The 56,839-nt window shown below is 59.1% G+C and carries 40 protein-coding genes; 19 read left to right on the top strand and 21 right to left on the bottom strand.

The features are described 5' to 3' along the window. Positions 1 to 222 precede the first annotated feature (222 nt). A complete protein-coding gene (locus tag ALO80_RS12190) occupies positions 223 to 696 on the bottom strand; it encodes a YchJ family protein (RefSeq protein ID WP_055009198.1) in 474 nt (157 codons plus the stop codon). Between the two features lie 3 nt (positions 697 to 699). Next, complete coding sequence (locus ALO80_RS12195) at positions 700 to 1,197, bottom strand: DUF6231 family protein (RefSeq protein WP_055009199.1); 498 nt, start codon at positions 1,195 to 1,197, stop codon at positions 700 to 702. A gap of 218 nt (positions 1,198 to 1,415) precedes the next feature. On the opposite strand from ALO80_RS12195, the gene ALO80_RS12200 reads away from it, so the two are divergent. Together ALO80_RS12200 and ALO80_RS12205 are read left to right on the top strand one after the other, a co-directional pair. After that, positions 1,416 to 1,691, top strand: coding sequence for a DUF1145 domain-containing protein (locus tag ALO80_RS12200; protein ID WP_054984350.1), 276 nt, complete (start codon positions 1,416 to 1,418; stop codon positions 1,689 to 1,691). Continuing rightward, the gene (locus ALO80_RS12205) at positions 1,684 to 2,442 is read left to right on the top strand and encodes a hypothetical protein (RefSeq protein ID WP_054984349.1); all 759 of its coding nucleotides are present in this window, start codon (positions 1,684 to 1,686) and stop codon (positions 2,440 to 2,442) included. Before ALO80_RS12200 ends, ALO80_RS12205 begins: the two co-directional genes overlap by 8 nt. A gap of 78 nt (positions 2,443 to 2,520) precedes the next feature. Here ALO80_RS12205 and ALO80_RS12210 read toward each other — a convergent pair whose 3' ends face one another. From ALO80_RS12210 to ALO80_RS12220, 3 genes are all read right to left on the bottom strand, one after another. Further along, positions 2,521 to 3,552 (bottom strand): purine-nucleoside phosphorylase, encoded by a 1,032-nt coding sequence (locus ALO80_RS12210; protein ID WP_055009200.1) that lies wholly within the window; start codon positions 3,550 to 3,552, stop codon positions 2,521 to 2,523. A gap of 26 nt (positions 3,553 to 3,578) precedes the next feature. Then, the gene (locus ALO80_RS12215; RefSeq protein ID WP_055009201.1) at positions 3,579 to 4,538 is read right to left on the bottom strand and encodes a nucleoside-specific channel-forming protein Tsx; all 960 of its coding nucleotides are present in this window, start codon (positions 4,536 to 4,538) and stop codon (positions 3,579 to 3,581) included. A gap of 180 nt (positions 4,539 to 4,718) precedes the next feature. Continuing rightward, entirely contained in the window at positions 4,719 to 5,183 is a 465-nt protein-coding gene (locus ALO80_RS12220) for a CopD family protein (RefSeq protein ID WP_055009202.1), read from the bottom strand. Positions 5,184 to 5,289: 106 nt separating this feature from the next. On the opposite strand from ALO80_RS12220, the gene dinG reads away from it, so the two are divergent. The 5 genes from dinG (at position 5,290) to ALO80_RS12245 (ending at position 11,549) form a co-directional block, all read left to right on the top strand. Further along, a complete protein-coding gene (gene dinG, locus ALO80_RS12225) occupies positions 5,290 to 7,434 on the top strand; it encodes an ATP-dependent DNA helicase DinG (protein ID WP_055009203.1) in 2,145 nt (714 codons plus the stop codon). A 111-nt stretch (positions 7,435 to 7,545) separates the two neighbouring features. Next, positions 7,546 to 8,694, top strand: coding sequence for a serine hydrolase domain-containing protein (locus ALO80_RS12230; protein ID WP_055009204.1), 1,149 nt, complete (start codon positions 7,546 to 7,548; stop codon positions 8,692 to 8,694). Positions 8,695 to 8,847: 153 nt separating this feature from the next. Continuing rightward, positions 8,848 to 9,996: an OmpA family protein gene (locus tag ALO80_RS12235; RefSeq protein ID WP_055009205.1), complete on the top strand. Its 1,149-nt coding sequence runs from the start codon at positions 8,848 to 8,850 to the stop codon at positions 9,994 to 9,996. A gap of 293 nt (positions 9,997 to 10,289) precedes the next feature. Then, a complete protein-coding gene (gene pdxH / locus ALO80_RS12240; RefSeq protein WP_055009206.1) occupies positions 10,290 to 10,937 on the top strand; it encodes a pyridoxamine 5'-phosphate oxidase in 648 nt (215 codons plus the stop codon). 147 nt (positions 10,938 to 11,084) lie between these two features. Next, positions 11,085 to 11,549: an outer membrane lipoprotein gene (locus tag ALO80_RS12245; RefSeq protein WP_003314430.1), complete on the top strand. Its 465-nt coding sequence runs from the start codon at positions 11,085 to 11,087 to the stop codon at positions 11,547 to 11,549. Between the two features lie 93 nt (positions 11,550 to 11,642). Here ALO80_RS12245 and ALO80_RS12250 read toward each other — a convergent pair whose 3' ends face one another. From ALO80_RS12250 to ALO80_RS12280, 7 genes are all read right to left on the bottom strand, one after another. Next, positions 11,643 to 13,256, bottom strand: a complete 1,614-nt coding sequence (locus tag ALO80_RS12250) for an NAD(P)/FAD-dependent oxidoreductase (protein WP_055009207.1) — start codon at positions 13,254 to 13,256, stop codon at positions 11,643 to 11,645. A gap of 97 nt (positions 13,257 to 13,353) precedes the next feature. Further along, entirely contained in the window at positions 13,354 to 14,034 is a 681-nt protein-coding gene (locus tag ALO80_RS12255) for a COG3650 family protein (RefSeq protein WP_055009208.1), read from the bottom strand. 301 nt (positions 14,035 to 14,335) lie between these two features. Next, a complete protein-coding gene (locus ALO80_RS12260; protein ID WP_055009209.1) occupies positions 14,336 to 15,037 on the bottom strand; it encodes an ABC transporter ATP-binding protein in 702 nt (233 codons plus the stop codon). Beyond that, positions 15,038 to 15,805 carry a high-affinity branched-chain amino acid ABC transporter ATP-binding protein LivG gene (gene livG / locus ALO80_RS12265; RefSeq protein WP_054984602.1) on the bottom strand — a complete coding sequence of 256 codons (768 nt, stop codon included), beginning with the start codon at positions 15,803 to 15,805 and terminating at the stop codon, positions 15,038 to 15,040. Further along, positions 15,802 to 17,067 (bottom strand): high-affinity branched-chain amino acid ABC transporter permease LivM, encoded by a 1,266-nt coding sequence (locus tag ALO80_RS12270; protein WP_054984601.1) that lies wholly within the window; start codon positions 17,065 to 17,067, stop codon positions 15,802 to 15,804. Before ALO80_RS12270 ends, livG begins: the two co-directional genes overlap by 4 nt. Further along, on the bottom strand, positions 17,064 to 17,987 hold the full coding sequence (livH, locus tag ALO80_RS12275; protein WP_010432468.1) for a high-affinity branched-chain amino acid ABC transporter permease LivH: 924 nt from the start codon (positions 17,985 to 17,987) through the stop codon (positions 17,064 to 17,066). The genes ALO80_RS12270 and livH overlap by 4 nt, the downstream gene beginning before the upstream one ends. Positions 17,988 to 18,212: 225 nt before the next feature. Then, positions 18,213 to 19,337 (bottom strand): branched-chain amino acid ABC transporter substrate-binding protein, encoded by a 1,125-nt coding sequence (locus tag ALO80_RS12280; protein ID WP_055009210.1) that lies wholly within the window; start codon positions 19,335 to 19,337, stop codon positions 18,213 to 18,215. Positions 19,338 to 19,662: 325 nt separating this feature from the next. On the opposite strand from ALO80_RS12280, the gene ALO80_RS12285 reads away from it, so the two are divergent. Then, a complete protein-coding gene (locus ALO80_RS12285) occupies positions 19,663 to 19,968 on the top strand; it encodes a DUF2288 domain-containing protein (RefSeq protein WP_055009225.1) in 306 nt (101 codons plus the stop codon). A gap of 145 nt (positions 19,969 to 20,113) precedes the next feature. Here ALO80_RS12285 and ALO80_RS12290 read toward each other — a convergent pair whose 3' ends face one another. Beyond that, positions 20,114 to 22,405: a putative bifunctional diguanylate cyclase/phosphodiesterase gene (locus tag ALO80_RS12290; protein ID WP_055009211.1), complete on the bottom strand. Its 2,292-nt coding sequence runs from the start codon at positions 22,403 to 22,405 to the stop codon at positions 20,114 to 20,116. A gap of 236 nt (positions 22,406 to 22,641) precedes the next feature. Between ALO80_RS12290 and ALO80_RS12295 the strand changes: the two genes are divergently transcribed. Further along, a complete protein-coding gene (locus tag ALO80_RS12295; protein ID WP_055009212.1) occupies positions 22,642 to 24,021 on the top strand; it encodes a spinster family MFS transporter in 1,380 nt (459 codons plus the stop codon). Between the two features lie 66 nt (positions 24,022 to 24,087). Here the strand turns inward: ALO80_RS12295 and rapA are convergent, their stop codons facing one another. Then, a complete protein-coding gene (gene rapA, locus ALO80_RS12300) occupies positions 24,088 to 26,934 on the bottom strand; it encodes an RNA polymerase-associated protein RapA (RefSeq protein WP_055009226.1) in 2,847 nt (948 codons plus the stop codon). Positions 26,935 to 27,169: 235 nt separating this feature from the next. Here rapA and ALO80_RS12305 point away from each other — a divergent pair, with 235 nt between their 5' ends. After that, positions 27,170 to 27,508 (top strand): hypothetical protein, encoded by a 339-nt coding sequence (locus ALO80_RS12305; RefSeq protein WP_054984597.1) that lies wholly within the window; start codon positions 27,170 to 27,172, stop codon positions 27,506 to 27,508. Positions 27,509 to 27,596: 88 nt separating this feature from the next. Beyond that, on the top strand, positions 27,597 to 27,752 hold the full coding sequence (locus tag ALO80_RS31605) for a hypothetical protein (RefSeq protein ID WP_005743242.1): 156 nt from the start codon (positions 27,597 to 27,599) through the stop codon (positions 27,750 to 27,752). A 286-nt stretch (positions 27,753 to 28,038) separates the two neighbouring features. On the opposite strand, the gene ALO80_RS12310 is transcribed toward ALO80_RS31605, so the two are convergent. Further along, entirely contained in the window at positions 28,039 to 29,673 is a 1,635-nt protein-coding gene (locus ALO80_RS12310) for a pectate lyase family protein (protein ID WP_055009213.1), read from the bottom strand. A gap of 173 nt (positions 29,674 to 29,846) precedes the next feature. Then, a complete protein-coding gene (locus ALO80_RS12315) occupies positions 29,847 to 30,317 on the bottom strand; it encodes a MaoC family dehydratase (protein WP_005743244.1) in 471 nt (156 codons plus the stop codon). A gap of 369 nt (positions 30,318 to 30,686) precedes the next feature. On the opposite strand from ALO80_RS12315, the gene fadD2 reads away from it, so the two are divergent. The 6 genes from fadD2 to ALO80_RS12345 all read left to right on the top strand — a co-directional run bounded on the left by fadD2 (position 30,687) and on the right by ALO80_RS12345 (position 46,265). Beyond that, positions 30,687 to 32,375: a long-chain-fatty-acid--CoA ligase FadD2 gene (gene fadD2, locus ALO80_RS12320; RefSeq protein ID WP_055009214.1), complete on the top strand. Its 1,689-nt coding sequence runs from the start codon at positions 30,687 to 30,689 to the stop codon at positions 32,373 to 32,375. Positions 32,376 to 32,728: 353 nt separating this feature from the next. Beyond that, a complete protein-coding gene (gene fadD1, locus ALO80_RS12325; RefSeq protein WP_055009215.1) occupies positions 32,729 to 34,420 on the top strand; it encodes a long-chain-fatty-acid--CoA ligase FadD1 in 1,692 nt (563 codons plus the stop codon). 389 nt (positions 34,421 to 34,809) lie between these two features. Beyond that, positions 34,810 to 38,721: an ATP-dependent RNA helicase HrpA gene (gene hrpA, locus ALO80_RS12330; protein ID WP_055009216.1), complete on the top strand. Its 3,912-nt coding sequence runs from the start codon at positions 34,810 to 34,812 to the stop codon at positions 38,719 to 38,721. 242 nt (positions 38,722 to 38,963) lie between these two features. Continuing rightward, positions 38,964 to 40,085: a beta-ketoacyl-ACP synthase III gene (locus tag ALO80_RS12335; protein ID WP_055009217.1), complete on the top strand. Its 1,122-nt coding sequence runs from the start codon at positions 38,964 to 38,966 to the stop codon at positions 40,083 to 40,085. A 120-nt stretch (positions 40,086 to 40,205) separates the two neighbouring features. Then, entirely contained in the window at positions 40,206 to 45,098 is a 4,893-nt protein-coding gene (locus ALO80_RS12340; protein WP_055009218.1) for an NEL-type E3 ubiquitin ligase domain-containing protein, read from the top strand. 39 nt (positions 45,099 to 45,137) lie between these two features. Then, complete coding sequence (locus tag ALO80_RS12345; protein ID WP_055009219.1) at positions 45,138 to 46,265, top strand: GNAT family N-acetyltransferase; 1,128 nt, start codon at positions 45,138 to 45,140, stop codon at positions 46,263 to 46,265. A gap of 73 nt (positions 46,266 to 46,338) precedes the next feature. Here ALO80_RS12345 and ALO80_RS12350 read toward each other — a convergent pair whose 3' ends face one another. The 4 genes from ALO80_RS12350 to ALO80_RS12365 all read right to left on the bottom strand — a co-directional run bounded on the left by ALO80_RS12350 (position 46,339) and on the right by ALO80_RS12365 (position 50,699). Continuing rightward, positions 46,339 to 48,171 carry an ABC transporter ATP-binding protein gene (locus ALO80_RS12350; RefSeq protein WP_055009220.1) on the bottom strand — a complete coding sequence of 611 codons (1,833 nt, stop codon included), beginning with the start codon at positions 48,169 to 48,171 and terminating at the stop codon, positions 46,339 to 46,341. Between the two features lie 100 nt (positions 48,172 to 48,271). Continuing rightward, a complete protein-coding gene (locus ALO80_RS12355; RefSeq protein WP_055009221.1) occupies positions 48,272 to 48,835 on the bottom strand; it encodes a peptidylprolyl isomerase in 564 nt (187 codons plus the stop codon). Positions 48,836 to 48,973: 138 nt separating this feature from the next. After that, positions 48,974 to 49,762 (bottom strand): alpha/beta fold hydrolase, encoded by a 789-nt coding sequence (locus ALO80_RS12360; protein ID WP_055009222.1) that lies wholly within the window; start codon positions 49,760 to 49,762, stop codon positions 48,974 to 48,976. Between the two features lie 13 nt (positions 49,763 to 49,775). Then, positions 49,776 to 50,699 (bottom strand): LysR family transcriptional regulator, encoded by a 924-nt coding sequence (locus ALO80_RS12365; protein WP_054984586.1) that lies wholly within the window; start codon positions 50,697 to 50,699, stop codon positions 49,776 to 49,778. A 67-nt stretch (positions 50,700 to 50,766) separates the two neighbouring features. Between ALO80_RS12365 and ALO80_RS12370 the strand changes: the two genes are divergently transcribed. Beyond that, complete coding sequence (locus ALO80_RS12370) at positions 50,767 to 51,081, top strand: hypothetical protein (protein WP_055009223.1); 315 nt, start codon at positions 50,767 to 50,769, stop codon at positions 51,079 to 51,081. Between the two features lie 165 nt (positions 51,082 to 51,246). Here ALO80_RS12370 and ALO80_RS12375 read toward each other — a convergent pair whose 3' ends face one another. Beyond that, a complete protein-coding gene (locus ALO80_RS12375; protein WP_055009224.1) occupies positions 51,247 to 56,079 on the bottom strand; it encodes a M10 family metallopeptidase C-terminal domain-containing protein in 4,833 nt (1,610 codons plus the stop codon). Between the two features lie 267 nt (positions 56,080 to 56,346). Between ALO80_RS12375 and ALO80_RS12385 the strand changes: the two genes are divergently transcribed. After that, positions 56,347 to 56,839 (top strand): EamA family transporter (locus ALO80_RS12385; protein ID WP_144434218.1); only part of this gene is annotated, 493 nt, incomplete at its 3' end.

A 56,839-nucleotide genomic window follows, 5' to 3' on the forward strand; every position in this document is an offset into this window, starting at 1 on the left:
CGAGTCGAACCCCAATCCCCTTGACACCCCAGAACCGCCGTGTGACGCAGAGCGTCACGAACTGCATGCCCACGCGGAGCGTCGGCACGATAATCAAAGTCGGGCCGGAAACGGAGGCGGGACTTTTCTCACTTTGGTCCCTCAAAGTCACTCGCCGAGAGGCGAAAAGCCGACCCGAGTCAAACGCGCATGCATGATCCCGCTCAGGCAAAGAGCCGCGACTCAGTCCACATAAGCCGAGCAACATTTCTTGAATTTCTGCTCGCTGCCACACGGACAGACGTCATTGCGGCCAGCCTTCAACGGCACGGTGGAATCGATGAAATACCAGCGACCCTGATTCTGCACGAACGACGAGCGCTCCTTATGGCTGTGTTCCCCATGACCATCGTGCCAGCGCGCAGTGAAGGTCACAAACGCATGTTCAGGCTTGCCGCCAAACACCTCCGAGCTTTCTACCTCAAGCCCCAACCAGGTGCTCTGCGCACTCCACTGGGCGATGGCCTCGCGGTTCAGCCCGCTCTGCTGCACCGGCAATGTAGTCTGTACCAGATAGTCGGTCAGCCCCAGCACGTAAGCGCTGTAGCGCGAGCGCATCAGCTTTTCCGCGCAGGGCGCAGGCTGACCTGCGTGATAGCGACCGCAGCAGGCCAGCAACAGATCGCCGCTACCGCACGGGCAAATAGCACTACTCATAGGTCACCACCAATACTTTCCAAAATTCTCCGGGTTGGCCCAGTACTTTGCGTTCAGCCAGTCGGGCACCTGCTTATATTCGCGCAGGTCGTAGGTAAACAGATTCAACACCTGCTCGTCGCGCGCGAAGCGTTCGCTGGATTGCAGGGCCAGCGAAAAAAAATCGGTCTCCTGCCAGCCACAAGCCTGCAGGTCGGCCAGCACAGCAATGCGGCTGGCGTTGAGGTTGCGGATGCCGCCCAGCAGTTCCAGGCCGGTACGCTTGGGGATGTGCTCCAGGCAATCGACCACCAGCGCCAGATCGAAACGCTGCGCTGCCAGGTGCGCGGGCAGCGCGCCCGGCTCGGCCAGCGCCACCTCGGTCTGCGGGTGCGCTTTCTGAAAGGCTTGCAACGCAGGGAACGCCTGAGCGCCGATCAACAGCAGGCGCTCTGGAGCGTAGCGGTCGAGCAGGGCAGCCAGCGCCTGCTGGGGCGTGCGGTTTGAATAGCCGACGGTCATCGAAAGTCCTCTGGTTGACTGACAAGACTAGCTTGCCGGACCGGCTCTGAACAGACGCTAGTATCAGGGCGAACGCGCACAGACGGGCGACAACGATCTATGCTTGATCTTTTTCAATACACTGCTGGCATATTCGCTGAACAGCACGTCTACTGTGCGGCAACGAAAAGCGTGCAAAAGACTTCGCGTTCGTAACGGATCATCACAGGGGGCAGATAATGAAGCTTTTTTGGGGGCTGGGAAAAATCTTGATGCTGGGCTTCTGGCTGGTAGTGCTGGCCAATGCGGTCATTGAAGCGCCCAGCCCGTTTGGCGTGATGGTCGACATGGCGGGTGCCGTACTGCTATTGACGCACTTGCTCGAACTGATCCTGTTCAACGGCAGCCTGCGCGGCCGCAGGCATCCCTGGCGCGACCGGGGCAAAATCATTCTGTTCGGCATTTTTCATATTCAATCCATCGGCCGTTCGGCTACGGGGCACTCTCATGCGTAAGCTCGTTCTGCTGGCGGCACTGTTCAGCCCCCTGGCCATGGCCCAGGCAATCATCGTTGCGCCACATTCGCTGATGCGCCTGCCCGGCAGCAGCAGTGTCTTGCAAGTTGAACGCCTTGAAGTATCCGACTACGGCACTTTGCTGATACCGGCCGGTATCGATGACGTGAAGATCGGCGAGCTGGTGCTGGGGCACGAAGCGCGGATTGCCATCGTTCCGGGCGTGCAGGCATTCAATCTGGTTGTGGTGCATGGTGAATTCGGCACCGGCAGCCAGATCACTGCGCGAGGCGCACCGGGCACTTTCGAGAAACCGGCCCTGCCAGGGCGCAACCTCACGCTGCGCTTGCAAAGTCTCAATGCAGAAGAGCTGTCGATTGATGCACGCGGTGGGGCGGGCAGCCCCGGCTATGTCGGACTCGATGGCGGCACGGGCGAAGAGCCGGGCTGCACCTGGGGCCAGGCCGGGCGAGGTTACAATGGCGATAGCGGTGGCAACGGTCACGACGGTGCAGCGGGTGCGCAGGTGCGTCTGGAACTGCCACAAAGCTTTCCGGCCGAACGTATCAAGGTGAATGTCGCAGGTGGCGCGGCAGGCAAGGGGGGCGAAGGCGGAAAGGCCGGGAAAGGCGGCGCTTCAAAGGGTTGCATCGTCTACCGTGCGGATGGTGGCAAGGCCGGCAGACCGGGCGAACCCGGACTGCCGGGTGTTGCAGGGCCTGCGGGCAGTCTGATTTTGCAGCGTCTGTAACTCGACAGTTTTACCCCTTGAGAGGCTGTCCGGATCAGGCGCAACGCTATGATCCGGACAGGCATCACCGCGACGCGTTTACTGCGGCACGCCTTTTTCCCAGGTTTTCCAGTCGCCTACAATCGCCTGCACCAGCGGGTTACCGGTGCGGTAAAGGTTTTCCAGTGCCGGTACAAATGCACCCTGATCTGCATATTTGAGCAGGTTGTCCACCTCGCTGTAACCCGGATACGGACGGTCGAAATCGGAACCTGCGCGCACCACGGCCAGCCGGTTGACATCGACCTTGCCCGCCTTGCTGGCGCGCAACAGGGCTTCGTAAGTGGAGTTGTCCTCCTGTTGAGTGGTGCAATACACGCCTTTGCCGTCGGTCAGCAGTCTGGTCCAGACTTCGGCCCGTTCACTCAGGCGCGTTCCCGAAAACCAGGTGTTGCCAGCCAGCGTGTCGCACTGCGTGACCTGCGGTGGCTGGTTGGCGGGGGCGTAAGGGTATTTGACGCGCCAGGCGGCGGATTCCTTGCTCTCGCTGAGCTTCACTTTTTGAGACAGGGCAAATGCCTTGGCCTGAAGTCTTGGGTTGAGTTCGAAGACTTCGGTCTTGTAATCCAGCGGCGGCTTCTCGTTCGGACCTTTGGTGTTGATGCCCAGATAACCGGTCGGCCAGTCCTTGGGCACGTCGCGGGAATCGATTTCCCACTGCGTACCGAATTCCACCAGATAATGCGCCCACGCGGTGGTGCCGAGCGTACCGTGGTGCGGGTTGATACCAGCAATACCCGCGACAATGAAATAGGTCTTGCGCAGGTCGAATTGCGGCGACAGCGCCAGTGCCAGGGTCGAGGCGGCAGCATTGGTCTGGCCCATACCCGTGACCATCAGACAAACGTCCTGCTCGTTACAGCGGATCGCCGGGTATTCAGCAGCCAGGCCTGGCACCTGAATCTCTTTGGTCAGGTGCAGCCGGTCAATCCAGTTCTGTGCTTCGGGCGCAAACATGGCGACCAGCATGACCTTGGGGGTGACTGGCGTAACCGGCGCGTTGGCCGCCCAGATGCCGGGGCTGAGCAATGCCAACGTGGCGCACAAAGTGTTGCGAGTGATGTGTTTCATGAAAACTCCTGTCGTCATAATCAGGTTCAGAACTGATAGCCCACGCCTGCGTAATAGCCCCAGCCGTCAGAGCGCGCGCGGAAATTGCCGTCGCCGAAGTTAAGCTCGCTGCCGTCCTGCCAGTTACCGCCATTGTGGAAGTAGCGACCCACCAGGGTGAAACGCAGATGCGTGAAAGCGTAGAGCAGCACGTTGGTGGCGACTGTGGAGTTGCCGGTGCGTGCCGGATCGTTCTTGAGGTCTGATCCGAAATCGAAGTTGGTGAATCCGATGTAGGTCAGCGAGGCGCCGTTGTCGAACGTGCTGATCGGTACGATGTATTTGAGCTGGGCGCGGTAGCCATCCCACGAGTATTCGTTGCTGGCCCCGTAGTTTTCCCATTGATAGCGGCCATAGAAGTTGGCCGACAGATTGACCCGCGAGTGGGTATCGATGTCAGTGCCAAGGCCGCTGTAAAGCGTGTTGGCCCGGTTGGCCGAGTTGCTGCCGTGGTCGTAGATCCAGTCGAAGGCGACATACCATTCCTTGAACGGACCCACGGCCAGACTGCGCCCGGCCAGATAGTCGATGGAAATGCGCGGCTCGTGCTCCATGAACAGTGGTGAGCCGTGGTCCCAGACGCCCTTGTCGTTGTCATTGCCGATGCCGAGAATCTTCGGCACGTCGACATAGCCATAGAGTTCGAACGGCCCCTTGCGGCCGAAGTATTCATACTCCAGATAGATGTCGTCGTTGGGTTTTGGGCCGAAGCTGATGTCCTTGCTGCCGATCAGCGTCAGGTCCTGATTGAACCAGTCTGAAAAATACGCGCCTTTACCTTCCTTGGGCGAGGCGGGCGGGCTGAGTGCTTCGCCCTGCGCCGAGTCTTCGGCAGCGGCGGGCTGCGCCAGCACGCCGGTACATGGCAACGCCGCAGCGGCGGCGAACAGCAGAGGCATGAGAAATCTTGAGGGCGTTGCGGGTCGAGTGAACGGCGGCTGTGGCATTGAAGCTCCTTTTCGTGGGCGCGTACTGCTGATCGCAAACGTTTGCACAGCCCATGCCAAAGTGTTTCAAGGTGTTGAATGCGTTGGATATCGGATAAAGAAGATGACCGATCGGGCAGGAAACTGCCCGCAAGCTGTGCGCGGTGTCACCGCCAGTGCCCTGCGATGTTCCGTTTTGCCTCAAATGCCAGGGCGAGCCGCTGCCAGTATGACCACGGCCAGGCCAATGATCAGGTTGATGCCGACCAGACGGCGGATATGGCCCAATGCCGCTGCGCCCTCGGCCCACTGTTCGGTCTCCACGGCACGACGCAACTCCGGCAACTGCAATGAATGGATACGCAAAAACAGCGCAACCATGACTACGTAGAGTCCCATCATGATCTGCACATAGCGCGGCGCGGTTTCAAAGCCGCTGAAGTTCAGCTGGACCATGCCGATGCCGGTGATCGGCAGCACCACCACCGCTGCCCAGACCCAGACGAAGAAGCGCGGAAACACCTGGACCCACACTTTCAGGCGAGAAGGGCCTTCAAGTGCTGCAATGAGTGCCGGGCGCAACACCATCCAGGCGAAGAACATCCCGCCAACCCATACCAGGGCAGCCAGCAGATGCAATGTATAGACAGTAGAAAAAGCGATCATCGGACACTCCGTTCTGCGCGGAAGGATTTAGCGCGCTATGATAGCGCCCACTCAGAACTACTGAAAATTTATCCAGCCTTTTTAGCCGTGCCCCGAACCGAAGCCAATGATCAGTACCGAACTCAAAACCCAGATTCAGGGCGCTTACTCGCGTTTCCTCGAAGCCAAGAGCCTCAAGCCACGCTATGGCCAGCGATTGATGATCGCGGAAGTCGCCAAGGTGCTGGGCGACATTGACACCGATGAAGAGGGCCGTCGTTCGGGCGATCCTGCGGTAGTGGCCGTCGAAGCCGGGACGGGCACCGGCAAGACCGTGGCCTACGCCATCGCGTCGATCCCCACCGCCAAGGCAGCAGGCAAGCGATTGGTGATCGCCACCGCGACCGTCGCGTTGCAGGAGCAGATCGTCTACAAGGATCTGCCGGATCTGATGCGCAACAGCGGTCTGAATTTTACTTTTGCCCTGGCCAAGGGGCGCGGGCGTTACATGTGTCTGTCGAAACTCGACATGCTGCTGCAGGAAAGTGACGCGACCAACGCAACCGCGCAGCTGTTCGAGGAAGAAGGTTTCAAGATCGAAGTCGACGAAGCCAGTCAGAAGCTTTTCACCAGCATGTTGCAGAAGCTGGCAGGCAACAAGTGGGACGGTGATCGCGACAGCTGGCCCCAGGAGCTTGCCGATCAGGACTGGGCGCGACTGACCACCGATCACAGTCAGTGCACCAACCGGCATTGCCCCAACTTTCAGCAGTGCGCCTTCTATAAGGCGCGTGAAGGCATGGGCAAGGTCGATGTGATCGTCACCAACCACGATATGGTGCTGGCCGACCTGGCACTGGGCGGCGGTGCGGTGCTGCCGGATCCGCGTGACACACTGTACGTATTCGACGAAGGGCACCACCTGCCGGACAAGGCCATCGGCCACTTTGCCCACTACACCCGACTGCGGTCTACTGCCGACTGGCTGGAGCAGACCGCCAAGAACCTCGCCAAGCTGCTGGCCCAGCATCCACTGCCTGGCGATCTGGGCAAGCTGATCGAGCAGGTGCCGGAACTGGCCCGCGAGATCAAGGGCCATCAGCAATTCATGTTTGGTGCCTGTGAGCAACTGGCGGATTTCCGCGCCGGTGAAGACATGCAGGGCCGCGAGCGGCCACGTCACCGCTTTGTCGGCGGCGTGATTCCCGAGCATATCCGCGAGATGGGCATCGAGCTCAAGAAGGGTTTTGCGCGTCTGGACGACCTGTTCACCCGTCTCACCGAGCTGCTCAAGGAAGGCATGGACGGCGAAGTCAACATCGGCATCGCGAGCCATCAGGCCGAGGAGTGGTATCCGCTGTTCGGCAGCCTGCTGGCCCGTGCTCATGGCAACTGGGAATTATGGACCGCCTTCACCGCCGAGGACCCGGAAGACAGCCCGCCGATGGCACGCTGGCTGACCCTGGCCGACAGTGGTGCGTTGTTCGATATCGAGGTCAACGCCAGCCCGATTCTGGCGGCGGAGATGTTGCGTCGTAATCTGTGGAACATCGCCTATGGCGCGCTGGTGACCTCCGCCACGCTGACCGCGCTGGGCAAGTTCGATCGCTACCGCATGCGTGCCGGTCTGCCGAAAGGGGCGGTTACCGCTGTGGTGCCAAGCCCGTTCCATCACGCCGATGCCGGTGTGCTGCGCGTGCCGGACCTCAAGGCCGATCCGCGTGACTCGGTGGCCCACACCGCAGCGATAATTCGTGACCTGCCTGGTCTGGTGGAAGGGTCGCGAGGCACGCTGGTGCTGTATTCGTCGCGCAAGCAGATGCAGGATGTCTTCGACGGCCTGGATCGCGAATGGCGCAAGCAGGTGTTCATTCAGGGCAACCTGTCCAAACAGGAAACCCTCAACAAGCACAAGGCTCGGGTCGACAGCGGCGAGTCCAGCGTGTTGTTCGGGCTGGCCAGCTTTGCCGAGGGTGTGGATTTGCCCGGTGCCTACTGCGAACACGTGGTTATCGCCAAGATCCCGTTCGCGGTACCGGATGACCCGGTCGAGGCGGCTCTGGCCGAGTGGATCGAGGCGCGGGGTGGCAACCCGTTCATGGAAATCGCGGTGCCCGATGCTTCGTTGCGTCTGGTACAGGCCTGTGGCCGGTTGCTGCGTACCGAAGAGGACCGCGGCACCATTACGCTGCTGGATCGTCGCGTCGTCACTCAGCGCTATGGCAAGGCAATTCTCAATGCGCTGCCACCGTTCCGCCGCGAGATTTCCTGAATCTACGCTGTCGGTTGATTCACGTCTGTTCCCAAAGCGCCCGATCGCTGGAACAATACGCGCCCATTCAGCCTGTGATCAGGCTTGGTACAGTCAGTCAGGAGTCAGCCGTTGCAGATCCAGGGTCATTACGAACTTCAGTTCGAAGCGGTACGTGAAGCCTTTGCGGCGCTTTTTGACGACCCTCAGGAACGTGGTGCCGCGTTATGTATCCAGGTGGGTGGCCAGACCGTGGTTGACCTGTGGGCGGGTACTGCCGACAAGGACGGTGCCGAGGCCTGGCATACCGATACCATCGCCAACCTGTTTTCCTGCACCAAGACCTTCACCAGCGTAGCGGTATTGCAACTGGTCGAAGAAGGCAAGTTGACGCTGGACGAACCGGTTGCCCGGCTCTGGCCTGAATTCGCCGCAGCGGGCAAAGCCTCGATCACTCTGCGCCAATTGCTCTGCCATCAGGCGGGTTTGCCCGCACTGCGCGAACAATTGCCTGCCGAAGCGCTTTACCAATGGGACACGATGACCGCCGCCCTGGCAACTGAAGAGCCTTGGTGGACTCCGGGGCAGGGGCACGGGTATGCGGCAATCACCTATGGCTGGCTGGTGGGCGAGGTATTGCGTCGTGCCGATGGCCGAGACCCTGGAGACTCGATTGCCGCGCGGATTTCACGTCCGCTTGGGCTGGATTTTCACGTTGGCCTGGCGGATGACCAGTTTCATCGCGTCGCTCATATCGCCCGCGGCAAGGGTAATGCCGGCGACGCTGCTGCTCAGCGTGTGCTGCAGGCGACGATGCGCGAGCCAGCCTCCATCACCGCCAGGGCATTCACCAATCCGCCATCGATCATGACCAGTACCAATAAGCCGGAATGGCGACGCATGCAGCAACCGGCGGCCAACGGCCACGGCAATGCGCGCAGTCTTGCCGGTTTCTATAACGGTTTGCTCGATGGCAGCCTGCTTGAAGCAGACATGCTCAACGAGCTGACCCGTGAACACAGCCTCGGTCAGGACAAGACGCTGCTGACTTCAACGCGTCTTGGATTAGGCTGCATGCTCGATCAGCCGGGCGTCGCCAACGCGACTTACGGACTGGGGGCCAAGGCCTTTGGCCATCCGGGGGCGGGCGGTTCGGTAGGTTTCGCCGATCCGGATCACGAGGTTGCCTTTGGCTTCGTCACCAACACCCTGGGGCCCTACATTCTGATGGATCCACGCGCTCAGAAACTGGCCGGGATCCTGCGTGAGTGTTTGCAGTAAGTATCGGCCATAAGTGCTTGTTTCATACCGACTGTCAGTTAAATGGCTGTAACAGGAACCGTACGACGGTTTCTTTTTCCAACTGCATCTTTATGCATGTTATACCGGCGTAGTCACGTCCTTCTGTCTGATCAAAACCGTTGCGGGTTATCCATGTCGTCTAATAAAAGCCTCGTTCTCGCTCTGTGCATCGCCGTCACCGGCTGTGCTCAAACCCCTCAATCCGACTCTGCTGCAACCGGAGGCCATTGGTGGCAGTTCGGTTCTGGCAGCGAGTCTGCTGACGCAGGCGCTGCCGAAAAGGCTCCTGCGCCGAGCCCCGCAGCGGCTCCGGTGGCCAAGGCCGCTGCAGCACCGACCCCTGCGGCGGACGCTGAAGGCGGCACTCGCTGGTACTGGCCGTTTGGTTCCAGCGACAATGCTCAGGCAAAGCCTGATGCTGTGGCCAGCAAGCCTGCGGACAAGCCAGCCGCGCCTGCCCTGTTAGCCAAGTCGGAAACCGACAGCAAATGGTGGTGGCCGTTCGGCAACAGCGAAGGCAAGAAGGACGAGCCTAAAGCGCTGCCGATGCCCGATCCGAAAGTAACTCAGGCCTGGCTGGACGAGTATGAGCCGCGCCTGCGCGCCGCAATCAAGGACAGCCCGTTCCAGCTGGAGCGTCGCGAAGACCTGCTGGCGATTACCGCACCGGTCGACAGCTCGTTCAATCCTGACCGTCCGGCCATGCTGCTGCCCAATACGCTCGGCCCGATCACCCGTCTGGCCAAGGCGGTTGAAGGCGATCAGAAGACAGCAGTGCTGATCCTCGGTCATGCCGATACGTCGGGTCCTACCGAAGCCAACCAGAAGATCAGCCAGGAGCGGGCGCAGTCCGTTGCTGCGATCTTCCGTCTCAGTGGTCTGGAGCGTAATCGCCTGAGCCAGCGTGGGATGGGTGCCGTGATGCCGCGCGCCGCCAACGACAGCCTGCAAGGCCGTGCGCTCAATCGCCGTGTCGAAATCCTCATGACGCCGCAGGACACCATGCGCGCGCTGATGAGCCGATACGCGCTGCCGCCAGTGGCACCGACCATGGTGGCTACTCAGGACGTCAAGCCGGTCGCGCCAGCACCTGCTGCCGCACCTGCCAAGAAAGCCGCGGCTGCGAAGAAAGACACGGCCAAGAAGGCTGCACCGGCCAAGGCCAGCACCGCCAAAAAGGCCGCACCCGCCAAGACCACTGCAGCGGCTAAAAAGCCGGCAGCGGCCAAGGCTCCGGCCAAGGCACCTGCCAAGAAAGATGACAGCCAGGCCAGTAACTGAGGCCTGTGTACTTCAACGACTTTCGTCTCCACGCTCTGCGTTGTGCACAGGTCCTGAATAGCCCGAGAAACAAGGCTTTCAGGCTTCTGCCCGGAGGGTGTGGGAGCGAACTTGTTCGTGAAGAGGGCCTTACATTCACCAATGATTTATCGCCCACAACATAGCCTTCGCGAACAAGTTCGCTCCCACGGCCTTCGGCCAGAATCAAAAAAACGAATGTGTGATAACGACGAGCGCCGAGCCTCGTAACGAGAGTTAGCTAACGTTCATGATATCTGCGCAGGAATGAAACCATGACCCAGACCCTGGCTGACATGCGCCGTGACTACACTCGCGACGGATTGACCGAAGCGCAATCACCGGACGAACCGTTTGCACTCTTCCACACCTGGTTCGAAGACGCAGTAAAGACCGAGCAGCCGCCTGTCGAGGCCAATGCCATGACCCTGGCGACGGTCGATGAGCAAGGCCGTCCTCATTGCCGCGTTTTATTGCTCAAAGGGCTGGACACTCAGGGGTTCACGTTCTTCACCAACTACGACAGCGCCAAGGGCCAGCAACTGGCTGCACGCCCATTCGCTGCCATGACGTTCTTCTGGCCGACGCTGGAGCGGCAGGTACGTGTCGAAGGCCGGGTCGAGAAGGTCAGCGCGCAGGAGTCGGATGCTTATTACCAGGTGCGTCCATTGGGCAGTCGACTTGGCGCATGGGCCTCGCCACAAAGTCGCGTGATCGCCGATCGTGACGAACTGGAAGGTCTGATCAGACAGACGCAACAACGCTTCGCAGACACCCAGCCACATTGCCCCGAGCACTGGGGGGGCTACCGCCTTTTACCCGATCGGATCGAGTTTTGGCAGGGTCGCTCCAGTCGACTTCATGACCGTTTGAACTATCGTTCAGTAAACGGCACATGGACACGCGAGCGCCTGGCACCCTGATTGAATTATTCGTCTGGCCGGTCGTCTGAGCGTTATACAGAGCGTCGCTGTATGACGCCTGAATGAACTTAAATTGCAGGATCGGGGCCGTGACAGCACCTTTGTCGGGTAGTCTAATGGCCACTGATTCCTCTGGAGATTCCCTTTATGCGCAAGTCTGCTCTTCTGGTTGCTTCGTTCACTGCCATGGCATTGACGTTGGGCGGCTGTACCTCGAATCTGACCGGTGATTCCTATTCCCGCGATGAGGCCAGGACCGTACAGACCGTCCGCATGGGCACTATCGAATCCTTGCGTCCGGTTAAAATCGAAGGCACCAAGACCCCGATTGGCGGCGCTGCGGGTGCAGTCGTCGGCGGCGTGGGTGGCAGCGCCATCGGTGGCGGTCGCGGTAGCATCGTGGCGGCGGTAATCGGCGCGGTGGCCGGTGGTCTGCTGGGTTCAGCGACCGAAGAAGGCCTGACCCGTACGCAGGGTGTCGAAATTACCGTGCGCGAAGACGATGGCAGCATGCGCGCCTACGTGCAGCAGGTTCAGGAAAACGAGATTTTCCGGGTCGGCGAGCGCGTGCGCATCATGAGCGTCAACGGTACCAGCCGCGTTACCCACTGATCGGCAGCAGCGCACAGCAAAACCCCGAGCCGAAATGCTCGGGGTTTTTTATTGCGGTATGTTTCCAGTCCTGTGCTGGAAATCAAACCGACGTCAACCCTCGATCCCCAGCATGTCCCGCACCAGTGCTTCAGCCACCCGAATGCCGTCCACGCCGGCGGAAAGAATCCCGCCCGCATAACCAGCGCCTTCACCGGCGGGGTACAGGCCTTTGGTATTCAGGCTTTGCAGGGTCGGCCCGCGAGTAATGCGCAGCGGTGCCGAGGTGCGGGTTTCGATGCCGGTCAGCACGGCATCATGCAGCGAGAAGCCTTTGATCTGCTTGTCGAACGCCGGCAAGGCTTCACGAATGGCTTCGATGGCAAAAGCGGGCAGGGCTTCGGCAAGGTCCACCAGCTTCACACCCGGCTTGTAGGACGGTTCAACGCTGCCCAGAGCGGTCGAGGCCCTGCCCGCAATGAAGTCGCCGACCAGTTGCGCCGGCGCTTCGTAGCTGCTGCCGCCGAGCAGATACGCGTGAGATTCAAGGCGCTCCTGCAGCTCGATACCGGCCAGCGGGCTGCCGGGGAAATCCTGCTCCGGCGAGATACCGACCACAATGCCCGAGTTGGCATTACGCTCGTTGCGCGAATACTGGCTCATGCCGTTGGTGACCACGCGCCCTGGCTCTGAAGTGGCTGCCACGACAGTACCGCCAGGGCACATGCAGAAACTGTAGACCGAGCGACCGTTGCTGGCGTGGTGCACCAGTTTATAGTCGGCTGCGCCCAGTTTCGGGTGCCCGGCGTATTTGCCCAGCCGCGCCCGGTCGATCAGCGATTGCGGGTGTTCAATACGGAAACCGACCGAGAAAGGTTTGGCCTCCATGAACACGCCACGACCGTGCAGCATGCGGAACGTATCACGGGCACTGTGGCCCAGTGCCAGAATCACGTGTCGGGATTCGATCTGTTCGCCGCTGTCGAGCTGCACGCCCAGCAATTGGCCGTCCTCGATCAGCAGATCGGTCACGCGCTGCTGAAAGCGCACTTCGCCGCCCAGCGCCTCGATCTGATGGCGCATGTTTTCAACCACACCCGTCAGGCGGAACGTGCCGATATGCGGTTTGCTGACGTAGAGGATTTCTTCCGGCGCACCGGCCTTCACGAACTCGTGCAGCACCTTGCGGCCGATAAATTTCGGGTCCTTGATCTGACTGTAAAGCTTGCCATCGGAAAACGTCCCGGCGCCGCCTTCGCCAAACTGCACGTTGGACTCGGGATTGAGTACGTTTTTGCGCCACAGACCCCAGGTATCCTTGGTGCGCTGGCGCACTTCGGTACCGCGCTCAAGGATGATCGGCCTGAAGCCCATCTGCGCCAGCAGCAGCCCGGCAAAGATGCCGCACGGCCCGAACCCCACGACTATCGGGCGCTCTGCCAGACCTTCGGGAGCGTGACCGACCACTTTATAACTGACATCAGGTGCCGGCCCCACATGACGGTCGTTGACCAGCTTGCGCAGCAGCGCCTCTTCATCCGAGACCTGAAAGTCGATGGTGTAGATGAAGCACAGTTCGGATGACTTTTTGCGCGCGTCGTAGCTGCGTTTGAAGAGGGTAAAGTCCAGCAATTCGCTGCTGTCAATGCCCAGGCGCTGCAGGAGTGCAAGGCGCAGGTCTTCTTCCGGGTGATCGATCGGCAGCTTGAGTTCGGTGATTCGTAACATTAAGGGGTCCAGTTTTCGGGCCGCAGGTTCAGCCCGACAGCACTACAAGAACCGGCGATTATAAGCGCTGAACCCCTTTGGCGGCGAGCGTGGCCGATCAGTCGTCGCGCGAACCACCGTAATAACCGCAGCCACGCTGGGCCTGGCCGTTGATACGCAGCTCGGCCGTCAGGTGTTGCACCGAGCCATCGACGCTGTCAACGCAGCGTTGTGGGGCGACCCAGATCTCGATGCGCTGGTTGTTGGCTTCGCTGCTGACGCTGAAGCTGCCGTCTGGCAGCTTCTCTTCCACATAAGGCACCGCCAGTGGTGCGGCACCTTCGCGCTCGATCACCATGCCCTTGCCGCTGACGTTGACGTTCCAGGCGGGCTTGTTGCCATTGACGTGCAGGGTCAGGCGCTTGAAATTGGGATCTTCACAGGCCTGGCCTGGACGTTCGACGCGGTACAGTTGGTGCAGATCCAGCTGACCATCGCTGCTGGCCGCTTTGCTCGCAGCAAAATTACCGCGCAGATCGGCGAATACCGTGCCCTTGCTGTCTGCCAGTGAGGCCGCTTCCTGAAGAATACCAGTGTTGCCGCGATCCTTGACTACATAGCGGCGCTGCTCGTTGCACGGCTTGAACAGCAACTGGCCGTTTTCGCCTGTCAGATCGCCCTGCATACGGAGCATGCCCGCCGTGGAGACCTTGGGTTCCTCGGCCTGCCTGCCGAGCAACTGGCACCCGGCAAACAGCGGTAGAAGAGCAAATACGAGGACGGAACGGGCAGCGAACATGGTGTGGTCTCCAGACAAGTGCCGCCACGTTACTCAGACTGGAGGTGCATCACAAGGGTTGGAATGTCTATCGCGTGCAGGAGCGGACCGAGCGTCGCTTCGCCCGGCCTCTGTGGGAGCGGAATTATCCGCGATCTGCCGGGAACCGGCAGCAAAACCGGTGTATGCGGTAGATCAGGTGCAACCGTACGCGCCGGTTTCAGTGCCGCTTCGCCGCCCATCGCAGCCGTCGTAACCTCCTGAAGCTCCTACGCCCTCCGGGCAGAACCGGGGGGGTGGATGACGGGTGTCCCGGGCAATCTCAACCGCCCAGATACGCATCCCGCACTTTCGGGTCGACCAGCAGTTCTTCACCGGTGCCTTGCATGACCACGCGGCCGTTTTCCAGTACGTAGGCACGATCGGCAACTTTCAGGGCCTGGTTGGCGTTCTGCTCGACCAGAAACACCGTCACACCGTCACGACGCAGCTGTTCGACGATTTCGAAAATCTGCTGGATGATGATCGGGGCCAGTCCCAACGATGGCTCGTCCAGCAACAGCAGCTTGGGTTTGCTCATCAGCGCACGACCGATGGCCAGCATCTGCTGTTCGCCACCTGACATGGTGCCGCCACGCTGATTAAAGCGTTCCTTGAGACGCGGAAAGAGCTGCAGGACCTTGTCCATCTGCTCCTGATAATCGGCTTTTTCCGTGAAGAAACCGCCCATCGCCAGGTTCTCTTCAACGGTCAGGCGCGCAAATACCCGACGGCCTTCCGGCACTACGGCGATGCTCTTGCGCATGATGATCGACGATTCCAGCCCGACCAGCTCCTCGCCCATGTAGCGAATACTGCCGCTCTGGGCACGAGGTGAGCCGCACAGGGTCATCAGCAGCGTGGATTTGCCTGCGCCGTTGGCACCGATCAGAGTGACGATTTCACCCTGTCGGACTTCCACGTTGACGCTGTGCAGGGCCTGGATCTTGCCGTAGAAAGTGGAAACGTTTTCGAACTGCAGCATTTACGCTTCCCCCAGGTAGGCTTTGATCACATCAGGATTGTCACGAATCTGTTCCGGCGTACCGTCCGCCAGAGGCGTGCCCTGGTTGATCACTACGATGTGGTCGGAAATGCTCATTACCAGTTTCATGTCGTGCTCGATCAACAGGACCGTGGCGTTGTGTTCGTTGCGCAATACGCCGATCAGCGCTTTCAGGTCGTCGGTTTCTCTGGGGTTCAGACCTGCTGCCGGCTCATCGAGCATGAGGATGCGCGGGCGGGTCATCATGCAGCGGGCGATTTCCAGGCGGCGTTGCTGACCGTAGGCCAGGGTTCCGGCAGGGCGGTTGGCGAACTCCTTGAGGTTGACGGCCTCCAGCCAGTGCTCGGCGTAGTCCATGGCTTCGCGTTCGCTGCGGCGAAACGCGGGCGTCTTGAACAGGCCGGACAGAAAGTTGGTGTTCAAATGCCGGTGCTGGGCAACCAGCAGGTTTTCCACGGCAGTCATTTCCTTGAACAGGCGCACGTTCTGGAACGTACGCACCACGCCCTTGCGCGCAATCTGATGGCCAGCCAGGCCCTGTATCGGCTCACCGTCCAGCAGAATTGTGCCCGCGCTCGGCCGGTAGAAACCGGTCAGGCAGTTGAAGACTGTCGTCTTGCCGGCACCATTGGGGCCGATCATCGATACGACCTGCCCCTGATTGACGGTCAGGGCAACGCCATTGACCGCCAGCAGACCGCCAAAACGCATGCTCAAGCCAGTGGCTTGTAGTAATGGGCGGCTCATTTTGGCAGCTCCGCTTTCAATTTCATTTGGGGGCGCTGCATCGGCAGGAAGCCCTGTGGACGCCAGATCATCATCAGCACCATCAACGCGCCGAACATCAGCATGCGGTAGTCACTGAACTCGCGCATCAGCTCAGGCAGCAGAATCATCACGATGGCAGCCAGAATCACGCCCAGTTGCGAGCCCATACCGCCTAGCACGACGATGGCCAGGATGATTGCCGACTCGATGAAGGTGAACGACTCAGGGGTAATCAGACCCTGGCGTGCTGCAAAGAAGCTGCCTGCGAAACCGGCGAACGCTGCGCCCAGAGTGAAGGCTGACAGTTTGATCACGGTTGGATTCAACCCTAGCGCGCGGCAAGCGATTTCGTCTTCGCGTAATGCTTCCCAGGCCCGGCCGATCGGCATGCGCAGCAGGCGGTTGATGACGAACAATGCTGCCAGCGCCAGCAGCAGGGCGATCAGGTAGAGGAAGATGACCTTGTTGATCGAGTTGTACGGCAGGCCGAAGAACTCGTGGAAGGTCTGCATGCCCTCGGCAGCCTTGCGCTCGAACGTCAGGCCGAAGAAGGTCGGCTTTTCGATATTGCTGATGCCGTTCGGACCACCTGTCAGTTCAGTCAGGTTGCGCAGAAAGATGCGGATGATTTCCCCGAACCCCAGCGTCACGATGGCCAGATAGTCTCCGCGCAGACGCAGTACCGGGAATCCCAGCAGGAATCCGAACAGCGCCGCCATCAACCCCGCAATCGGCAGGCAGATCCAGAATCCGAGCCCGTAGTAATGCGACAGCAATGCGTAGCTGTAAGCGCCGACTGCATAGAATCCGACATAGCCCAGGTCAAGCAGGCCAGCCAGGCCGACCACGATGTTCAGGCCGAGGCCGAGCATGACGTAGATCAGGATCAGTGTGGCGATGTCCACGGCACCGCGCGAACCGAAGAACGGCCAGATGAAGGCCAGCACGATGAGCGCCGCAAGGCCCCAGCGCTGGGTTTTCGGCTGGGTCAGGAAGTCGCTGGTCTTTTGCGGGATCAGCGGTTTCCCTGACCCGCGGCGCAGGCTGCCGATCTGTTCCGCGAACAGGACACGCAGAAACAGCAGCACCGAGCACACGGCAATGATGGTCAGGGTCAGTGGGCTGGCGTTCTGTACTTGCAGGGTGACGCCGGAAAAGGCCAGTTTCAGGCCGAAGACCGGGTAGGCTACGGCCCAGACCAATGCAGCGCTGAACAGCGCCTGTTTGAAAGACTTGCTCATACTTTCTCAACCTCCGGACGACCCAGAATGCCGGTCGGTCGGAACAGCAGCACCAGGACCAGCAGGCCGAAAGCCACTACGTCCTTGTACTGATCACCAAAAATGTCGGCACCGAAGGCTTCGGCGACGCCCAGCACAAGGCCACCGAGCACAGCGCCCGGGATCGAGCCGATACCGCCCAGTACCGCAGCAGTGAAGGCTTTCAGACCCACCAGAAAGCCTGCGTTGGGATTGATGACGCCGTATTGCATGCTCAGCAGCATCGCAGCAACGGCCGCCAGTGCTGCACCGACCACAAAGGTCAGGGCGATGATGTTGTTGGTGTTGATCCCCAGCAGGTTGGCCATTTTCATGTCCTCGGCGCAGGCGCGGCAGGCACGACCCATTCGCGAGCGGGAGATGAACAGGGTCAGGCCGGTCATGGCCAGCAGGGTGACGACGAACACCACGATCTGCATGTAGGAAATCAGCACTTCCTGCGCGCCGCCCGGACCGAACGACAGGCTGCCGGGCAGCAGGTTGGGGATGGCAAAGTTGCCGGACCCCTGAGACAACTGAACCGAGTTCTGCAGGAATATCGACATGCCGATTGCAGAGATCAGTGGAATCAGACGGTTGCTGTTGCGCAACGGGCGGTAGGCCACACGCTCGATGCTGTATCCATAGGCACTGGTCACGATGATCGCTGCGGCAAAACCGGCAATCATCAGCAGCGGCAGGCTGTGAATACCCAGCATCGCCAGACCGGCGAGTGCCATGAAAGCAACATAGGAACCGATCATGTACACCTCGCCGTGGGCGAAGTTGATCATTCCGATGATGCCGTACACCATCGTGTAACCGATGGCGATCAATGCATACGTACTGCCAATGGTCAGGCCATTGACCAGTTGCTGCATGTAGTGGAATAACTCGGGCATTTACCGCGCTCCTAAAAACCTGATCTGCATTTCTCTGACCTGCGCCGGGGTGGCATTCTGTCGATGCGTAGCCTGTTGCGCTGTCAGGGAACCGCTGTTGACGGTTTTAAGATTTTCAGGGGGCCTCGTGTGCGCAGTTCGCTCTGCGAAGTCGGCGCACGGGGCTGGATTCGTAAAACAAAGCCCACTGCGCAGGCAGTGGGCTTTATGGGTAACGCAAGCAGCTTATTTGGCAGCTTCGGTCTTCGGTTTGCCGAAGTGCCACTCGTAGACCACGAACTGGAAGTTTTTCAGGTCGCCCTTGGCGTCGTAGCTCAGGTCGCCCATCGGGGTCTTGAAGGTACCGGCATGGATGGCGGCTGCCACTTTGTCGGTGTCTTCAGACTTGGCGGCAGCGATGCCGTCAGCTACGACCTGAACGGCGGAGTAGGAGGGGTATACGAACGGGCCGCTCGGGTCCTGTTTCTTGGCTTTGAAGGCTTCGGTCAACGCCTGGTTGGCCGGGTCCTGATCGAAGGATTTCGGCAGGGTGACAAGCAGGCCTTCTGAAGCTTCACCGGCGATCTGCGAGATGGAATCGTTGCCGACGCCTTCAGGGCCCATGAATTTGGCGTTCAGGCCTTTTTCCTTGGACTGACGCAGGATCTGGCCCAGCTCCGGGTGGTAGCCGCCGTAATAGACGAAATCGACGTTGGCTTGCTTGAGCTTGGCGATCAGCGACGAGAAGTCCTTGTCGCCAGCGTTGATACCTTCAAACAGCGCAACCTTCACGCCTTTTGCTTCCAGGGTCTGCTTGACTGCCGTCGCGATACCTTCACCGTACTGCTGCTTGTCGTGAATGACGGCAACGATTTTCGGCTTCGCGACATCGGCGATGTAGTTGCCTGCAGCCGGGCCCTGCGCACTGTCGAGACCAATGGTGCGAAACACCAGTTTGTAACCGCGTGCGGTGATTTCCGGGCTGGTGGCAGCCGGGGTCACCATGATGATGCCTTCGTCTTCGTAAACGTCGGACGCTGGCTGGGCGGAGCTGGAGCAGAGGTGACCGATAACGTATTTGACGCCTTCGTTGACCACCTTGTTGGCCACTGCAACGGCCTGTTTCGGATCGCAGGCGTCATCGTATTCAACGGCTTCAAGCTTTTTGCCATCCACGCCGCCCTTGGCGTTGATCTGGTCGATGGCCATTTTTGCGCCGTTGAATTGCATGGTGCCGTATTCGGCCACAGGGCCGGTTTTAGGGCCGGCGATGCCGATCTTGATGGTGTCGGCTGCGAACGAATGGCTGGCGACCCCTGCCATAACCAGTGCGGCAAACAGCCTTGAAAGCTTATTGGTACCCTTAGTCATGATGCTCCACTCTTGCGTTGTAGTTTTTATAATCCTGATGGCCAAGGCTCCAGGACCGGATTCGATCACTGGTTTTTCCCGCCGCCAACTGTACCGGAACAGTTTAGAGCGCCGCTCGTTGGCTTGGAAAGCCGGGCGTTTGGGGACAAACCAGTGTGTGTCGCTTAATCGAAAGAAAGTTACAGAATCAAACCGCCTGAGTGCCTGAAATCGCTTCAGATCCATGAGGTTATCTGCACTTCCCTGCGATAAATCACCTGCTTCTGGGCTTGCCGACGGGAAAGTGGGCGCTATCATTGCGCCGATTTTCTTTCTGGTGAAACCCATGACGCAAGAACCTAGCACCCTCTATGCCAAACTGCTTGGCGAAACGGCCTCAATCACCTGGACTGAATTGCAACCATTCTTTGCCAAAGGTGCCCTGTTGTGGGTCGAACTGCCGCTGGATTTGATCGAAGTCGCCGAGGCAGTGGCTGAAAATGATGCAGCCAGGGTCGCTGCGTGGCTGACTGACGGGCAGGTCGGCAAGGTGTCGGAAAACAAGGCGCTTGAGCTGGTAGAGACCGATCCTGCATTGTGGGCTGTAGTGGTGGCACCTTGGGTGCTGATTCAAAACAGGGCGCGCGATTGATTTTTGCGCCATCTTGGGGCGTGGCGATTCGCAGGATTGAGTGGGAAGGTAACCCTTACGGTTCCCGCGTAGCGTAAAACCACACCGGTGAGCGTTGTTCGACCGGCCTTGCGTGGCCATTCAACGGACGCTGTCGGCACGCTGCTCAGGTACGCACGGGTCTGTGGCTGGCGAAGTCATCGCTGTCGGACAAATCGGAAAAAATGTCCAGCGCTTCTGATACTTCGATGTCAGGTCCGAGCGTGGGCGACGGTGGCAAGGCTGCCCACTGTGTGCTCGGTGCGCGCTCGTTCATCTGCCTGGCAAGCGGCAGAATTCGCTCCAGCGGTTGTGGTTTGCTGAACAGATAACCCTGGACGTAATCACTGCCAAACTGCCTGAGAAACTCCAGTTGACCCTGGGTTTCGACGCCCTCGGTGACAACTTTCAGGCGCAGTGTGTGAGCCATGACGATAATTGCCTGTACGATTTCCATGTCCTGCGGGGACTGTGGAATATCAATAATGAATGACCGGTCGATCTTCAGTGTGTCCAGAGGCAACCGTTTGAGATAGGCGAGCGATGAATAACCCGTGCCGAAATCGTCAATCGACAGGGAGACCCCGAGGCTGCGGATCTGCTTGAGCATCAGGATGGTATTGCTGATATTGCCCATCAGGGCATTTTCGGTGACCTCCAGTTCCAGCCGTCCGGGCGCTGCGCCAGCATCGACCAGCGCCTGTTCGACCTCTTCGACCAGTTCGTCGCGGCCCAGCGTCAGCGCTGAGCAGTTGACGCTGATGATCAGTTGTTCAAGTCCCTCCTGGCGCAGTGCGTGCAGATCACGGCAGGCTCTGCGTAATACCCAGTTGTCCAGTTCGGCGATCAGACCATTGGCCTCGGCAATGCCGATGAACCGTCCGGGTGCAAGCAGGCCGTGTTGCGGATGATTCCAGCGTACCAGCGCCTCGAGTTTGGCAACATGGCCGGTGCGCATGTCGACGATAGGCTGGTAGTAAACCTGCAGGCCCGTCTCCTCGCGCAGTGCATTGCGCAATTCCTCTTCCAGATGCAGCTCCAGGCTGGCTTTGGTCCTGAGTGCGGGGCTGAAGAAATTGACCCTGTTGCGCCCGTTGCCCTTGGACTGGTAGAGCGCAAGGTCCGCATGCTTGAGCAGCTCATCGCACGTCGAGCCGTCACGCGGGAAGACGGCAATACCGATGCTGGTCGTCATGACCATGCGCCTTCCTGCCAGCGCGATGGTCTCCTTCATTTTGTGCATGACCCGATGCGCCAGATGCCGTGCTTCTTCATAATCTGGAATGCTTAGCAGGATGCAGAACTCATCGCCGCCGAAACGGGCAACCACGTCCTGGACGCGGGTAGCGCTGCGGATACGTTCGGCAATCACTTTGAGCAGTTCGTCGCCAGCGTCGTGACCCAGGCTGTCATTGATGCGCTTGAAGTGGTCGATGTCCAGGAACATCACTGCAAGCATGCCCTTGCCCACGGTGTGTTCAAGCAGTTTTTCGGCGAATATCTGATTGAAGCCCCGGCGGTTGATCAGATTGGTCAGCGGATCGTAGTGAGCCACCTGCTGAAGCGATACGCGTGCCTGATCCAGCTGGCTGAGCAGGGCGTTGACCCGCTGCAGATCGTGCTCCTTGCCTTGCAGTTTCTTGTCGGCCATCGCTGCACTGATGCTCCCGGCGATGGTCAGCAGGGTGATCGCGGCGATTGTCAGACCCAACTGCTGACCGTTTTCGGGGCCGGGGATGTGCAGTGCAGAGCCTTCCGGGATGACCAGCCGTAGCGCCCTCATGCCCATCAGGTGCATGGTCAGCAAACCTGCGCCCAGCAGAAGACTCACCCCGTAGCGGAACATCTGGTGAAACATGCCGTTGTATTGACGCAAGTGTCGGGACAAGGTCAGCAACGCAATACTGGACAGGACAGCGACCAGAATCGACAACGCAAACATCCGCGGCTCGTAATACTGCGTAGCAGCGGAGCGCATAGCCGACATGCCCAGATAGTGCATGGCGCTGATGCCCACTCCCATGACCAGCGAACTGATCAGGCAGCGCCGCATGCTCAGCTCTGGAATGGTCAGGGCCCTCATGGCCACCAGCGCGGTGATCAGCACGATCAGCAGGGAAAACAGCGTGACGGTCAGGTCGTAAGAGATTTTCAACGGTGCCTGGAACGCCAGCATGCTGATGAAGTGCATCGCCCACACGCCACCTGCCAGGCATAAAGCGCCCAGTGCTTTCCAGAGACGACGGCTTTTCAGGGCGTCTACCTGAATGACACGGTCGGCAATATCCAGCGTGGCAAAACATGCGGCGCAGGCCACACCGTAAGCCAGCGCTACCAGAAACAGGTTATGACTGCAGTCGATCAATAATTGCCCGTCCGCTGGCAGGCCAGCGAATACGTTCAAACCCAGCCACTCCATAGCGTGCCCTATTCTCACTACAAGGGCGCCAAGGCTCGAAGAAGCCTGGCGATTCGAGCTGAGTATAGAGGCTGTTTACAAACTGCCACCACAATGAGCTGCCATTTTGATATTGGCTCAATAACGAATAGTTATAAAACGCCATCATCTACTTGACCTGTTTACGAATGTTTACAGACAGATAGCTTTTCTCCTTCTAGATTGAGGTGACTGAGAGTCAAGGGACGGATGCCTTCATGAACACACTCCAGGCAGAAAACGCTACTCAGGCTGCCAATGCCTGGCGCGTGCTGTTCCTGCTCTTTCTGGCCAATCTGTTCAATTTCTTCGATCGCACCATCCCCGCCATCATCGTCGAGCCCATTCGCCTGGAATGGCATTTGAGTGACTTTCAGCTGGGGTTGCTGGGGACTGCATTCACGCTGGTCTACGCGGTCGCCGGTCTGCCATTGGGGCGCATGGCTGACAATGGGTCGCGCAAGAAGCTCATGGGATGCGGGCTGGCGGTATGGAGCGGGTTGACTGCGGTGAACGGCATGGTGGGCAGTTTCTGGACGTTCCTGCTGGTGCGTATGGGCGTCGGCATTGGAGAGGCCAGCTACGCGCCTGCTGCCAACTCGTTGATCGGTGACCTGTTTCCGGCCCATCGGCGCGCACGGGCCATGGGGCTTTTCATGCTGGGTTTGCCGTTGGGCCTGCTGTTGGCGTTCTTTACCATTGGCGCGATGGTCAAGGCGTTCGACAGCTGGCGCGCCCCGTTCTTTATCGCGGCGGTTCCTGGTCTGCTGCTGGCCGTGTTGATCTTTTTCATCCGCGAGCCCAAGCGCGGTGCGGCTGAAAGCGTGCGCATGTCAGAGGCTAAGATTGAAAAGCCGATTCGTCGTGTGCTGTCGATTCCGACCTTTCGCTGGCTGGTATTGGGCGGTCTGACCTTCAACTTTGCGACCTACGCCTGTAATTCATTCATGGTGCCGATGCTGCAGCGCTATTTCCTGCTGCCCTTGCAGGAAGCGGCAGTGGCGACCGGGATCATAGTCGGCGTTACCGGGCTGATAGGTCTGACGCTTGGCGGCTGGATAGCCGACAAACTGCATCAGCGTTTTTCCAATGGACGGCTGTTGTTTGCGACCATCAGTATGCTGATCGCTTCGTTGGCCACAGGTTACGCATTGCATGCGGGGCAAATCGGGATCGGTGTGTTCGTAGGGGTGTTCAGTCTGGGCTGGCTGTTTGCATACAACTTCTACACCTGCGTCTACACCGCGATTCAGGACGTGATCGAACCGCGTCTGCGAGCCACGGCCATGGCGCTTTTCTTCGCCGGCCTTTATTTATTGGGTGGAGGCCTGGGGCCGGTGGTGGTCGGTTTGCTGTCTGATCACTTTGCCCATGCGGCGATGGCCGTTGCGGGTGTCGAGGCGATGAGCGAGCCCTTCAAGGCTATCGGCTTGCATGACGCCATGTACCTGATTCCGGTTGCGTTGTTTCTGACCTTGCTGTTCCTGTACCAGGCTTCACGTTGCTTCAGTCAGGATGCTTGCAGGATGAAGGAGAGAATGGCGGCTGAAGAGCCTTTGGCGGGGCTGGCGGAGGGGATTGTGGTGGCAAGGCGGTAATCATACGGATCGTGAGCCGCGATGATTCTTGTCCCCACGCATGTGGGGACAAGAATCGTGCAGGTCTTAGCCCGCGACCAGCACCCGTATCGCTTCCAGACGCAGCGCTGCTTTTTCAAGCATGGCCAGGCCCTGTTCGCGCTGGGTGCGCAGGGCGACCAGCTCGCTGTCGCGCACGGTCGGGTTGACTGCTTGCAATGCCGTCAGACGGGCCAGTTCCTCTTCGGTATCGGCTGCCAGGCGACGCTGTGCTTCTGCTACGCGTTCTGCGTGTTTCGGTGTGATTTTCTCTTCGCCCGCGTTGATCCTCGGGGTCAACTGATCACGTTGTGCCTGGATGAACTTGTTGGCGCTCGCCCGAGGCACGCTTTCGAGCTGATCGTTGAGGGTGTTGAACGACACTCGGCTCGCCAGATCATTGCCATTCGCGTCCAGCAGGCAACGCAGCGCGGCCGGAGGCAGATAACGCCCAAGCTGCAATGAGCGCGGAGCAACCACTTCGCTGACGTAGATCAGTTCGAGCAGGACGGTACCTGGCTTGAGCGCCTTGTTCTTGATCAGCGCCACGGCGGTGTTGCCCATCGAACCCGACAGCACCAGATCCATGCCGCCCTGAACCATCGGGTGCTCCCAGGTAATGAACTGCATGTCTTCGCGAGACAGCGCCTGATTGCGGTCGTAGGTGATGGTCACGCCTTCGTCGTCGCCCAGCGGGAAGCTGGCGTCGAGCATTTTTTCGCTCGGCTTGAGGATCAGGGCGTTTTCCGAATGGTCTTCGCTGTCGATGCCAAAGGCGTCGAAGAGGGTTTCCATGTAGATCGGCAGGCTGAACTGATCGTCCTGTTCGAGGATGGCTTCAACCAGTGCTTCACCTTCGCCAGCGCCACCGGAATTGAGTTCCAGCAGGCGGTCGCGTCCGGTGTGCAGCTCGCTTTCCAGGCGCTCGCGCTCGTTACGGGCTTCGTCGATCAGGGCTTGCCACTCATCATCGTCACCGCTTTCCAGCAGTGGCAGCAGGCGCGGGCCGAACTGGTGTTGCAGGGCGTTGCCGGTCGGGCAGGTATTGAGGAACGCGTTGAGCGCCTCGTGATACCACTGGAACAGGCGTGCCTGCGGGCTGGTTTCCAGGAACGGTACGTGCAGCTCGATGGTGTGCTTCTGACCGATACGGTCCAGACGTCCGATGCGTTGCTCCAGCAAGTCCGGGTGCGACGGCAGATCGAACAGGACCAGATGGTGGGAAAACTGGAAGTTGCGGCCTTCACTGCCGATTTCCGAGCAGATCAGTACCTGAGCGCCGAACTCTTCGTCTGCAAAATAAGCCGCTGCCCGGTCGCGCTCGAGGATGTTCATGCCCTCGTGGAACACTGTGGCTGGGATGCCGGAGCGTACGCGCAGCGCGTCCTCCAGGTCCATCGCGGTTTCGGCGTGGGCACAGATGACCAGTACCTTGACGCGTTTGAGCATCTTGAGTGTATCGATCAGCCAGTCGACGCGCGGGTCGAAGCGCCACCAGCGCTCTTCTTCGCTGACTTCCGACTGCGACTGGAAGCTGACCTCCGGGTACAGATCGGCGTGCTCGCCGACCGGCAATTCCAGGTATTCGACAGGGCAGGGCAGCGGGTATTGATGCAGCTTGCGCTCCGGGAAACCCTGCACGGCGGCGCGGGTGTTGCGGAACAGCACGCGCCCGGTGCCGTGACGGTCCAGCAGTTCGCGAATCAGGCGTGCCTTGGCTTCGTCGTCGCCGGTATTCACAGCCGCCAGCAGCGAATCGCCTTCGGCACCCAGGAAGCCGTGGATGGTTTCCTGCGCCGCAGCGGACAGCTTGCCCTTGTCGAGCAGCTCCTGAACGGCCTGAGCCACCGGACGGTAGTTCTCGCTCTCGGCGCGGAACGCCTTGAGGTCGTGAAAGCGGTTCGGGTCCAGCAGGCGCAGGCGGGCGAAGTGGCTGTCCTGGCCCAGTTGTTCCGGGGTGGCGGTCAGCAGCAGTACGCCGGCAATGACTTCCGCCAGTTGCTCGACCAGCGCGTATTCACGGCTGACCTTGTCTTCGTGCCAGACCAGATGGTGCGCCTCATCGACCACCATCAGGTCCCAGCCTGCCGCAAACAGGGCATCCTGGGCTTTTTCGTCTTCGACCAGCCATTCCAGCGCAACCAGCGCCAACTGGGTGTCTTCGAACGGGTTGCCGGCATCGCTTTCGATGAAACGCTCGGCGTCGAACAGCGCAACCTGCAGGTTGAAACGGCGGCGCATTTCCACCAGCCACTGGTGCTGAAGGTTTTCCGGGACCAGGATCAACACGCGGCTTGCGCGACCCGACAGCAGTTGACGGTGGATCACCAAGCCGGCTTCGATGGTCTTGCCCAGACCCACTTCGTCAGCCAGCAGAACGCGGGGCGCGATGCGGTCTGCAACTTCACGAGCGATATGCAACTGATGTGCAATGGGTTGCGCCCGGACGCCGCCCAGGCCCCAAAGCGAGGACTGCAACTGGCGGCTGGTGTGCTCAAGCGTGTTGTAGCGCAACGAGAACCAGGACAACTGGTCGATCTGGCCCGCGAACAGGCGGTCGGTTGCCAGGCGGAACTGAATGAAGTTCGACAGCTGGGTTTCCGGCAGCGTAACCACTTCGTTCTGCGCGTTCAGGCCGTGGTAGACCAGCAGGCCGTCAACGTCGTCGACTTCGCGGACGGTCATTTTCCAGTTTTCGAAGTGGGTGATCACATCGCCCGGAGAGAAGCGCACGCGGGTCAGTGGCGCGTTGCGCAGTGCGTACTGACGTGTTTCGCCAGTGGCCGGATAGAGCACGGTCAACAAGCGGCCGTCCTGTGCCAGAACTGTGCCCAAACCCAGCTCGGCTTCGCTGTCACTAATCCAGCGTTGCCCCGGTTGATACTGCTGCGCCATGCTGCCTGTCTCCCGCTTGAAAAAGCTGAGTATGTTAACGGAACGCGCACCGAAGGCCAAAGGCGGCGTGAAAAAACTCATCGTCAGCGGCTCTGATCGATCAGATTTTCAGTTCCATGACACTAATTTCACTGTAAGCGGTCAAAAAAGATCTTATAAATATTTGCTGACTATTTCAGCCCGGTTCAAGTTGCCTCGTGCACGGCCGACACCCCGGTAATGAGGAGATAAAACCATGCTGCAACCTATGCTTCCGCTAAGTGTTGTGCCAGTGACATCACAGTTGGATCCGGCCAAGCGCATGCCGGACATCCCGCCTGTCGCGCCTGTGCAGCAAAGCTCCAACGAAACCGCGATCGACCTGCGCAATGAAGATACTGAACGCAGCGCGTTGCTGTTGCGTGAAGAGCAGCAGCGTCAGCAACAGCAGCAGGGTCGTACCTCTGAAGAGGCCGAGGAGTATCAGGGGCTGGTCGTTCCGGGAGACTCGCTGAATGCCGACAACACCGTTCCGGTTGTACCGCTCATCGACGACGAGCCGCGTCAGGGGCTGTGGGTTGATATTCAGATCTGATCGCGGCAACGCCCGGTTCTTCGCTGGTCATCGCCGCTGCGTTTAAGCATTATTGGCACTGATTTCCAGTGTGCGAGAGCGGCAAGCCATGAGCGACGATGAAAAATTGATCGACCTGGGCGCAGAGCGCGCCAGGCGCGTTCACGATTTGAACGACAAACGCCTCAACGAAGTGCGCAATGCCTTCGAACAAGCGATGCCGTTGAGCAGTAAAAAACCGAAGAAAAAGCCTAAGAAACGCTGATACCCCTCCCGACATCATTGATCCTGATCAGTGACCCCGTGCGCACGAACGACGAGCGAGCGGATAACTGATCTGGATCAACATGCCCTGGTGCAACTGCGCTTAACCTGAGCCTATCGAATACGGCAGAGGAATATGACGACACGAAAGTCGTTACCTGTGCCGGGAAAGGACAATACAAGAGGAAAGGCTGGCGCAGGCCGCAGTCATTCCGGGCAATGAGCACGCAAGGCACTTCGGGCGACTCGGGTCGCCCTTTTTTTCGTCTGCGTTTCAGGCTGCGCCCTCATTTCACGCTCTTCGCACCCGCATTGGCCAGGTCGTAGGCTCTGGCTGCTTCGGCTGTTTTCACGTCACGGTCGTAGCTCGGTGTCCAGGCGGTTACCGGTGACTTCTGAGTGAAACTGACGTTACTGCCGATGTCTTTGAAGTGAGCGTCGCCATAGTCATCCAGCACGCCGGAGTTACTGGCCTTGTTGGAAACATCCACGCCTTTTGCGAAATAGTTGGCCTGCGACAGGATGGTTGCATCCCCTGTGGCGGTGAAGCCGAGGTGGAAGTCGTCAATGGCGTTGTTGAATACATCGAATTGCCCATGACGCATCAGGCCGGGTGCCCTTACATCAAGATTGCTGAACACGTTGTTGGCGATGGTCATTCGCGGGTAGCCCTTGTATTCGGCCTTTGCAGCTGCCGAATCGTCAGGCTGACCGAGGATCACACCATATTCGTTGTTCTGGAATTTCGAATTGGTCAGGGTGACCAGATCGGCCTTGCCGCCGACGTAAAGCAGTTTATCCAGCCCTTTGGGGTTCTGGTCCTTGGTGCCGGTGTAAGTGTTGCTGTCTATCCAGTACTTTTGGCCACTGCTGATGAACATCTGCATGTCGCCGTTATTGCGATAGCGCGCATCGTGGCTGAAGTTCAGGTTCTGGAAAATGTCATTGCTCGCGGTTTTGCCACTGGCCAGGTAGATATTATGCAGGGTGTTGCCTTTGTCGGTGCCCAGCAGGGTTTTGTTGGCTCCAAAATTGATGGTCACCTTGCTGTCGGCAGACAGGTTGGCTCCGAGACGCACCGTGCGGGCTGTGTCGTCTTCCATCTTTTCCTTGAGCTCCGCCACGCTATTGACGGTGACCACTTCACCTTTATTGCCACCGGTTGTATCGGCTTCCTTGGCAAAACCCAGGATGCCAGACATATCTGCGCCCTGGCCATGCGCGGCGTGGGATACCGGGGCGGTCAGTTTCTCCGTTGCATCGGGTGTGTCGAGGGTCGTTGGTGGTGTTTTCGGTAATACCGGCTCGCTCGCTACCGCGTGCGTCCCCGGTTCGGCTTTGACAGGCGTCTTTTCCACCGTCGAAGTGCCCCGCCCGGCAACCCCGGCCGTGGTTGGTGACGTGGCAGAAGGCGCTGTGTCTGTGGTTTTCTGCAGCGCCACCGGTTTGTCTGCCGGGTGATCGCTTTGCACCACAAAAGGCTTTTCTGCCTTGCCCGAGGGGATGGATGGTTGTGAGGGTGAGGCTGTCGAAGGCGCAGATGACGATTGCGGGGACGTTGGAGGCTGTTCGCGTTGGGTCTGCGCGGGTGGAGATGCTTCGCGCTGCGGTTGATTACCCAACAGGCCGGAAAGCAGCTTTTTGATAGCGTCGCGAATGGCTTCCACCAGTTTGTTCAAAAGCAACTCGCTGGTAGCGCCAGGCGTGCTTGACGCTGTGTGGGTGGTGGGCGATTGCGCTGTTGAACTCAGGATATTGAGTGGTGATTGCAGGCCGGTAGCCTGATGTGGCGGGCTGAAATCGACCGTGGTGCTGTTGTGGCCCGACCTGACGTCTGACGGCTGGATTCCATCGGGGGCTTTGGTGCTGCCCAGAGCCGGTTGCCCGGAGACGGGGTAATAGTTTCTGTTGATCATATTCATGGCTGATTTCCCCGCCTGTGGGAATGAACAATTCGTGATCCCGGATAGAAAGAGCTGCTGTGTCCCTGAGTGGAAGGCGCAGGGAAACAGTTCCGGGGTGCATCATGAATTTTTTGCTCAGGCCACTGGCGAGTCTGACGTGCGCGCTGCGTGGCGCACGCCCGTCTTTGGTATCAGCCGAAAGTGATCTCGGGCAGTACGGTCAGGTCGACGGTCTGCTGCTTGCGCGGCGCGAGGATTTCAGCCTCGCCATCTACAACCAGTTCATCGTTCTGATTGAACACGCGGGTTGCAATGCGTACACGGAACTTCGGCAGTTTTTCCAGGATTTCCAGGCGCACTGTCAGGGTGTCGCCCAGTTTTACCGGTTTCTGAAACGTCATCTGCTGACCAATGTAAATGGTGCCCGGCCCAGGCAATTCGCATGCGACGGCAGCGCTGATCAGCGCGCCACTGAACATACCGTGGGCGATGCGTTCCTTGAACATGGTCTTGGCAGCGTATTCGGCATCAAGGTGGACCGGGTTGTGGTCGCCGGACATGGCGGCGAACAGTTGAATGTCACGCTCTTCCACTGTTTTGCTGTAGCTGGCGGTCTGACCGACTTCAAGGGCTTCGTAAGGCGTGTTGGTGACTTGAGTCATGTGGCTGTCCTGACAATAAAAAATGGATTGAAGCGGGCCGGTTCATGCAGTCCGACTTGGCCTTGATTTGTAACACTTGATGACCTGTCGCCGCCAATGCGCGGACAAGATCATTCAGACGCTTGCTGGCGCTTCCCGGATCACATTCAAGGCAAATAATAAACAAACGGCTTGAGAATACCGATGTTGCGCTGTCGCAGGCCTGTTGGTTACCTGCTCGTCGACACAGGACAGTGTATCGCTGGCGACCAATTTCAGTCTGAACAGAGACAAGATTCATGCAGTTGATGACGCACTCTCGATTATTTGCCTGAGGCGCTTTAACTGCTAACGTCGGGCCAGGCCTACGCAGGGAAGAGGATAAAAATAATGCAAGCTGATTTCTGGGATGACAAGCGTCCGGCCGGTGTCGACTCCGAGGTGGATCTGCAGACTTATCAGTCGGTCATCGAAGTGTTTGAACGCAGTTGCCGGAAATTCGCGGATCGGCCCGCGTTCAGCAATATGGGCGTTACGCTGACCTACGCTGAACTTGAACGCCACTCTGCGGCCTTTGCAGCTTATCTGCAGCAACACACGCAACTGCGGCCGGGTGACCGCATTGCCGTACAGATGCCCAATATCCTGCAATACCCGATTGCCGTATTTGGCGCGATGCGTGCCGGTCTGATCGTGGTCAACACCAATCCGCTGTACACCGCGCGCGAGATGCGCCATCAGTTCAAGGACTCGGGTGCCAAGGCGCTGGTTTACCTGAACCTGTTCGGCAAGCTGGTGCAGGAAGTGCTCCCGGACACTGCAATCGAACACCTGATCGAAGTGAAAATGGGCGATATGCAGTCGACGGCCAAGGGGTGGCTGGTCAATACCATCGTCGACAAGGTCAAGAAGCTGGTCCCGGCATTCCATCTGCCTCAGGCCGTCGGCTTCAAGCGTGCACTTCGCCTGGGTCGTGACAGCCGGATGGAGGCCGTACCCCGAGGCCTGGACGACGTTGCCGTGCTGCAATACACCGGCGGCACCACGGGGCTGGCCAAGGGCGCGATGCTGACTCATGGCAACCTGGTTGCCAACATGCAGCAAGTCTACGCCTGCATGCGTCAGCAAATGCCTGAAGGCGGCGCTCTTTTTGAGGAGGCTGCCGAGGTGATGATTGCGCCGTTGCCGCTTTATCACATCTATGCATTCACGGCGAACTGCATGTGCATGATGATCAGCGGCAATCACAACATCCTGATTACCAACCCCCGCGATATCGGCGGCTTTATCAAGGAGCTTGCCAAGTGGAAATTCACCGCCATGATCGGCCTCAATACCCTGTTCGTGGCACTCATGAACCATCCTCAGTTCAGGAGTCTGGACTTCTCGACGCTGAAAAGCACCAACTCCGGCGGCACGGCGCTGGTCAAGACCACAGCCGAGCGCTGGGCGCAGATCACCGGCTGCACGATCGTCGAAGGCTATGGCCTGACCGAAACTTCGCCTGTCGCCAGTGCCAATCCTTACGGCGCTCTGGCTCGTCTGGGGACGGTCGGCATTCCGGTGCCCGGCACGGGCATGAAAGTCATCGATGACCACGGGGCCGAATTGCCTTTTGGCGAGCGTGGCGAACTGTGCATCAAGGGACCGCAGGTCATGAAAGGCTACTGGAACCAGCCGGCTGCCACCGCCGAGTCGCTTGATGCCGATGGCTGGTTCAAGACCGGCGATATTGCGGTGATTGGTGCCGATGGTTTCGTCAGCATCGTCGACCGCAAGAAAGACCTGATCATCGTGTCCGGCTTCAACGTTTACCCCAATGAAATCGAAGACGTGGTCATGGCTCATCCGAAAGTCGCCAATTGCGCCTGTATAGGCGTCCCGGACGAACGCTCGGGGGAGGCCGTGAAGCTGTTTGTGGTGGCGCGAGAGCCAGGGTTGAGCGTTGAAGAGCTCAAGGCGTTCTGCAAGGAGAACTTCACGGCTTATAAAGTACCCAGGCACATTGTTCTGCAGGAGTCATTGCCGATGACGCCGGTGGGCAAGATTCTGCGTCGGGAGCTACGAGACATCGCCTGAGCCTTTTAAACGTCTCCAGCTGTGTCCTTGACCCCGGTTGCAGTCCGCTGCACCGGGGTCTGATTTTTTCAGAATCAGTAATATTGACGCCCGGCCGCTCTGTTCCGGTGCTTTCGGGTGGATGGCTAATATTGTTTTAATGTATTAAAAGTGACTTGTGTGTAGATTATGGTCACTTTTGTGACTGTGCGGCCTTCTTATGCCTCTAGTCGAGGTTTGGCAAAGCTGCTACTCTCGGCGCGCTTTTTGATCAGTCATAAAGCGAAAAAAGCGTCTACTGCATAATTCCAAGCACAAGAAAATCATCGCTTCAGGCGATGTGAAGAATTCGCTATCGCTACGGAGCCGACTGAATGATTGATAACTTCTGGAAGGACAAGTACCCGTCCGGTATCCCCGCCGATATCAACCCTGACGAGTATCCCAATGTCCAGGCGGTCCTGAAGCTGTCCTGCCAGCGCTTCGCCGACAAACCGGCGTTCAGCAATCTGGGCAAGACCATCACTTACGGCGAGTTGTATGAGCTGTCCGGCGCGTTTGCGGCCTGGATACAGCAATATACCGATCTGCAGCCGGGTGATCGCATCGCTGTACAGTTACCTAACGTCTTGCAGTACCCGATTGCCGTCTTTGGTGCCATTCGCGCCGGGCTGATCGTGGTCAACACCAACCCGCTGTACACCGCGCGGGAAATGGAGCACCAGTTCAACGACTCCGGCGCCAAGGCGCTGATATGCCTGGCGAACATGGCGCATCTGGCCGAGAAGGTCGTGCCGAAAACGCAGATCAGGCATGTCATCGTCACCGAAGTGGCCGACATGCTGTCGCCGCTCAAGCGGCTGCTGATCAACAGCGTCATCAGATACGTGAAGAAAATGGTCCCGGCCTATCACCTGCCGAAGGCCGTCAAATTCAACGATGTACTCGGCAAGGGCCGTGGCCAGCCGGTGACCGAGGTGTCGCCTGGCGGCGTCGATGTTGCCGTGCTGCAATACACCGGCGGCACCACCGGTGTGGCCAAGGGCGCAATGCTGACTCATCGCAACCTGATCGCCAACATGCTGCAATGCAGGGCGCTGATGGCTTCGAACCTTGGCGAGGGGTGTGAAGTCATCATCACGCCGCTGCCGCTGTATCACATCTATGCCTTTACCTTTCATTGCATGGCGATGATGCTGCTCGGCAATCACAACATCCTGATCAGCAACCCGCGTGACCTGCCTGCGATGGTCAAGGAGCTTTCGAAATGGAAGTTCAGCGGCTTTGTCGGGCTGAACACGCTGTTTGTGGCCCTGTGCAATAACGAGGGCTTCCGCAACCTCGATTTCTCGGCATTGAAAGTGACCCTGTCTGGCGGCATGGCCTTGCAGCAGTCCGCTGCCGAGCGCTGGAAGCAGGTCACTGGTTGCCAGGTCTGTGAAGGCTATGGCATGACCGAGACCAGCCCGGTGGCTACGGTCAATCCCGCTAAAGACGTGCAGATGGGGACCATCGGCATTCCAGTGCCGTCGACGCTGTGCAAGGTCATCGATGATGCTGGCAACGAGCTTGCGTTCGGTGAAACCGGCGAGTTGTGCATCAAGGGCCCTCAGGTCATGAAGGGCTACTGGCAGCGCCAGGAAGCCACGGATGAAATGCTCGACAGTGATGGCTGGCTCAAGACCGGCGACATCGCGATCATCCAGCCGGACGGCTACATCCGGATCGTCGATCGCAAGAAAGACATGATTCTGATTTCCGGTTTCAACGTTTACCCCAACGAACTGGAAGACGTGCTGGCGACACTTCCTGGCGTGCTTCAGTGCGCCGCAATCGGCGTACCGGACGAGAAGTCGGGCGAGACCATCAAGGTTTTCGTCGTGGCCAAACCGGGCGTTACCCTGACCAAGGATCAGGTCATGGAGCACATGCGTGCCAACCTGACTGGCTATAAAGTGCCGCGCAGCGTGGAATTCCGTGATGTTCTGCCCACCACCAATGTGGGCAAGATCCTGCGTCGCGAGCTGCGTGATGAGGAATTGAAGAAGCTGGGCGTGAAGAAGTAGCGCGGAGTATCCATAAAAGCATGCGACGCAGAGCGTCGCACGATAGTTGGGATTATCGTTCCGCACGCTCCAGCGTGGGAATGCGGTTCTTGACGCTCTGCGTCGCAAGAGGACGCGGAGCGTCCAGAACTGCATGCGACGCAGAGCGTCGCACGATAGTTGGGATTATCGTTCCGCACGCTCCAGCGTGGGAATGCAGGTCTCGACGCTCTGCGTCGCAAAAAGGACGTGTAGCGTCCAGAATGGCGTACTTCATACTTTATTGTCATTGAGCTGCTGCCGGCTAACCATGACCGCAATGGATAGCCTGACACTCAGGCCATTCGTCACGGCCCGCCACAATCTGCGACAATCCGCACCTGCCATTTGAAAAAGACCCTGCGCGCCTGATGACCGACGAATCGCCTTCTATCGACCAACTCCTGAAAAACCTCGACCAAGCGATGATCAGCGAACGTCATCGTCTGCGCCGTCAGTTGCATGATCTGCGCAAAAAACCTGACGAGGCGAAGCTGGCGCAGTGGGTTGCACGGGTCCAGGCGTCTTGCGCGCAGGTGACGGCACGTCGTGAGAGCGTGCCGACGATCCGGTATGACGACAACTTGCCCATCGCCGCCAAACGCGATGAGATCAAGGAGGCGTTGCTCAAGCATCAGGTGTTGATCATTGCGGGCGAGACAGGCTCCGGAAAGACCACCCAGTTGCCGAAAATCTGCCTCGAAATCGGTCGCGGCCAGCACGGTCTGATCGGTCATACCCAGCCGCGCAGGATTGCCGCACGCAGTGTGGCCAGCCGGGTGGCCGACGAACTGGGGACACCGCTGGGCGCGCTGGTCGGTTATCAAGTGCGCTTCGAGGATCAGAGCGACAGCAACACCCTGATCAAACTCATGACCGACGGTATTCTGCTGGCCGAAACCCAGCATGACCGCTTTCTCGAGCGCTACGACACGATCATCGTCGACGAAGCCCATGAGCGCAGCCTGAACATCGACTTTCTGCTCGGCTACCTGAAAACCCTGCTGCCACGGCGTCCGGACCTGAAGGTCATCATTACCTCCGCGACCATCGACCTGCAGCGCTTCTCCGAACACTTCAACGGTGCGCCGGTGATTGAAGTGTCCGGGCGTACGTTCCCCGTAGACCTCTGGTATCGCCCGCTGACCAGCGAGCAGGACGAGGAAGGCAACAGCGTCGAAGACGATCTGACGGTCGATCAGGCCATTCTGGCCACGCTGGACGAGCTGGCGGCCTTCGAGCGTACCGAACGCAAGAGCCCGGGCGATGTGCTGGTGTTTCTGCCCGGCGAACGCGAGATTCGCGATGCCGCCGAAGTGCTGCGCAAGGCGCAGCTCAGACACACCGAGATTTTGCCCCTGTATGCACGCCTTTCGCCCGCCGAACAACAGCGCATTTTTCAGTCGCATCCCGGTCGTCGTGTGGTGCTGGCGACCAACGTGGCCGAAACCTCGTTGACGGTGCCGGGCATCCGTTACGTGATCGACACCGGTACTGCGCGCATCAGCCGCTATAGCTATCGCGCCAAGGTCCAGCGCCTGCCGATCGAGGCCGTGTCCCAGGCCAGTGCCAACCAGCGCAAAGGCCGTTGCGGACGTGTCGAACCCGGTCTGTGCGTGCGTCTGTACAGCGAAGAGGATTTCAACGGTCGGCCTGAATTCACTGACCCCGAGATCCTGCGCACCAACCTGGCGGCGGTCATCCTGCAGATGCTGCACTTGCGCTTGGGCGAGATCACCGATTTCCCGTTCATCGAGCCGCCGGATGGCAAGGCGATCAGCGACGGGTTCAACCTGCTGCAGGAGCTTTCTGCCGTCAATCGCGAGAATCAGCTGACACCGCTGGGCCGCCAGCTGGCGCATCTGCCGGTGGACCCGCGCATGGGGCGCATGCTTCTGGAAGCGGCGAAACAGGGCAGCCTGCAAGAAGTGTTGATCGTGGCCAGCGCCATGTCCGTACAGGATGTGCGCGAGCGTCCTCCCGAGCGGCAGCAGGCGGCCGATCAGGCCCATGCGCAATGGAAGGACGCCGATTCGGACTTCGCCGGGCTGGTCAATCTGTGGCGTGGTTTCGAAGAGCGGCGTCAGACGCTGACTGCCAGCCCGCTGCGCAACTGGTGTCGACGCAACTTTCTGAATTATCTGCGCCTGCGTGAGTGGCGCGACTCCCATCGACAACTAAGCCTGATTTGCCGTGATCTGCAACTGACGGTCAACAAAGAGCCAGCCGATTACCCGAAATTCCACAAGGCCATTCTCTCCGGCCTGTTGAGCCAGATCGGGCAAAAGGCCGAAGAGGGCGATTACCTCGGCGCTCGGCAGCGGCGCTTCTGGATTCATCCGTCTTCCGGGCTGGGCAAAAAGCGTCCGCAATGGCTGATGACCGCCGAGCTGGTAGAAACCACCAAGCTGTACGCACGCATGGTCGCCAAGATCGATTCGGACTGGATCGAGCCGCTGGCTGGCCACCTGATCAAGAAAAATCATTTCGAGCCACACTGGGAGAAAAAGCGCGGACAGGTCGTAGCGTTCGAGCAGATCACGCTGTTCGGCCTGATCGTGGTGGGCCGTCGGCCGGTGCATTTTGGCCCTGTCGACCCGGTGGTCTCGCGCGAGTTGTTCATCCGCGAAGGTCTGGTGCGTGGCGATATCCTGTCCCGGGCCAGGTGCCTGAGCGCCAATACCCGCCTGCTGGAGCAGCTCGACGAGCTGGAGGCCAAGGCTCGACGTCGCGATATTCTGGCTGACGAAGACACCTTGTACAGCTTTTATGAAGCGCGAATCCCGGCCGAGATTCACCAGACGGCCACGTTCGACAGTTGGTACAAGACCGAAAGCCAGAAGAATCCGCAACTGCTGATCATGCGTGAAGAGGACGTGCTGGCCCGCGAGGCCAGCGAAGTCACTGCTGCGCAGTATCCGGATACTTTGCGCCTGGGCGACCTCAGCCTGTCGCTGAGTTATCACTTCGAGCCCAACCATCCACGCGATGGCGTGACGTTGCGCGTTCCCGCACCCTTGTTGCTGTCGCTGCCGGCCGAGCGTCTGGAGTGGCTGGTGCCGGGATTGCTGGAGACCAAGAGCATTGCACTGGTCCGCAATCTGCCCAAGGCTGTGCGCAAGAACTTCGTGCCGGTCCCGGACTTCATCAAGGCCGCCTTGCAACGTATTACCTTTAGCGAGGGGTCATTGCCTCAGGCGCTGGGGCGTGAGCTGCTGCGCATGACCGGCGTGCGGGTCAGCGACGAGGCCTGGACCGAGGCGGCACAGCAGCTTGAAGGCCATCTGAAGATGAACCTGGAAATCGTCGATGGCAGTGGCAAGTTCCTCGGTGAGGGGCGTGATCTGGCCGAGCTGACGGCGCGCTTCGCCGAGGCCAGTCAGGCGGCACTGGCTGTGCCGCAGAGCGCAAAGAGTCAGCAGCCGGTGCAGGCCAAGGCTTTTGCTGCAGTGGCGCAGAAGACACAGCAGAACATCGCCGGACTGTCGATGACGGTGTACCCGGCGCTGGTCGAAGAAGGCGGAGCGGTCAAGGAAGGCCGGTTTTCCACGCAGGCCGAGGCCGAGTATCAGCATCGCCGCGCCTTGCAGCGCCTGCTGTTGCAGCAGTTGGCCGAACCGGCAAAATTCCTGCGCAACAAATTACCCGGGCAGACCGAACTGGCCTTGCTGCACCGTGAGCTGGGGCGCATCGATGCATTGATCGAGGACATCCTGCTGGCCAGTCTCGACAGTTGCGTGCTTGAGGGTGAAGCCGAGTTGCCGCGCGACGGTGCCGGTCTGCTGTCACTGGCCGAGCGCAAACGCGCCGACTGGACCGAACATGCCGAACGGCTGGCGAAGCTGACGCTGGAAATCCTCAAACTGTGGCACGGGCTGCAAAAGCGCTTCAAAGGCAAGATCGATCTGTCTCAAGCCGTTGCGCTCAACGATATCAAGGCGCAACTGAGCAGGCTGGTGTACCCCGGGTTCGTGCGTGAAACCCCGGCGGTGTGGTTCAAGGAATTGCCGCGCTACCTGAAAGCCATCGAGATGCGTCTGGAAAAGCTGCCGGGTCAGGTTCAGAAGGACCGGGTGTGGAGCATCGAACTGGCAGGCCTGTGGACGCAGTACCAGACGCGTGCCGACAAACATGCTCAGGAAGGCAAGCGTGATCCGGAACTGGCGCTGTATCGCTGGTGGATGGAGGAATACCGCGTTTCACTGTTCGCCCAGCAACTGGGCACCAAAATGCCGGTGTCGGACAAACGGTTGAGCAAGCAGTGGAGTCAGGTGGAAGCCTGATCCTGCGCCGGAGCCCGGCGCAGTGAATTGCGTCTATCGGGTCGATATTCATTGGCCCGATAGCGCCAAAACCGGGCTCTGTGGCACACTCCGCGCCTGTCTTCACCGTGTCATGAAATGCTGCTCCCTGTTGCGGGCAGATTTTACAGTCGCACTGGTACGTTGGTCCCAAAAAACAGTGGGCCTCCGGACGCCGTGCCTGAGCAGGTCTTTACCTGCAACTCAATAAGAGAGGAACGACCGTGCACAACGTCGTCATCAGCGGCACAGGCCTGTTTACCCCGGCCAACAGCATTTCCAACGAAGAGCTGGTGCAGTCTTTCAATGCCTATGTTGCACAATTCAACAGCGATAATGCGGCGGCTATCGAGCGTGGCGAGTTAGAAGCGCTCAGTGAATCCAGTGCCGCTTTCATCGAGAAGGCTTCGGGCATCAAGAGCCGTTTTGTCATGGACAAGCAGGGCATTCTCGACCCGCAGCGCATGAAGCCCAACCTGCCGGAACGCGGTAATGACGAGTGGTCGATCCTTTGCCAGATGGGTGTAGCAGCGGCCGAACAGGCCTTGCAGCGCGCCGGCAGAACGGCTGCCGACATCGATGGCGTAATCGTTGCCTGCTCCAACCTGCAGCGGGCTTACCCGGCGATTGCCATCGAGATACAGGAAGCGCTGGGGGTTGCAGGCTACGGCTTTGACATGAACGTCGCCTGCTCGTCGGCGACCTTCGGCATTCAGGCGGCCTGTAACAGTGTGCAACTGGGTCAGGCCCGTGCCTTGCTGGTGATCAGCCCGGAGATCTGCACAGCACACCTTAATTTCCGTGACCGTGACAGCCATTTCATTTTTGGCGACGGAGCGACGGCCGTTGTGGTCGAGCGCGCCGACCTTGCCACCTCGCCTTACCAGTTCGATATCGTCAGCACCCGTCTGCTGACTAAATTTTCCAACAACATCCGCAACAATTTCGGTTTCCTCAACCGCACTTCGGATCAAGGGCAAAACGCACCGGACAAGCTGTTCGTGCAGGAAGGTCGCAAGGTGTTCCGTGAGGTCTGCCCGATGGTTGCCGAACTGGTCGCTGCGCATTTGCAGGATAACGGCATCAATATCACCGACGTCAAACGCTTCTGGCTGCATCAGGCCAACCTGAGCATGAACCAGCTGATCGTCAAGAAGCTGCTGGGCCGCGACGCCACGGTCGAAGAGGCTCCGGTGATTCTCGACACGTATGGCAACACCAGTTCGGCTGGCTCGGTCATTGCGTTTCATACTTATCAGGATGATCTGCCGAAGGGCGCGCTGGCTGTACTCAGTTCGTTCGGTGCCGGGTACTCGATCGGCAGCGTGATTCTACGCAAACGCTGATTGCTTTGGACGGGTAGCGCTTGAGCCGCGAGCGTTACCTGTCATATCCCGTTATGTCACTCGCAACCCCTCGGGTCTTTATCGTGTTGGCTTTTAACCAAGCCATCACGGGTATCGACCATGTTCACTGTCAACATCACATCCGAAACGCAGGCGGTGCCAAGCAGCCGGCTTTCCGCGCACCCCTCCGACTCCGTGCCCTTCGAAACAGACCACCCCAATGCACAGTTCATTCGGGGCAATCTGCCTGCCTGGTATCTGAACGCACCGGCAACCTTGCGCCGGGCACTGCAGGCCAGTCAGCAGAAAACCATGCGATCCTGGCATGTGCTGGAGCCCATCCGTAATCGACTGTTATCGGCACAGGAATTTGCTGCACCGCTGCTTTCAAAGGCATTTTTCGAGCGTTTCAAGCACAGGCTGGACGTTGAAGCGTTCCAGCTGATGACCTGGCGCTACGACAAGAGCTGGAAGCCCGATCCCCTTGAACAGACGCTGCTGCAGGCTGCGTTGCAGAACTTCGCGGCCAGCAATCGAAGCCGGTTCGATCCCTATTCGGCCATCCTGCGTACAGGGGGGCTGCGTTACTGGCTGATTGATAGCGCCGAGCGAAGATACCGGGTCGAATACAGGGACCGCATCAATATCAACCTTGAGCAGTTCGCCGATTTCTGCCATGAACTGGATCTCGGGGGCCGTTATCAGACCCACCTGGACAGCGTATTCAAACCCGCTGCCGCAGAGGCTGCGAGCGCGGTTGCTGCCGCGTTCATCGCCAGTGAGCGTGATGCCGTCGAGGTGCTCGCGCACATTGCCATGATGAAGGGCGACCTCACCGATGCCGCTTATCAGATGCTGCTGAGCGTAGTGAAGCCCGCTGACCGTCCACAATGGGATGGCAAGGGTGTGCGCTACTGCCAGTTACACATGCTCGATACCTACGCTTTTTCAGGCTGCCTGTTACACGGTGCCTTGTTGATCCAGCAGGATATACCTGAGCCTGATGGCGGGCCTTGCGTGGTCTATATGCCTTCCGAACCCTCACATCCGATCAAGCAGTTCGCGTCACTTCAGGCGTTCAGCGCCAGCCTTGCAGGAGCGCTCGGCAGTGAGAGTTATCGGCAATATTTCAGCCGTTTCGTCAGTCTGAGCAAAAGCCCGGAGTTCTTTGCCAAACTGAAATCGCGTCTCTATCCCGCTCAAGAATCGACGCTGGACGTCAATGCTGACCTGGTCTTGCAGGCGCAGCCCTTTTCGAAACCTCCATTCGAGTTGCTTTACGACCACTTGCTGGCTAAGACCTACGGCGATTCAAGGGCAATCGCAGTGCCTTCGGCCCAGGCGGATCACATTGCCCGCGACGCATTGCTTGCAGCCCTGAAAAGCAACGGCATGGATATGCTCAATGCGGCCGGGCTTTTTGTGCCGGTGCTGGGTGAGGTCATGGCAGTGGTCGCTCTCTATCAGCTTGCTAGTAAAGCGTTCGTTGCCTATCAGGACTGGACGCACGGTGAAGTGGAAGAGGCGATGCAGCATGTTTACGAGATAGGTGAAGACGTGGCCCAGATGCTGGTGACAGGCAGCGTCATCGGTGCGGTGGAGCGTTTTGAGCCGTCGATGTTCATTGAAAGTCTGGTGCAAAAGAGGGTGGATGGATCAATCCGTCTTGGCAAACCGACTATCGATGCCTATGCAGATACCGTCAGTTTGCCGGATGGCCTGACTGCCAATGCTCTGGGGCTCTACGAGCTCGACGGCAAGACCTGGCTGCCTCTGGGACGCAAGCTGTATCGCGTAGAGGCAGATGCGACGCGCGAAAACTGGCGCATCAAACACCCGGTGAATGAGGGCTCGTACTCGCCAAGGCTGAAGCACAACGGCAACGGCATTTGGCACCATGAATGGGAAAACCCCATGGGTTGGGATGAGGTAACGGCTTTCCGGCGTCTGAGCCCGAGCTGCGATGCATTTACCGAGGACGAAATTCAGAAGGTCATGCGCATTACCGGCACCAGCGAGGGTGTGTTGCGCCAGATACATGTCGAAAGCCTGCAGCCTCCGGCCCTGTTGAAAGATGTTATTCAGCGCGTGGCAATCGAACGGGAGTTGCAGAGCTGTATCGAGGCACTGAAGGCCGAAGATTCGTCGCAGGTAACGGTTGCTCGTATCGAGCCATGGATGAAGCTGCTGGCTTCGTCGCCGCGCTGGCCCAGGGAGCGAGGACTTTTACTGCTCGATGCCGACGGGACCATGATCGATGCCTGGAACGCAGGTTCGCAGATGACACTTTCCTCTCATGTCACGAGGCCGACGGAAAACCTGACGCATGTGCTGGGCCAATTGCTGGAGGGGCTTGCACCCGATGAAATAAGCCTTCTGACTGGAAGCGGCAGCACGGACACAGCTGCCCGGGTCAACGGCTTGAAACGCCATCTTGCCGAGTACGCTCAACGTCATGTGGAGCAATTGCTTGATGGACTTCATTCATTGGCAGAGCGCAGCAGCGACCCATTGGTCAAGCTGATCCAGCGCGACTTCGCCAAGTTGCCGGATGGCGTCGCCCTGGAGCTCCTCGACATGGCAAGTGACGCAGATAAAGCCCGGATGACATCAGAGAAACGCGTGCCGCTTTCGCTTGCCGAGCATGCTCGTGAGTATCAGCAGCAGTTGAGACTGAACAGGACCATCGAGGGGTTCTACCGAAGCTTAACCGACAACCCCGATACCCATGCTGCGGGGCTCGGCATATTGCACGATGTGCCGGGCTGGCGCGGAGATCTGTCAATCGATCTACTCAAGGACACGCTGGAGGGGGACGTAATCGCGAGCCTTGAAAGTGGCGAGGCGACCGCCGTGCATCGGACTCTGATCAAGACCAGTGAGGGATTTCAGCCCTTCAACCATCTAGGCAATTCTCTGGGGGAGGTCGACCCGCTTTTTTTCGGCGCTTTGCTCAAGGCGCTTACTGATGAGGCGCGCATCGATATCGCGTTGCCTTTGAATGCCGACGAGCAGCAACTGCGCAGTCTGGCGGGCCGTACCGCAGCGGCTCGTCGCGACCGGGTCGCTGGCATTCTACGTATGCAACCTATCAAGCCCGCAGTCAAATGGCCGCAACGTTTGCCTGATGGTCGTATGGGTTATCCCATGAGTGGACGCTTGCGTAATTTATTTCGTCGGTTGGGCATTGGTGCGTCCAGGCATTCGCCTGAGCTTGCGGTGAAGAGCCTGTACCCGGACTTTACCGACGACGAGGTGTCGAGCTTTCTTGCTGAGTTACGGGCCGAGTATGCCGGTTCAGACCGGCAATTGCAGAGCTTCGTTCGGCAGCGGCTGCGGAACCTGGCCGATGAGTTGCGCACCCTGCAGACCACCCTGGACAAGTGGGTCGAGCAAACGCCTTTTTCCTCCTTGCGCAGATCAAGGGAAATTGCGGCAAGGCGCATTCACGGATGCTGGAAGAGACTCAGCGCTCACTGCAGAAACTACCAGGGTGAGTTCTTGGGCTACGCGCTTGATCTGGATGATCTACGCATAGGACAACTGCCGGATATAGCCGCCAGTTTTGCTCACGTGGCAGTGCTGAAGGTGCGCAACATGCAGCTGACTCAATCGCAAGCGGATGCATTACTGAAAAAATTCAATAACTTGCGATCATTGAGTCTGGACTTCAACGATCTTCAATCCATGCCGGAGTCGATAGGGAGAATGACCCTGCTTGCAGAGTTGTCACTCAGCCACAATCCCTTGCACTGGACCGAGACTTCCAACACCGTTTTACAGAACCTGAACCGTCTGGAGATCCTCGACCTCAACTATTGCGCCCTTGGTGCAGGGGCGGATATTCGGGCGATTAACGCCCTTCGTCTGCTGTTCTTGCGCGGTACAGGTATAGAAAGATTGCCCCGTTGGAATTGGTCGAGGTCGGATCTGATTCGTATTGATGCGCGTGATAATCGCATCTCGGAAATCTCCATCGAGGAGCTCGAGAATATCGACCGCTCCCTCAGTTCATCGCGCCTGCACCTGCATCTGCAGGGCAATCCGTTGAATCAATCCACGCTGGAGCGCATCCGACTGTTTCGCGAGGGCAGGTTGCAAGCGCGATGGGTCGTCAGCCGTAATCCTCCGCCACTTGAGCCCAGACCCGACAGCACGCCCTGGCTTGCAGGTATGAAGCCTGACCAGGCAGGTGTTCGCACCACGCTTTGGCAAGACCTGCAAGCGTGTGCAGGGTCCACGGATTTTTTTCAGATGTTGAACGATCTGGCGCACTCGGCCGACTTTACAAATAACCGTGCAGAGCTCACTGCGCGAGTCTGGAAGATGATCGAGTCGGCCTCGGCAAACTCAGAATTGCGTGCCCAGCTGTTCGATCTTGCCGCGCACCCCCAGACCTGCGGCGATGGCCTGGCCCTGGTCTTTGGCGACATGGAGATACGTGTCCAGTTGTTCTCGATCATGTCATCCACGCCGGAGGCCGCGCAGCCAGAGGCACTGTTCAAGATGGCCAGAGGCCTGGAGCGCCTGGATCAGGTGGAAAAAATTGCGTTACGCGACATTACGCTTCGTCAGGCGATCGGCGAAACGGTGGATGAGGCTGAAGTGCGTCTGGCTTACCGCGTCGGCCTGCAAGCGCGGCTTGAACTGCCGGGTAAGGCGAAAACCATGCTGTTCAGCAATATGGCGAACGTAAGCAAAGCTGATTTGCAGGTGGCGTACAACGAGATAATCGAGCGCGAGGGAACCCGGGCGTTTTTGGAGTCGATGATTGCCAGGGAATTCTGGATGAGTTATCTGGAAGTCCGTTACGCTCCCGTTTTCGAGCCGGTAAAGCGACCGTTCAATGAGCGTCTGGCGGTGCTGGATGAGCTGCCGGCGGATCAGCAATCCGATCAACAATACCTCGACCGGATTGCCCTCATCGCCAGCCAGCGTACGCAGGCGCTCAATCAATTGGCGATCAATCTTTCCACGCAGATTGCGGAGGCAGTAAACACGGCACCTCAATAAGGGATATTCTTCACCCTGTCTGCCTATCGGGGAACCTGCATGCCTGTTCACGTTATCGACAGCCTCGGCACCGTCGCGCCAGCCCAATGGGATGCGCTGGTGCCAGGCAACCAGCCATTTCTGCGGCATGCATTTCTCAGTTCGCTGGAGGACAGCGGCAGTCTCGGGCCTCGTTCTGGCTGGCGTCCCGAGCATGTGCTGCACTATGAGAACGATCAACTGGTGGCGGCGTTGCCGGCCTACCGGAAGTGGCATTCTTATGGCGAGTATGTGTTCGATCACGCCTGGGCAGACGCTTGTCGTCGCGCCGGAATCGCCTATTACCCCAAGCTGTTGGTAGCGGTGCCTTTCAGTCCGGTCGGCGGCTCGCGCATTCTGAGTAAAACGCCACAGGGCGGCATGGAGTTGCTCGGCGAGCTGCCGGCCTATCTGCAGAGTGAGGGGTTGTCGAGCGCGCACGTCAACTTCACCGATCCGGCTGCCGATGCCTTGCTTGCGTCGCAACCGGACTGGCTGCAGCGTTTTGGCTGCCAGTTCCACTGGCATAACCGGGGCTACCGCGACTTTCAGGATTTTCTCGACGCATTGAGTTCGCGCAAGCGCAAGCAGATGCGCAAGGAGCGCGAGCAGGTGGCGGGGCAGGGCATCCAGTTTGAATGGCTCGAAGGCGCGCAGATGACCGAGGTGCTGTGGGACTTCGTCTTTGCCTGTTACTCCAATACCTATGAAGTACGCGGGCAAGCGCCGTATCTGACCCGCGAATTCTTCAGCCTGCTGGCCGAGCGCATGCCGGAGGCGATCCGCGTGGTCATCGCCTTGCAAGGCTCACGCCCTGTGGCGATGGCCTTCAGTCTGATCGGCGACGACAGCTTTTATGGTCGTTACTGGGGTTGCCTGGCGGAGTTTGACCGCCTGCACTTCGAGACCTGTTTCTATCAGGGCATGGACTACGCAATCGCCCACGGCCTGCAACGATTCGATGCGGGTGCGCAGGGAGAGCACAAATTGATCCGCGGCTTCGAACCGCAGATTACCCGTTCGTGGCATTACCTGATGCATCCTGGATTGAAAGAGGCTGTCAGCGAGTTTCTGGAGCAGGAGCGAGTCGGCGTAATGGCCTATGCAGAGGATGCGCGCAGTGCGTTGCCGTATCGGCAGGCGGACTGATCTACCAGCAGACATTCAGCGGCCGCACTGACCTCTTCGCTTGCTCGGGAAGAGGCCAGCAACCTCTCTGCGCTCAATCCACCCCCACAAACCCCCCGGTCTGGTGCTGCCACAACCTCGCGTACAACCCGCCACGTGCCAGCAGTTCGCTGTGCGTGCCGGTTTCGGCTATCTGGCCTTTCTCCAGAACCACAAGGCGATCCATGCGCGCGATCGTCGACAAGCGGTGCGCGATGGCGATCACGGTCTTGCCCTGCATCAACGTTTCCAGGCTCTCCTGAATCGCTGCTTCGACTTCCGAGTCGAGTGCCGAGGTGGCTTCGTCCATGATCAGGATCGGCGCGTCCTTGAGCAACACACGGGTGATCGCGATACGCTGGCGCTGACCACCGGACAGCTTGACGCCGCGCTCTCCCACATGGGCGTCGAAGCCGGTGCGACCTTCGGAGTCCGACAGCAACGGGATGAACTCTTCGGCGCGGGCCTTGCGAATCGCTTCCCAGAGCTGCTCGTCAGTTGCGTCAGGGTTGCCATACAGCAGGTTCTCGCGAATCGAACGGTGCAGCAGCGACGTGTCCTGCGTAATCATGCCGATCTGCGCACGCAGGCTTTCCTGAGTGATTTCCGAGATGTCCTGGCCGTCGATCAGAATCCTGCCGCCCTGCACGTCATACATGCGCAGCAACAGGTTCACCAGCGTTGATTTGCCTGCGCCTGAAGGGCCGATCAGACCGATTTTCTCGCCCGGCTTGATGTCCAGGTTGAGGTTGTGAATGATCCCGTTGCCATTGCCGTAATGGAAATCGACGCCGTCGAACCGGACGCCGCCGTTTTCTATCTTCAGCGGCAATGCACCGGGTCTGTCATTGACCGTGACAGGCTGCGAGATACTCTGCAGACCGTCCTGTACGGTGCCGATGTTTTCGAAAATGCCATTGACTACCCACATGATCCAGCCGGACATGTTGACGATGCGGATCACCAGTCCTGTGGCCAGTGCGATCGCACCCACCGAGATCATGGACTGAGTCCACAGCCAGAGCGCCAGACCGGTGGTGGTGACAATCAGCACGCCGTTCATGGTGGTGATGGTGGTGTCCATCGACGTGACGACGCGGCCAGCCAGCTGGCTTTTTTCGGTTTGATCGCGCATCGCTTCGCGAGCGTACTGCTGCTCGTGGTTGGTATGGGCGAACAGCTTGAGGGTGGTGATGTTGGTGTAGCCGTCGACGATTCGGCCCATGAGCCGGGAGCGGGCATCCGAAGAGTCCACCGAGCGCTGCTTGACCCTGGGCACGAAATACATCAGCGAGAGTATGAACGCCACGATCCAGGTGCCCAGCGGGATCATCAGGCGCCAGTCTGCTTCGGCGAACAGCACCATGGCGCTGATCGCGTAGATCAGCACATGCCACAGCGCATCCACCGACTGCACTGCCGAATCGCGCAACGAGTTGCCGGTCTGCATGATGCGCTGCGCGATACGCCCGGCGAAGTCGTTCTGGAAGAAATTGACGCTCTGTTTGAGCACGTAGCTATGGTTCTGCCAGCGAATCAGGTTGGTCATGCCGGGGCTGATGGTCTGATGCACCAGCAGGTCATGCAGGCCGACAAAGATCGGCCGCAGCAGCAGGGCCACCACCACCATCCAGATCAATTCCGGGCCGTGGGTGCTGAAAAAACTCTCCGGCGGCGTGGTCTGTGCCAGGTCAATGATGCGGCTCAGGTAATTGAACAGCGACACCTCGATCAGTGCTCCGACCAGCCCGACCACCAGCAGCGCGGTGAACGTCGGCCATACCTGACGCAGGTAATAGAGGTAGAACGCGAAGACGGTATTGGGCGGGGCAGGGGTAGGAGCGTCTTTGAAGATATCGATCAGTTTTTCAAAACGACGATAAAGCATTGGCTATCACACCCACGCGACGTGGGTTCTCCTTGATAAGTGGAGGCTCTCCCGTCCGGATCGCATGAAGCCTGCGGCTTCATGCGATGCAGGTTCCTGCTCAGTCGACGCGTTTGGCGGACTTGATCAGGATCGGGTCGATTGGCACGTTTTGCATGCCTTTCTGAGTGCTGGTCTGGGCGTTGACGATGTTGTCGACAACGTCCATGCCTTTGACGACTTTCCCGAACACCGCATAACCGAAGTCACGCGTGCCGTTGTCGAGCATGGCATTGTCATTGGTGTTGATGAAGAATTGACTGGTGGCCGAGTTCACGTCGGAAGTACGGGCCATGGCGATGGTGCCACGGACGTTGTGCAAGCCGTTCTGTGCTTCGTTCTTGATCGGATCCTTGGTCGGCTTCTGAACCAGTTGCTGGGTGAACCCGCCGCCCTGCACCATGAAGCCTGGAATCACGCGGTGAAAGATGGTGTTGGTGTAGAAGCCGCTGTCGACATAACCCAGAAAGTTCTGGGTGCTGACCGGCGCCTTGGTGTCCGCGAGCTCGATTTCAATCTGGCCGAAGCTGGTGTCGAGCACCACATGTGTGGCCTTGTCTTGAGCGGCCATCAGGTTGGCGGCAAACAGCACGGAGCAGGCGGCGAGAGCGATTTTTTTCAGCATGTGGCAACACGTCCTTCGGTAAGAGATATCGACTGTGACCGGCAAGGTAACCACGTTTGGCGTCCTTTGCCCAGCGCGTTGGAGGGTTTGCAAGGCTTCACGCAAGCGGTCTGCCTGCCAACAGTCCGCACACGTTTTTCAGACTGCGCTGCTCGCGATGAATTCCAGCAGTGTGCGATTGAATTGCTCTGGCTGGTCCAGCGGCGTGGCATGCCGGGAGTCGTTGATGACCTCCAGCCGTGCGTTGGGCAGGCGTTTGACGTAAGCCTCCTTGAGCGCGACCGGTGTGTAATCATGTTCGGCGGCAATGATCAGGGTCGGGCAGGTAATACGCCCCAGCCTGTTCTCCACGCCCCAGCCGACGATGGCATCGAAACTGGCCAGGTAGGCGCGCTTGTCGTTTCTGCCCCAGCGTTCGGCCATCTTGCGCCGCAGGTCGGCCTGTTCCGGGTGTGGAAACAGCAGCTTGCCCAGCGCCTTGCCCAGGGTTTCCATGCTGACGATGCGTGACAGGGTCCAGCGTCTCGCCCACTGCCACAGGTCTGCGGCGCTTCTGACCTTGACCTGCGGCGCGCTGTTGACGATGCACAGGCTCTTGAGCAACTGCGGCTGATCGGTGGCCAGCTGGAAGCCGATCATCCCGCCCATCGACAGGCCGACCAGGTGCACAGGGCCCAGACGAAGGTGTTCGATAAGCGCATCTACGTCATTGCTCATGGCCCGAATACTGTAGCGCCCGTACGGTTTGTCCGAGCGCCCATGGCCGCGCATGTCCATGGCGATGACGCGGTATTGCCTGGCCAGTACCGGAATCTGATATTCCCAGTCCTGACAGCTTGAACCCAGGCCATGCAGCAGCAGGACAGGTTCGCCCTGGCCATACTCTTCATAGTGCAGCGAACAGTCGTCGTGTTCGAAGAACGCCATGTGCCTTCTCCTGTCAGGCGTGTTGGGGAGCGTGGGTGGCTGTGGTGAGCGGCGTTGTGTCGAAGGTGCGGATCAGATCGATCAGAATCTGGGTGGCCGGGCCCAGTGGCCTGTCCTTGCTGGAGTAAAGATAGAATATCGGGTTGCGACTGCCGCCCTTGTCCAGGCGCAGTGGTTTGAGCAGCCCCTCGCGCAGTTCTCGCTCGATCATGTGGCGAGGCAGCCAGGCGAAGCCCAGCCCGTTACTGACGAAGGTCGCGGCTGTGCCCAGGCTGCCGACTGTCCAGCGCTGTTCTGCACCCAGCCAGCCAAAATCCCGCGGTTGCTGCCTGCCGGAATCGCGAATGACCACTTGCAGCTGGCTTTCGAGGTCCTGGAAGGTCAGTTCGCGATTGGTCTGGTGCAGTGCGTGGTCCGGATGAGCCACGGCGACGAACTCGACGGCGCTCATCTCGGTGCCCAGATGGCCAGCAATGCCGTAGCTGCTGATGGCCAGGTCCGCCACACCTTCGAGCAGCACTTCCTCGACACCCGAGAGCACTTCTTCACGCAGCCGCACGCGGCAACCACGGCTCTGCGGCATGAACGCGGTCAACGCCCTGACCAGGCGCGCCGAAGGGTAGGCCGCATCGATCACCAGACGCACTTCCGCTTCCCAGCCTTGCTCCATATGGTGAGCGAGGTCTTCCAGTTGACTGGCCTGCTTGACCAGTTGCCGCGAGCGGCGCAGCAGCACGCCTCCTGCATCGGTCAGCACGGCCTTGCGCCCATCTATGCGCAGTAATGGCACGCCGAGCTGTTCCTGCATGCGTGCCACTGTGTAACTCACCGATGATTGCGAGCGGTGCAGCGCCTCGGCGGCCTGAGCAAAACCACCGTGATCGACCACCGCTTGTAACGTGCGCCACTGGTCGAGAGTCACGCGGGGCGCTTTCATGCTGTAATTCCTCTTAATGTGCTGGCTTATTGTTCTATTCTGACAATCCCGCTTCGGAGATCGCTGAATGAATCGACTGTGCTGTGTACTGCTGGTCATGTTGCCTGTGACAGCTTTCGCGTACCCCATCGAGGTGGAAAAACAGTACCAGGGCGTGAAGATCGATTACGTGACGCACGACGTCTATCACAACATCGGATCGATCACCGTCAACAACTATGGGGATGTAGACGCCAAATGTTCGGCCGTGTTCGTCAACGGGCCAGAGGCACCGCGTACACGGCATGTGCAGGTTGGCGCAGGTCAGAGTGTCGACGTTTCATCCACGTTCAATCGCAGCATCATCAAGTTGCGAATCAGGCTCAACTGCCAGCCAGCCTGAGAGTAGAGCGCTCTTATGGATAAAACAAATTTATGCAGGGGCGCGCAAAGCGCCGGGAAATGCATTCCCACGCGAGCGTGGGAATGATCATTGTCATGCTCTGAGCCCCGTGCTTCGGGCTCGGTCAGGCTTGCATAGAACGCTGAGCGCCGAGCCCATGCAGGGTCAGACGATGATATCGGCGGCCTGCAAGGTCTGTACGCCAGTGAGCTGGATTTCGAAGTCCGCCCCGACGTTGTCATCGGTGTTGCCATACAGCACACCGTCGGCAAAACGAAGCTCACCGCTGTTGTTGGCGCTGAACGCCGCGTTGCCGATGAACACAAACGCATCATGGCTATCGGTCAGCGGCCGGGCATCGAAGCCGGAGAAGTCCAGTTTGTCGCCTTCTGCGGCCTTGAAGCCATTGATGATGTCGCGCAGGCTGCCCAGCCCCGCTTCGTTGCTGTTATTGAACACGTAGTGGTCGGCACCGGTGCCGCCGATCAGGGTGTCGGTGCCGACTCCACCGATCAGTACGTCGTCGCCTGCGCCGCCGGACAACGTGTCATTGCCTTCGCCGCCGCTCAGCGTGTTGGCATTTTTGTTACCGGTCAGTGAGTCGGCAAACTGGCTGCCGGTCAGGTTCTCGATGCCCTTCAGTGTGTCCAGCCCCGAGCCTCCGGTGGCCTGTTGTGCGCTAGTGTTCAGCGCCACGGTGACTCCGGCACCCGCCAACAGATACGACACTGTGTCATTGCCGTCGCGTCCGTCCAGAACATTGTCGCCTGCGCCTGCGTAAATCAGGTTGTCGAGGGCATTGCCCGTTGCGTTGGCGGCCCCCGTGCCGGTAACCACGATGTTTTCCAGGTTGGCCCCCAGCGTATAGCTGGACAACGCGCTGTAAACCGTATCGACGCCGCCCACCTGTTTATCGGCCTTGGTCTCGACCACCCGGTCTGCGGCATCGTCGACGTAATAACTGTCCGATCCATCGCCGCCGGTCAGCAGGTCGGCACCCGCTGCGCCGTCGAGAATGTTGTTGCTGGCATTGCCGGTAATGACGTTCTTCAATGCGTTACCGATGCCATTGGTGGCAGATACACCGGTCAGCAGCAGGTTTTCCACATTCGCCCCCAGCACCCAGCTGACGGAAGACACTACGGTATCGATCTGCGAGGGCGAATCATTGCTTTCGGTGACGGTATCGAGCGCGTTATCGACCACGTAGATGTCGTTGCCGTCACCGCCGGTCATGGCGTCTGCGCCCTGATCGCCATCCAGTACGTCGTTGCCGGCGCTGCCCACCAGGGTGTCGTCATCACTGGTGCCAAAGATGTTGCCACCTTCGTTCTGGCCACTTTCGAAAATGGCCGCCGGGTCATTGTTGTCGCTGGTATTGCCTTGAAAGCCCAGATCATCGGCAATGAAGTCCGCCAGACGCTGGCCGACTATTTCGGCAGACTCTTCATGCAAATGCCAGACGTCATCGGGGTAAACCAATGGGTTGACCTCGTAACGCAAGGGCAGGTCGGTATAGTCAACCGCCAGCTTGACGTCGGCACGCTCGTTGGCGATGGCTTCCTGGGCAGTTCTTACGTACCCGGCACCCTCGACGATGGCGTTGATCTTTTCCTCGGTGTAACCACGCGCCTTGGCCGCTTCGGTCTGGTAATGGCCGGTTTCAGCCATGTACACGGTAAAGTCGCCTATCTGTGCATGCAGGTAATCGAATACCTTCAGGGTCGAGGCTTTGTACAGATCGGCTGCCGCCTGCTTGTCAGTGGCGCGGGCGATTTCCTGTGCGGCTTCTTCGCCCTGGCCCCATATGATCCCGGTCGTCACTTTGTCGATAGACGTCAGCGATGCCAGTTGCGACTTGAGCAGTTCAGCAGCGCGCAGCAGTGCCGGACCAGGCTGATCGGTATCGACCAGCCACCAGGAAACACGCTGTTCTTCCTGGGTGCCGGTCGAGTAGCCGACGACGGTGCTGCCGCCCACGGCAAGGTCAATACCATCACCATTGGCATCGGTGAACTGACTGCGGACGTCGTAATCGGTGTAACGGGCCAGGTCCTTGACCATTTCCGAGGTGCCTGACTGGTTATCGTCCTCGGTCATCCGCAGCAGGCGGGCGTTGGACTGGCCCAGCGTCGGCAGGTAGAGAATTTCCTGGGCCTCACGCTGAGCGAAGACGAAGTCCGCGTCGGTCAGGGTGTCGATCAGATTGCCGCTCAGGGCGATTTCGAAGCGATTGCCGTCGGCATCCGGCGTGGCCGACTTGATGTAGGTTTTGTCGCCTGTCTCGTTGAGGGTCATGTACAGCGTGTGGTCTTCACCGCTGCCCAACCCCAGAAAGCCCAGCGCGGATACGTCTATCCTGTCCTGACCGGGAGTGAAGTCGTAGATCGTGTCGGTGGCGGTCAGCCCGCCAGCGTCGTAATCGCGATAGCTGTCGGTGAGTACGCTGTAAACGAATGTGTCGGCATCGGCTCCACCGTACAAGGCGTCGCGCCCTGCGCCACCGTTGATAATGTCGGCACCGGTATCGCCGCGCAGCGTATCGTCGCCGGCCAGCCCCAGAAGGGTGTCGTTACCTTCGGTGCCGTACAGCGATTCCGCATTCTCGGTGCCGGTCAGAATACCCGGCGTCACGTTGCCCACGGTGATGGCAAAACTGTCAGCCACCGACGCGCCCGTGGCATCGCTGGCGGTCAGCAGCACGGAGTAAAGCCCTGATGCAGTGCCGCCTGGCGTGCCGCTGAACGTCAGGGTCTTGCTGTCGAACTTCAACCACTCGGGCAGGGCGCTGTTATCAGCCAGGGTTGCGCTGTAAGTCAGTGTGTCGCTGTCTGGATCACTGAAACTGCCAGGTTGCACCGCATAGGAGAACGCTTTCAGCTCGGTAACGTTCTGGTCCATCAGCGGCGTATTGAGTACCGGTGCCTGATTGGCGGCCGACGCGGTGGAGAAGATGAAGCTGGACGCACTCAGTTTGTCGAGCAGATTGCCTTGCAGCGCGATCTCGAAGCGATTGCCGGTAGTGTCGACTGCATTGGTCTTGATGTAGGTCTTACTGCCGTCGGCATTGACGGACAGGTAGATGGTATTGGCGCTGCCATCCCCCAGGCCACGCAGGCCGATGCTGGACAGGTCGATTCGGTCCTCGGCAGGGTTGAAGTCGGTGATGGTGTCGCTTTGCTTGGTACTGCTGGCGTTGTAGTTGCGATAGCTGTCCAGCCGCGAGTTATAGACGAACACGTCCGCGCCTGCACCCCCGGTCAGGGTATCGGCATCAGCCCCGCCGTTGATGATGTCTGCACCAGCCCCGCCGTCGATACGGTCAATACCGGCATTGCCATTGATGACATCATTGCCGTCAGTGCCGGTGAGAGTATCGCCACCCGCCGTACCCTCCACGACCCGCTGAAAGATGAAATGGCTGGCATTGAGTGTGTCTTTCAGGTTGCCGCTCAAGCCCAGTTCGAAGCGGTTGCCGCTGGCATCGGCGTCGAGTGACTTGATGTAAGTCCGGTCGAGCGTGGCGCTGTAGCTGATGTTCAGCGTGCCGCCTTTGCCGCTGCCCAGCCCGCTGAACCCCAGGTTTGTCAGGTCGATGCGGTCCTGGCTGATGTCGAAGTCGGTGACCAGGTCGGTGGCGCTGGCGGTCGCCGTGCGGTAGCTGTCGGTCAACTGATCGAAGCGAAAGGTGTCGGCACCCGCGCCGCCAGTGAGTTTGTCGGCACCGGCACCGCCCACCAGAATGTCGTCACCGGCACCGCCGTTGAGTGTGTCCTTGCCGACCAGTCCGAGAATCATCTCGTTTGCTGCACTGCCGGTGATCGCATCGTTGGCCTCTGTCCCTTGCACGGTGACCAGTGGAAACGAATCGCCCGCAAAGCTGCCATCGCCGTAAACCAGGGTCAGCCCTTTGCTGGTGTGACTGATGGTGTTGCCGACGATACTGTTGCGGTCGGTGCCGTCTTCGTTGCGCTCGGCAACGCCGTAGGTGGAGTTGTCACTGCCTGTGATCACATTGCCGCGGATCAGGTTGTCGCTGCCGTTGAAATATTTGCCGGAGACGCCCGAGGTGTCGTCGTAGGATTGAATGATGATCTCTGGCACAGGCGCGCCGAGCGAGTTGTTGCTCAGGGTGTTATCAAAGACATCCACCCCGGAACTGCCGTAGATGCGTACGCCCGCACTGCCGTTGTCGTGAATGTCCAAGCCGCTGACCGAGACCTGGCTGGACAGCTTGATGAGCACGCCTTCGGCACCGTTGCCGTAGACCGCGCCACCGGTGATAGTGATATTGGCGGGCGAGGGGATGTTTTCACTGCCGCGCTGTACCACGATGCCGGTGCTGCCATTGCCGTAGGCGACGTTGTTGCTCAGGGTAAAATCGTGGGTGCTGGTCACCACGTTGAAGCCGTGGCGGTCGTTGTTGTAAGCGATGTTGTTTTCAAACACGCTGTCGCTCAGGTAATCGGCCACGAAGCCGTCGAGGCCGTTGCCATGGGAGACACTGTTCTTGATCACCATATTGACGGTCTGTTCGTGCGGGTCAAAACCGTATCCCGAGCAATCCTTGATCTCGACGCTGTCCAGCGTCACGTTCGAGTCCTTGCCGTCAGAGCCTGGAATGTAACCGTTGAACCAGCCGTCGACCTTGCCTGTGGTCGCGTCCCGGTTACCGTCCAGTGTCAGATTTTTCATGCCGAAGTCGTGAGTCTCTTCGCCGTAGGCCGAGCGCACGATGCCGGTGATTTTGGTATCTGAGCCATCCGCGAGTTTGATGACCGTCTCGCCCATGCCTGCGCCCGACAAGGTGACGTTGCTCTTGAGCATCAGGCAGCCATCCGAAGGCTCCTCGCCGCCGGACACAATGTATGTCCCGGCCCCCATGACCACTTCCCCACCGCCTGCCGCAGCGGCTGCGTCGATTGCGGCCTGAATGGCTGCCGTATCGTCAGTGACGCCGTTGCCCAGTGCTCCAAAATCTTTTGTGTTGAATATCATGATGTTACTCCAGGCGACGCGCATTTCAGGTGAGGAAGTCAATATTGCAGCGGTCCGATCATAAGACCTTTCGTTCAGGAAAAGTTGCTTGATATGGTCTATATTTTCGGCGAAACCGACGACATGTGCGTCAATAATGCAGCTGTCATATTTGTGACGGGTAACGCGGGTCGCGGCGATGGGTTGGCGTCAAAAAGCGGCGGTCTTCGAGTGGACAGTGAATGACGCAACCGCTATGGTCGCGCCCTTCAAAAATGAGGGGCGGGCATGGGATATCTACTTTTCGTCACACTGATTCAGGCGTTTTCGTTCAGCCTGATCGGTGTTTACCTGGCCGGGCACGTCGACAGCTACCTCGCGGTGCTGGTCCGCGTGGTGCTGGCCGGTCTGGTGTTCATTCCGCTGACCCGTTGGCGTCAGGTCGAACCCCGCTTCATGCGCAGCATGCTAATGATTGGCGCGCTGCAGTTCGGCGTCACTTATGTCTGCCTGTACCTGAGTTTCAGGGTGCTGACGGTGCCGGAAGTGCTGCTCTTCACCATCCTCACGCCGCTGCACGTGACGTTGATCGAAGATGCGCTGAACCGAGGCTTCAACCCCTGGGCATTGCTGGCGGCGGTGGTCGCGGTGCTGGGCGCTGGCGTGATTCGTTACGATGGCCTGGACGGCGACTTCCTTGGCGGTTTCCTGTTGCTGCAACTGGCCAACTTCACCTACGCCGCGGGGCAGGTGCTGTACAAGCATCTGGTGGCGCGCCACC

It is taken from the genome of Pseudomonas caricapapayae, assembly GCF_001400735.1.
Classification (GTDB): domain Bacteria; phylum Pseudomonadota; class Gammaproteobacteria; order Pseudomonadales; family Pseudomonadaceae; genus Aquipseudomonas; species Aquipseudomonas caricapapayae.

Coding starts and splice junctions, on each gene's coding strand:
- ALO80_RS12190 (WP_055009198.1), bottom strand. CDS start 696: ATGAGTAGTGCTATTTGCCCGTGCGGTAGCGGCGATCTGTTGCTGGCC.
- ALO80_RS12195 (WP_055009199.1), bottom strand. CDS start 1,197: ATGACCGTCGGCTATTCAAACCGCACGCCCCAGCAGGCGCTGGCTGCC.
- ALO80_RS12200 (WP_054984350.1), top strand. CDS start 1,416: ATGAAGCTTTTTTGGGGGCTGGGAAAAATCTTGATGCTGGGCTTCTGG.
- ALO80_RS12205 (WP_054984349.1), top strand. CDS start 1,684: ATGCGTAAGCTCGTTCTGCTGGCGGCACTGTTCAGCCCCCTGGCCATG.
- ALO80_RS12210 (WP_055009200.1), bottom strand. CDS start 3,552: ATGAAACACATCACTCGCAACACTTTGTGCGCCACGTTGGCATTGCTC.
- ALO80_RS12215 (WP_055009201.1), bottom strand. CDS start 4,538: ATGCCACAGCCGCCGTTCACTCGACCCGCAACGCCCTCAAGATTTCTC.
- ALO80_RS12220 (WP_055009202.1), bottom strand. CDS start 5,183: ATGATCGCTTTTTCTACTGTCTATACATTGCATCTGCTGGCTGCCCTG.
- dinG (WP_055009203.1), top strand. CDS start 5,290: ATGATCAGTACCGAACTCAAAACCCAGATTCAGGGCGCTTACTCGCGT.
- ALO80_RS12235 (WP_055009205.1), top strand. CDS start 8,848: ATGTCGTCTAATAAAAGCCTCGTTCTCGCTCTGTGCATCGCCGTCACC.
- pdxH (WP_055009206.1), top strand. CDS start 10,290: ATGACCCAGACCCTGGCTGACATGCGCCGTGACTACACTCGCGACGGA.
- ALO80_RS12245 (WP_003314430.1), top strand. CDS start 11,085: ATGCGCAAGTCTGCTCTTCTGGTTGCTTCGTTCACTGCCATGGCATTG.
- ALO80_RS12250 (WP_055009207.1), bottom strand. CDS start 13,256: ATGTTACGAATCACCGAACTCAAGCTGCCGATCGATCACCCGGAAGAA.
- ALO80_RS12255 (WP_055009208.1), bottom strand. CDS start 14,034: ATGTTCGCTGCCCGTTCCGTCCTCGTATTTGCTCTTCTACCGCTGTTT.
- ALO80_RS12260 (WP_055009209.1), bottom strand. CDS start 15,037: ATGCTGCAGTTCGAAAACGTTTCCACTTTCTACGGCAAGATCCAGGCC.
- livG (WP_054984602.1), bottom strand. CDS start 15,805: ATGAGCCGCCCATTACTACAAGCCACTGGCTTGAGCATGCGTTTTGGC.
- ALO80_RS12270 (WP_054984601.1), bottom strand. CDS start 17,067: ATGAGCAAGTCTTTCAAACAGGCGCTGTTCAGCGCTGCATTGGTCTGG.
- livH (WP_010432468.1), bottom strand. CDS start 17,987: ATGCCCGAGTTATTCCACTACATGCAGCAACTGGTCAATGGCCTGACC.
- ALO80_RS12280 (WP_055009210.1), bottom strand. CDS start 19,337: ATGACTAAGGGTACCAATAAGCTTTCAAGGCTGTTTGCCGCACTGGTT.
- ALO80_RS12285 (WP_055009225.1), top strand. CDS start 19,663: ATGACGCAAGAACCTAGCACCCTCTATGCCAAACTGCTTGGCGAAACG.
- ALO80_RS12290 (WP_055009211.1), bottom strand. CDS start 22,405: ATGGAGTGGCTGGGTTTGAACGTATTCGCTGGCCTGCCAGCGGACGGG.
- ALO80_RS12295 (WP_055009212.1), top strand. CDS start 22,642: ATGAACACACTCCAGGCAGAAAACGCTACTCAGGCTGCCAATGCCTGG.
- rapA (WP_055009226.1), bottom strand. CDS start 26,934: ATGGCGCAGCAGTATCAACCGGGGCAACGCTGGATTAGTGACAGCGAA.
- ALO80_RS12305 (WP_054984597.1), top strand. CDS start 27,170: ATGCTGCAACCTATGCTTCCGCTAAGTGTTGTGCCAGTGACATCACAG.
- ALO80_RS31605 (WP_005743242.1), top strand. CDS start 27,597: ATGAGCGACGATGAAAAATTGATCGACCTGGGCGCAGAGCGCGCCAGG.
- ALO80_RS12310 (WP_055009213.1), bottom strand. CDS start 29,673: ATGAATATGATCAACAGAAACTATTACCCCGTCTCCGGGCAACCGGCT.
- ALO80_RS12315 (WP_005743244.1), bottom strand. CDS start 30,317: ATGACTCAAGTCACCAACACGCCTTACGAAGCCCTTGAAGTCGGTCAG.
- fadD2 (WP_055009214.1), top strand. CDS start 30,687: ATGCAAGCTGATTTCTGGGATGACAAGCGTCCGGCCGGTGTCGACTCC.
- fadD1 (WP_055009215.1), top strand. CDS start 32,729: ATGATTGATAACTTCTGGAAGGACAAGTACCCGTCCGGTATCCCCGCC.
- hrpA (WP_055009216.1), top strand. CDS start 34,810: ATGACCGACGAATCGCCTTCTATCGACCAACTCCTGAAAAACCTCGAC.
- ALO80_RS12340 (WP_055009218.1), top strand. CDS start 40,206: ATGTTCACTGTCAACATCACATCCGAAACGCAGGCGGTGCCAAGCAGC.
- ALO80_RS12345 (WP_055009219.1), top strand. CDS start 45,138: ATGCCTGTTCACGTTATCGACAGCCTCGGCACCGTCGCGCCAGCCCAA.
- ALO80_RS12350 (WP_055009220.1), bottom strand. CDS start 48,171: ATGCTTTATCGTCGTTTTGAAAAACTGATCGATATCTTCAAAGACGCT.
- ALO80_RS12355 (WP_055009221.1), bottom strand. CDS start 48,835: ATGCTGAAAAAAATCGCTCTCGCCGCCTGCTCCGTGCTGTTTGCCGCC.
- ALO80_RS12360 (WP_055009222.1), bottom strand. CDS start 49,762: ATGGCGTTCTTCGAACACGACGACTGTTCGCTGCACTATGAAGAGTAT.
- ALO80_RS12365 (WP_054984586.1), bottom strand. CDS start 50,699: ATGAAAGCGCCCCGCGTGACTCTCGACCAGTGGCGCACGTTACAAGCG.
- ALO80_RS12370 (WP_055009223.1), top strand. CDS start 50,767: ATGAATCGACTGTGCTGTGTACTGCTGGTCATGTTGCCTGTGACAGCT.
- ALO80_RS12375 (WP_055009224.1), bottom strand. CDS start 56,079: ATGATATTCAACACAAAAGATTTTGGAGCACTGGGCAACGGCGTCACT.